Source organism: Nonomuraea sp. NPDC050786 (genome assembly GCF_040654115.1).
In the GTDB taxonomy this organism is placed as follows: domain Bacteria; phylum Actinomycetota; class Actinomycetes; order Streptosporangiales; family Streptosporangiaceae; genus Nonomuraea.
In genome coordinates this window covers 1-55,930 of record NZ_JBFAHJ010000028.1, presented here as the reverse complement: position 1 = coordinate 55,930, position 55,930 = coordinate 1, and the positions used below count along the sequence as shown (strand labels likewise).

Genomic DNA, 55,930 nt, shown 5'->3' with positions numbered 1-55,930 from the left:
CCCAGCAGGTGGAGCGCGGTCTTCATCACGACCACCCCGCTGGCTCCCGGCCGGATGCCGAAGAGCGCGGCCAGCCGGTCCACGTCGTGCTGCAGCGCGCCGGCGGCGGCGTGGTCTCCGTCGCGGGCCGCCCTGAACAGCCCGGCGCACAGAGCAGGCGCGAGCATGCCCACGCCCGGCACCAGCCCGGCGGCCCCCAGGCGCAGCCCCTCGGCGAGCTGCCGCTCCGCGCCCTGGGCCACCTGGAAACCGGGCCGTTCCCGGGCCAGGGCGCAGAACTGCCCGAACAGGGCTGCGTCGCCCGAGCTGTCCTTCAAGCCGATGACGGCCGGCTCGTCGAGCAGGCGGCGCACCACGGACACGGGGATGGGGTTACCGGTGTACCCGGGACTGTTGTAGATCACCACGGGCCGGCCGTGGTGGGCGGCGTCGCGGAAATGCGCGCGCAGCTCCCGTTCGGTGTGCCGGAAGTAGGTCGGCGCGAGCACCACCACGGCGGCCAGGTCGAGGCCGGCCAGGCACTCGATGCGCCGCAGGGTCTCGCGGGTGCCCGCGCCTGTCGCGCCGACCATGATCCGGGCGGACGCTCCGGCCAGCTCGCGCCACATGGCCGACACCTCCGCCGCGTACCCCCGGACCTCGTCCGGGGTCAGCAGCGGGCCCTCGCCGTTGGTGCCGGCCAGCATCAGCGTGGTGACGCCGCCGGCCGCGAGGTGGGCCAGCAGCGGCCGGACGGCCGGCGGGTCGGGGCGACCGCGCCGGTCGAGCGCGGTGACGAGCGGGATGACCAGCCCGGTGACCGGATGGTCGGAGCGGTCGATGACGGTGGCCATGGCACCTCCCTCGGCGAGTGATCCGGACGGTACCGGCGATCAATCCGGGGAGTCCAGAGGCTAATAGGTATTAGCATTTCTGTTCCGTTTGGCGCGCACAATCTTGCCCAGCTCCATTGACACCTCACGGGAGGGAAAGCCAAACTGTGCATTCATCTCGTTAGGCGCATTAGCAGGAGGCCCGGATGAGTCGCGGACCGGTGCGGAGGCCGACCCAGGCCGACATCGCGCGCCTCGCGGGGGTCAGCCAGGCCACCGTCTCGCTCGTGCTGAACGAGCGCGACTCGGATGTCCGGATCAGCCCCACGACCCGGGAGCGCGTGCTGGCCGCGATGCGCGAGTGGGGCTACGTCGCCAACGCCTCGGCGAGGTCACTTGCCGGCGGCCAGAACAAGATCATCGGAGTGCACACCTTCGAGCCGGTCTTCCCCACGACCAGCGTCGACTTCTACTTCCCGTTCCTGCTCGGCATGGAGCAGGCGGCCGCCGAACTCGGCTACGACCTGCTGCTGTTCACCAGCGCCGGCGGCGAGCGTCAGGTGTTCCGCGACGGGTCGACGCGGCTGTCGCTGGCGGACGGCGCGCTGCTGCTCGGGCGCGACCCCAACGTCGAGGAGATCGAACGGCTGCGCGACACCGGTTTCCCGTTCGTCTACGTAGGACACCGGGAGGTGTCCGGAGCGCCGGTCTCCTATGTGGCGGCCGACTACGCCGGAGCGACCCAGCAGCTCACAGAGCGGCTCTTCGAGCTCGGGCACAGGCGCGTCGCGTACGCCCGGATCGGGGACGGCGACGCCCAGCCCAGCCGGGACCGGGAGAAGGGATTCCGGCGGGCGATGCCCGCCGGCGAAGCCAGGCGGCTCACGGGCCCGGTGTGGACGCTGGAGTCCCCCGACGACGTGGCGGGCCTGCTGGCGGAGATCCGGCACGGCGGGATCACCGCGGTGGTGGCGGAGCAGGTCCTCCTGGCGGAGGAGCTCCTGGCGTGCGCGCAGCGGGACGGGATGTCGGTCCCGGGCGACCTGAGCGTCGTCGTCCTGGGTGACTCCACCGGCGCCCGCCGTACCGACACGCCGTGGACCGGCCTGGCGGTCCCCCGTGAGGAGATGGGCCGGCAGGCCACCCACCTGCTGGTGCGGCTGCTGGAGACGCCCGAGCCGGACGCCCGCAGAGAGAACGTCGAGTGCCCCCTCATGCCGGGCACGACCGTGGCCCCACCAAGGAGAGAGCAGTGACCAACCCCGCCCCCGACGTGGCGTGCCTGCCGCCCGCCACCCGGTTACCCCCGTCCGCCGCCGCGGGGCGGCCCGCATGATCAGGGTCATCGCCAAGCGGCTGCTCGTGGGTGTGCTGGTGATGTGGGGAGCCGCCTCACTCATCTTCCTCGTCGTCCGGGTCGCCCCGGGCGATCCGGCGACGATCCTGCTGGGCCCGGACGCCGGCCAGGAACAGGTCGCCGGGCTCACCGCGAAACTCGGGCTCGACCGGCCGGTGCTCACCCAGTACCTCAGCTATCTCGGCGACGTCGCCCAGTTGCGTTTCGGCGACTCCTACCGGTTCGATCGGCCGGCGATGTCGGAGGTGGTCGAGCGCCTGCCCGCGACCGCCGATCTGATGCTCGCCTCCACGCTCATCGCCGTCTGCCTCGGCCTCGTGCTGGGGCTGCTGGCAGGCGGCCGCCCGGGCGGCGCCGTCGATCGGCTGGTCACCGCGGGCACCATCGCCCTGCAGTCGTTCCCCACCTTCTGGGTGGGCATCATGCTGATCCTCGTCTTCGCGCTGGCCTTACGCCTGCTGCCCAGTGCGGGGGCGGGCACGCCCGCGCACCTGGTGCTGCCGGCGGTCACGCTGGCCCTGCCGTTCACCGCCATCGTGGCCCGCCTGACCAGGACCAGCGTCGCGGAGACGATGCGCGAGCCGTACATCCGCACGGCCCGCTCCAAGGGCCTGACCGAGCAGCAGGTGCTGGTCGGCCACGCGCTGCGCAACTCGCTCATCCCCGTGGTGACCGTCGTGGGGCTGCACATGGGCGGCCTGATGGGCGGTGCGGTCGTGGTCGAGAACGTCTTCGCCTGGCCCGGGCTCGGGACGCTGGTCGTGGACGCGGTCTCCAACCGCGACTACGCGGTCGTGCAGGCGGCCGTCTTCCTGATCGCGGGCATCGTGATGCTCTTCAACCTCGTCGCCGACCTGCTCTACTCCCAGCTCGATCCGCGTATCAAGCTGGACGGTGCGGCATGACGGCCCTCGCTCCCGTCCGCGGGCGTGCCGGGTCCCGGCGGTGGCCGAGCCGGATCCCCTACGCCGTCCTCGCCCTGTACGTCGTGGTCGGCGGGCTGGGCCCGCTGCTCATCAAGTACAACCCGGTGCGCGTCGCTCTCGACGACCGGCTGCTCAGCCCGGGATCACGGCTCGCGTCCGGGGGGATCGCCTGGCTCGGCACCGACGCCCTCGGCCGTGACGTGCTCGCCCAGGTCGTCTACGGCGCCCGCACCTCGATGATCATCGGTGTGTCGACGGTCGTCGTCTCGTGCGTCGTCGGCGTGGCCATCGGCGTCGTCGCCGGCTACGTGGGCGGCTGGCTGGACACCGTGCTCGCCCGCGGCATCGACATCCTGCTCGCGTTCCCCGCGATCCTGCTGGCCATCGTGATCGCGGGCGCCTTCGAGCGCAGCGTCCTGGTGGTGGTGACCGCGCTCTCCGCGACGGCCTGGATCTCGTTCGCGCGGGTCACCCGCGGGGTCGCCCTGTCGATACGGGAGCGGCCCTGGATCGACGCGGCCCGGGTGCTCGGCGTGCGGCCGGTCGCCATCCTGCTGCGGCACATCCTGCCGCTCACGGCCGGTCCGGTGGTCGCCCTGGCGACGCTGGAGTTCGCTCTCGTCGTGCTGGCCGAGGCCGGGCTCAGCTTCCTCGGCATCGGCCTGCCCAACTCGGCGGTCTCCTGGGGCCAGACCATCGCGAACGGAAAGCAGTACCTCGAAAGTGCCTGGTGGATCTCGACTCTGCCCGGCGTCGCGCTGTCGCTGTTGATCATCAACATCGGGATCCTCGGTGACCAGCTCACCGCCCGGTACGGACGCGGACACCTGAGGTGAGCCGCCGGCCGGCTGACCTCCCTTCCCCTCACAAGCACCCCCGGAAGGCGGGAAGACGTCAATGACCAGACCCCTTGCCTCAGGTAGGCCGCGGCGCGCGGCACTGGCCCTCATCGCCGCGGCGGCCGTCGCGCTCAGCGGCTGCAGCTCCGCCACAGGTGGCGGCAGCAGCGGCAGCGGTGACAGCGGCAGCGGTGGCGAGATCACCGTCGCCGGCACGTACGCGATCGAGAGCCTCGACCCGGACAGCCCCACGGGCGGCGGCGCCACCGGCACCCAGCTCGCATCGCAGGCCATCTTCAGCCGCCTGGTGCGGCCGCGCCCGGACGGCAGCCTGCAGGGTGACCTCGCCACCGAGTGGAAGCCCGACGGCTCCGCCTCGCAGTGGACGTTCACGCTCCGCCAGGGCGTGCAGTTCAGCGACGGCAAGCCCGTCACCGCCGCCGACGTCGTCGCCTCGTTCAAGCGGTTCATCGAGCTCAAGAGCACGAACGCGGCCAACTTCACCGGCTACACGATGACCGCCGCCTCGCCTACCGAGGTGGTGCTGAAGGCCGCGAAACCGGACGCGGCGGTGCCGTACAAGCTGGCCGTCTTCTACGTGATGCCCGGCAGCCTGACCGGCGAGAATCCGGCGTTCTTCCAGAACCCGGTCGGATCGGGGCCGTTCAAGGTCGAGAAGTTCGACCCCTCCGGGACGCTCGTGCTGGTGCCGAACCCCGGCCACTACGGTGGCACGCCCCAGGTCAGGCGGGTGACCATCCGCAAGATGCCCGAGCTCGCGGCCCGGCTGACCGCGCTGCGGACCGGCGAGGCGGACCTCGTCTGGGGCATCCCCGACGACCAGCTCCCCGAGCTGCAGCGCGACTCCGCCCTCAAGGTCGAGACGGTGCCCAGCACCGCCGTGTTCACCATGTGGTTCAACTCCTCCGCGCCGGCGCTGAAGGACGCCAAGGTGCGGCGGGCGCTGTGGCAGGCGGTCGACTTCGCGACCATCATCAAGCGGCTGTACCCGCAGACCGGCACCCTCGCCGACGCCCCCGTCTCGCCCGTCACCCTCGGCCACGTCCCCCAGGAACCCGTCGGCCACGACCCGGCCGCCGCCAAGGCCGCGCTCACCGCCGCCGGCTTCGACTTCTCCACCAAGCTGCGGCTGCAGTTCGCCAACGCCGAGTTCCGGCCGTTCAACCAGGCGGTCGTCTCCGACCTGCAGAAGATCGGCGTCCAGGTGGACCTGCTGGAGAAGGAGCAGGCGGTCTTCACCAAGGACCTGCTCGCCCTGAACTGGGACATCAACTTCCAGCAGCTGTCGAACCCCACGTACGACTCGGCGAACACGCTCGGCCGGCTGTACCCCTGCGCGGCCAAGCGCAACGGCTACTGCAACCCCGAGCTCGACAAGCTGCTCGCCGCCGCCGGGGCGAGCCCCGACAAGGACGAGCGGGTCAGGTTGTACGGCGAAGCCAGCAAGATCATCTGGCGGGACGCGGTCGGCATGTTCCCGATGGCGGTCAAGTTCGCCTACGCCTGGAACCACCGCGTCACCGGCGTCACCCCGGACCCGAACGGGCTGCCCGACTTCTCCGGCCTGCGGGTCAGCAGCTCATGAGCCGGACGCGGACACCGGCCGACGCGGCTCCCGGCGGCCCGATCGTCGAGGTGGAGGGGCTGCTCGAGGTGGACGGGCTGGTCGTCGACCTGCCCGTCGCCGGCGGCGCCGTCCGCGTCGTCGACCGGGTGTCGTTCGACATCCCGCCGGCGACGACGGTCGGGCTCATCGGCGAGTCGGGCAGCGGCAAGACGATGACCGCGAACGCCGTGATCGGCCTGCTCCCCGACGGGGCGGCCACCGGCGGGGAGCTGCGCTGGCGGGGTGAGAACCTCCTCCAGGCGAGCCCTGCCCGGCGGCGCCGGCTGCGCGGCCACGAGATCGCGATGATCTTCCAGGATCCGCTGGGCGCGCTCAACCCCACCCAGACGATCGGCCGCCAGGTGGGGGAGATCCTCCGCCGCGCCGGCCGACCGCGCGCCGAGGTGCGCCGGCGGGTGCTCGAACTGCTCGAGCGGGCCGGCGTCCCCGAGCCGGCCACCAGGATGCGCAACTACCCTCACGAGTTCTCCGGCGGGATGCGGCAACGGGCCATGATCGCCCTCGCCCTGGCCGGCAGCCCGGCGCTGCTGCTCGCCGACGAGCCCACCACGGCGCTGGACGTGACCGTGCAGGCGCGCATCCTGCGCCTGCTCCGCTCCATCCAGCAGGACCAGGGCCTGGCGATGCTCCTCGTCAGCCATGACCTGCGCGTCGTGGCGCACGTCGCGCACCAGGTCGTCGTCATGTACGCCGGCCGGGTCGCCGAGCGCGGCCCCACCGCGGCGGTGCTGGCCGGTCCGGCCCACCCGTACACCCGCGCGCTGGTCGACAGCGTGCCCGCGGTGCGCACCCGTACCGCCCTGGCACATCCGTTGCCGGGCACGCCGGCCACACCGTCGAACCGCCCGGCGGGATGCGCTTTCCATCCCCGGTGCCCGCTGGCACGCGAGCGGTGCCGTACCGAGGAGCCGCAGGTCAGAACCGTCGCGCCCGGCCGGTGGGCCGCGTGCCACTTCGCCGAGGAGCTGCTGCAGCGATGAGAGAGGGCATGGACGGAGCCCTGCTCGAGGTGCGTGACCTGCGGGTCACCTTCGGGCGGCGGGCCGCGTGGCGGCGCGCCGCCGGCCGCTCCGCGGAGTTCGTCGCGGTCGACGGCGTGAGCCTCTCGGTGGCTCCCGACGAGATCGTGGGGCTGGTCGGAGAGTCGGGGTCGGGCAAGACCACGGTGGCCCGCGCGATAGTCGGCCTGGTCCGGCCCGACTCCGGCGCCGTCCTGCTCGACGGCGGGCCCCTGGGCCCGGTCGGGCGCCGGACGACCGCGCAGCAACGCGCCGCGCAGATGGTCTTCCAGGATCCGCGCTCGTCGCTCAGCCCGCGCATGACCGTCGCCGCGATCATCGACGAGGCATGGCGCACCCATCCGAGTGCGGCCCCGCCTGGGGACCGTACCGTCGCGCTGCACCGCCTGCTCGACGACGTCGGGCTCGACCCGAGCGTCGCCCGGCACCGGGCGGACGAACTGTCCGGCGGACAGTGCCAGCGGGTCAGCATCGCGCGTGCCCTCGCTGTCAGGCCCCGGCTGCTGGTGTGCGACGAAGCGGTCTCCGCCCTGGACGTGTCGGTCCAGGCGCAGATCCTCCGCCTCCTGGTCGACCTGCGCGAGCGCCATCACCTGGCGATGCTCTTCATCTCCCACGACCTCGGCGTGGTGCACCAGATCGCGGACCGGATCGCCGTCATGCGCCGCGGCGTGGTGGTGGAGGAAGGGCGGACGACGGAGGTGCTGGGGTCGCCGCGGCACGAGTACACCCGCAGCCTGCTCGACGCCGCACTCGAGCTGTCCGGGGCCGGTTCCCAGGACGGGGAGGGGACGGGTGGAGCATAGGGCCGTTCATGCCAGGCTGAGCGGGAAGCAGGAGGGATCCCGCCGCGACGCGGAGCCGCTCGTCCACAAGAGCTATGCCGACGCGTTCGAGGACACCGAGCTGGAGGCGGTGCTCGCCGAGCGCGGTGTCCGCCGGCACCGCGCGCCCGGCCGCCGCGCGGGCACCGTCGACACGGCCGACGTCAGCTTCGCGGCGGGCGACGCGGACTGAGCAGCGCGGCATCAGCCCTGTCACCCACGAGACCGATAGACGACCTCCTTCTTGGACCGTCCGGGATAGACCACGATCAGATGCCACTCGGAGGGCAGCATGGTGCCGGCGTCCTCGTCGCCCCGCGCGTAGACCCGCACCCGGTAGTGCCCCGGCCCTTTGACCGCCAGATTGGGCAGTGCCCGCCCGGCCCCCTCACCGCCGCCCGGCTGCATGGCCGGCACCATGAGACGGCCGCTGCGGCTGGTGACCCCCACCTCGGCCACTTCCTGCCAGCCCTTGAGCCGCAGCGGCGGAGCCTTGTCGAAGGCTTTGACGGTCACACAGACATTCATCCCTCCGATCGTCTCGATGCCCACGCCGCTCTTCTCGCCCGTGAGTAACCCGTCGTCGTCTCGCGCGACTCCGTCCTCGTTGTCCGGATCGGCGTCGTCCGCGAGGTGATAGCGGCCGCCTTCGGACGTGAAGTACGCGGCAGTCCCCTGCTTGCGGGCCCGCGTCTTGGGCCACGGGTCACGGCAGGAGGCGTTGCTCGCGGCGACGTAGTCGGCCTCCTCCTTGACCATTTGCTCGTCCGAGGGCATCAGGTCCGGGCCTCCGATGACGTCGGGGCACAAGAACACCAGTGCGCTGTCCAGACCGTGCAGATTGATTGTCCGGTCCCCGCTGCGCAGCCATTCGTCGGCTCTCCTCCACCCCGGCTGGGCGCACAATGTCCTGCCGGACGCCAGGAGGGCCTGGTCGGACCTGTCGTCAGGGAACATCGGCCCGCCCGCGTCCCGTACGAGGCACAGGAAGGCACGCTCCCGATCCGCTATCCGTGTGTCGTCGAACCCGCGCTGCAGTTCGGTCCACGCAGCGCAGCTGACGTCGTAAGGCGGCCGGTAAGGCACATGCGGGCCTTCCTCACCGCCCAGCACCCCGGCAAGCAGCACGACGGCCACGACGCCGCCGAGCACCCGTAATCGGCTGTTGGCCATGATCCAGAGACTCCCACAACGCATGCTGGGTTCGCACATGCCGGCGCGGCCGCCCCGGGGTATGGCCCGCGTGGCGGCAGGTGCCGCACGCCGGCGCGCACGGGCATGACGCCAAGGGCATGACCACGGGAACGTCGCGCGCGGCCTCCGGTCTGCTCCGGACGCCCTGGGGCTGAGGCGCCTGCGGCGACCGCCTCAGCCGGATAACGATTCACGGGAGCACACGACCTTGGGCTCCAGGTTGTCGTCCGCCTCCGGCATGATCGCCTGTGTGAAGAAAATGACCATATCAACCGTGGTGTTCGCCGCGCTGACGGTCGCCGCCGTGCCGGCGCAGGCGGCCCCCAAGGACCCGGTCGACGTGCTGAAGGCGACGATCGCCGCCGGGCACGGGGTGCGGTTCACCGGCGACGTCACGTGGACGGACGGCACCGACGAGCGGGGCGCCCGCGACATCAAGGGCGTCTTCCAGTTCGGTAAGAAGGACATCGCCGCGTTCGACATCACGACGAAGGACGGTGACGAGCATGAGCGCGTCATCGCCATCGGCCAGACCGGCTACTACTCGGGCGACCGGATCAGCAGCGTCCTGCCCGAGGGCAAGACCTGGTACAAGAGCAAGAACTACGGCATGCCTGACTCGTGGTCGCAGTTCATCAACCCGGCCGAGCCCAACACCCTGGCCAAACTGCTCAAGAACGGAAAGACCACGGGAAACTCCGTCTCCGGCTCGGTCACTGTGAAGGAGCTCAAGGCCGTTTCGGCCTGGGTCTCCGCCGCGAAGATCGGTAAAGAGCACGATGCCCTGAAGATCTCCTATACCCTCACGCTGTCATCGGCGGGTCTGGTCGACAGGGTGACGTCCACGTACACGATGGCGGAGGACGGAGAGAGCTACACCAGCACCGTGAACACCCGTTACACGAAGTGGGGCAGCAAGGTCTCGGTCACGGCGCCGGATCCCTCCACGGTAACCACCGAGCCTCGCTGACTCCCGTGCCCGGCGTCGGCTGAAGCGACCCGGTGACGCCGCTCGGCTCCAGCAGCCGAGCGGCGTGGATGTCGGTGATCAGGGTGGGGATGGCGATATTGATGATGGTTCCGTCCAGCAGCGACATGAAGAAGCCGGTGCAGAGGATGCAGAGAACCAGCCACGGCCGTTTCGCCGACGGCGGCTCGGCTCGATTGAGGGACGACACGGGATGTTACCTCCGTACGGGAGAAACACCGGCCGTTGTTTCCGGGCAGGCGACACCGATTTCCCGGGTTTCACGGTCGGCCAGGGATGGGTGAATGACCTGGTGGTGGGGTGAAGAGCGCAGATCAGCTGCGCTGACGCCGGGTTACGGCAGAGGGGAGGGGGCTCGATGCGCAGAATGGCGGCAGGAATCGCCGCGCCCTCGCAACAGACAGCGTGCTTGCTCGCCTGACAGTCACCATCAACACAGACCGCCTTGCCGAAATGTGGTGTGTGACTCTCACCTTTTCCGCGTCATCGGACACGGACAAGCTTGATTGGCGAGGCTTATGCCCACGGTGAGAGATCGCAACGGAGCCTGGCACACGAGCCTAGAGGGCGATCCACTCCGTGCTGGTGGTCACCTCGTCGAGCACGTCGGCGATCGGCTCCACGCCGAGGCCCGGCCCCGTGGGCACCTCCAGGTGGCCGTCGGCCAGCTCGAACGGCTCGGTGATGTCGGTCGCGTAGTAGCGCCGCGACGCCGAGGTGTCGCCGGGCAGGGTGAAACCGGGCAGGGCGGCCAGTGCGACGTTCGCGGCCCGGCCGAGGCCGGTCTCCAGCATGCCGCCGCACCACACCGCGACCCCGTGCGCGCGGCACAGATCGTGGATGCGGCGGGCCTCGAGGTAACCGCCGATCCGGCCGGGCTTGATGTTGACGATCGAGCACGAGCCGAGCGCGATGGCGGCGGCGGCGTGCTCGGCCGACTCGATGGACTCGTCCAGGCAGATCGGCGTGCTGATCTGCCTGGCCAGCTTGGCGTGCTGCACGAGGTCGTCGTTGGCGAGGGGCTGCTCGATCAGCAGCAGGTCGAACGCGTCGAGCCGGGCCAGGCGCCGGGCGTCGGTCAGGGAGTAGGCGGCGTTCGCGTCGACCTGGAGGAGCAGGTCGTCGCCGAAGCGCTCGCGCACGGCCCGGACCGGCTCGATGTCCCAGCCGGGCTCGATCTTGAGCTTGATGCGGACGTACCCCTCGTCGATGTAGCCCGCGACGGCGTCCAGCAGCTGGGGGATCGAGCTCATGATGCCGACCGAGACCCCGCACGGCACGCGGGTGCGGGCCGCGCCGAGGAACCGGCCGAACGACTCGCCGGCGGCCCTGAGCTGCGCGTCGAGCACGGCCGTCTCCAGCGCCGCCTTGGCCATGCGGTGGCCCTTGATCGGCTCCAGGGCGCGGCCGACGTCGTGCACGTCCAGGGTCTTCGGCAGCGCGGGCAGCAGGAAGCGGCGGATCACCTCGGCCGCGCCGTCGGTGTACTCGGAGGAGTAGAGCGGCTCGGCCAGCGCCACGCACTCGCCCCACCCCTCGGCGTCCGGCGTCACCACCCTGACCAGCAGGACGTCACGGGCCGTCTCGGTGCCGAACGACGTGCGGAACGGCGCCACCAGCGGCATCGCGATCCGCCGCAGCTCTACCCCGGTGATCTTCACGCTTCTCTCCGCAACGTCGTAGTGACTGCCTGGGCCAACCCTACGACGTCCGCGGCCGGCAGGCCGTGATGAGGATCCTGCTGGGCGCCTCCTGGCTGAGGCGGACCGACTCCAGCGGGACCGTGACCTCCGGGGTGCGGTAGCGGCCGCCGGAGAAGCGGGCGGCCAGGCACGCGCGCGCGGCCGTCACGTCGCCGTCGAGCGAGCCGCGCCCGTCGCGGGAGATCTCCACCGCGCACGGGCCCGGCTGCGCGACCAGCACCAGCCCCGCGACGGTCGCGCCGGCCAGCGCGCCCAGGTCGTTCCTGGTCCAGCCGTAGTGCCACATGCCCGCCGCCACTACCGGCGCCGCGGGGCAGCAGCCCGGTGCGGTGCCCACCACGTCGGCACCCTGGGACAGGGCCGCGGCGATCTCCTTCGCGCACGTCGCGGCCCGGGTGCCGACACGCAGCCCGGGGAGCTCCGGCATCGGGCCGCCCACGCCGTAGATGAGCTTGATGCCGGTTTCGATGGGTCCGGGGCCGCCGTCGTGCCACCCGCAGGCCACGACGTCGACCGACCTGGCAGACCACCATGTGCCGATGCGCAGCATGTTCTGTTGACTACCCTTTGCTGTGAGTCATAACACGCTGTGAATGGTTTACGGTTGCGCAGGCTCGCCGAATCCCTCTAGCGCTCCAGGACCTGCAGCGGGTGCGGGTACGCGCCCAGCGGGAGCGGGCCATCGGGTGTGCAGACCACCACGTCCGCCACCCGGGCCCCGAACAGGTCAGGCACGTAGATGGCCGGTTCCAGGCAGAACGTCATCCCCGGCGCGAAGACGGCGTCCTCGCCCGGCCACGGTCCCTCGTCGTGCCCCAGCCCGACGCCCCGCCCGACGTGCGCCGCCGCGAAGCGCCCGTACCCGCTTCCGTCGATCACCTCGCCGACGGCCCTGGCCACCTCGCCGACGTGCCCGCCGGACCGTACGGCGGCCAGCCCCGCCCGATGCGCGGCCAGCACCACCGAGTACATGGCCTCGAAGTCCTCCGGCGGCTCCGCCACCGCGAACACCCTGGCCACCTCGGCGCAGTAGCCGCCCCACCGCCCGCACACCGACACCGCCAGAGCGTCCCCGGGGTTGATCACGCGCTCCCCGGGCACGTGCGCGGGCCGCGCCGAGTGCTCGCCCGCCGCCACCCGCAGCGACAGCAGCTCCTCGCACCCCGACTCGGCCGCCAGCACCCGCAGCCGGTGCGCCATCGCCCGCTCGGTCGCCCCGAACCAGGCCAGCTCCCGAGCCTGCCCCAGCACCTCTTCGGCCGCCGCCACCGCGCGCCGGACGGCCTCGACCTCGTACGGCTCCTTGCGCAGCCGCAGCGGCCACAGCACGGAGGACGCGGGCACGAGCTCGGCCTCGATCGCCAGCCCGAACAGCTCGCGTACCCGCATCTCCGGGTCCACCCCGACCCGCCGCGCCCCGTCGGGCAGCATCCCGGCCGGGTCGGCGGTCTCGGCGACGACGTGCCGCGTCACCACGAGGAACGCGCCCTCGCCGCCCCCGAGGAAGCGGAAGTCCGGCGAGGAGCGCAGCACCAGCGCGTCCACCCCGGCCTCGTCCATGGCCGCCCGTACCGCCGCGACCCGCGCCGCCGCCTGCCGGCCGTCTGACCGGGGCGCGGGTGCGTCGTGCGGCGCAGGCGTCACTTCGGGCGCCGGTGGGCCATGGGGCGCCGGCGTCACTTCGCGCGATGCGTCGTGGGGCGAGGGTGTCACTTCGGGCGCCGGTGCGTCGTGGGGCGAGGGTGTCACTTCGGCTCGTGCAGCCAGCAGGCGACCGGCCCGAACTCCGGCTCCTTCTCGCGGCACACGTCCATCACGAACGGGCAGCGCGGGCTGAACCGGCACCCGGCCGGCGGATTCGCCGGATCCGGCACGTCGCCGGGCAGCTCCGCGGGCAGCACGCCCATCCCGTCCGGCTTGGGAATCGCCTGCAGCAGCGCCTTCGTGTACGGGTGCTGGGGATCGGCCCACACCTCGGCCGTGTCGCCCACCTCGACGATCTTGCCGAGATACATGACGGCGATCCGGTCGGCGATCAGCCGCACCACGGACAGGTCGTGACTGATGAACAGCAGCCCCGCGCCCGACTCCACGGCCAGGTCCCGCATCAGCCTGGCCACCTGCGACTGCGCCGAGGCGTCCAGCGCCGAGATGGGCTCGTCCCCGATCAGCAGCCGCGGCCGGGCGGCCAGGGCGCGGGCGATGGCGATGCGCTGCCGCTGCCCGCCGGAGAACTCGTGCGGATGCCGTCCGGCGAAGTCCCGCGGCAGGCCGACGCGTTCCAGCAGGTCGGCGGGGGATGTGGCGGTGTCCTGAGACGTGCGCAGCCCGTCGGCGATCTGGTCGCCGACCCGCCGCCGGGGGTTGAGCGACGCGTACGGATCCTGGAACACCATCTGGATCCCGGTCAGCTTCCTGCGCCGCAGGCCGAGCGGCGTGACCGGCTCGCCGTCGAAAGCGATCGAGCCGGCCGTGATCGGGTTCAGCCCGCAGACGGCGCGGGCCAGGGTCGACTTGCCGCATCCGGACTCGCCGACCAGGCCGACGACCTCGCCGGGGTTGACCGCGAGGCTGGCCCCGGCCACGGCCCGCACGGCGGGACGGCCGGGGGTGCGGTGCTCGACGACCAGCTGGTCGATGGTCAGGAGGGTCATCGTGCCTCCGCGTCGGGAAGGGAGTCCAGCAGGGAGCGGGTGTAGGCGTGCTCGGGTTCGCGCAGCACGCGCCCGCGCGGGCCCGACTCCACGACCAGCCCGTCCTTCATGACGCTCACCTCGTCCGCCACCGCCGACATCACGCCCAGGTCGTGCGTGACCAGCAGCACGGCGAGGCCCAGCTCGTCGCAGAGCCCGCGCAGCAGCCGCAGCACCCCCGCCTGCACGGTGACGTCCAGCGCGGTGGTCGGCTCGTCGGCGATCAGCACCTTGGGGGAGCAGGCCAGCGCGATGGCGATGGCGATGCGCTGCCGCATCCCGCCGGAGAACTGGTGCGGATACCGTCCGTACGCCTCCTCGGCGCCGGGGATGCGCACCTTGCCCAGCAGCTCCACCGCCCGGGCCCGCGCCTCGGCCTTGCCCAGGCCCAGGTGGTGCCGCATGTGCTCGGTGAGCTGCCGGCCGATCGTCAGCATCGGGTGCAGGCTCGTCGCGGGGTCCTGGAAGACCATGGCGACCTGGCCGCCGCGCACCCGGTTCAGCTCCTTGGGCGGCAGCGTGAGCAGCTCGCGCTCGCCGAGCCGTACCGAACCCGACACCCGGGCGCCGTGCGGCAGCAGGCCCAGCACGGCCAGGCCCGTCATGGTCTTGCCCGAGCCGCTCTCCCCGGCCAGGCCGTGCACGCGGCCCGGCTCGAGCGTGAGGTCGACGCCGCGCAGGATCTCCTTGCCGCCGATCGTCACCTTCAGCGAGGTGATCTCCAACGTGCTCACAGTGCACGCTCCTTGATCGCGCGGGCCGTACGGGGGTCGAGCGCGTCGCGCAGCGTGTCGCCCAGGAAGTTGAACGCCAGCACCACGGTCAGGATCGCCAGGCCGGGGAACGTCGCCACCCACCAGCTGTCGAACACCTCCACGCCCGAGGCCACCATCGCCCCCCACTCGGGAGAGGGCGGCTTGGCCCCGAGGCCCAGGAACGACAGGCCCGACAGCAGCAGCAGGGCGGTGCCGATGTCGAGGGTGGCCAGGACGAGGACGGGGCCGGTCACGTTCGGCAGCACGTCCACCCGCAGCGAGCGCCAGACCGAGAAGCCCAGCAGCCGGCCGCTCAGCACGAACTCCCGCTCCCGCACCCCCAGCACCAGCCCGCGCGTGACCCGCGCGTACGCGGGCCAGGCCACCACCAGCACGGCCAGCACGGCGTTGGTGAGGCTGGCGCCGAGCGCCGCGGCCACCACCATGGCGAGGATCACGGTCGGGAACGCGAACACCAGGTCCGCCACCCGCATGATCGTCTCATCGACCCATTTGCCGAAGTAGCCGGCGCACGCGCCGAGCAGCCCGCCGATCAGCACCGAGAGCGCGACCAGCAGCAACGTCAGCGGGATCGACACCCGCGCCCCGTACATGACGCGGCTGAGGATGTCGCGGCCGAGCTGGTCGGTGCCGAACCAGTGCCCGGGACCGGGCGCGGCCAGCCGCGGCAGGTCCTGGGCCAGGGGGTCGTGCGGCGCCAGCACGGGCGCGGCCAGCGCGACGACCAGCCAGGCCACCGCCAGAATGCCGCCGGCCACGGCCAGGGGCTGCCGCCATGCCTCGGGCAGTCGCTTCAAGATCATTGAAGCCTCACTCGGGGATCGATGACGCCGTACAGGACGTCCACGATCAGGTTGATGACCAGGTAGACGACGCCGACGACCAGGCCGACGCCCATGACGGCGGGCAGGTCGAGGGTGGTGGCGCTCTTGTAGGCGTACTGGCCGATGCCGGGCCAGGCGAAGATCGCCTCGACCAGCACGGTGCCGGAGAGCAGGCTGCCGAACGCCAGGCCGGCCACGGTGATGATGGGGACGAGGGCCGAGCGCAGCACGTACCTGAACAGGATCGTCCGGCCCGGCAGCCCCTTGGCCCTGGCGGCGCGGACGTAGTCCTGCCCCAGCACCTCCAGCACCGCCGAGCGCGTGAAGCGCGTGAGCAGCCCGATCGTGTAGAGCGCGAGGACCAGCGCCGGCGTGACGAGGTGGCCGACGGCCGAGGTGAAGACGTCCCACCGGCCCGCCAGCAGCGCGTCCACCGTCTGCAGCCCGGTCACGGCCGGGGCCGCGCCGCCGAGCGCGGCGTCCACCCGGCCGCTGCCCGGGGTGAGCTGCAGGCGGTAGAAGAACACGTAGAACGCCACCAGCGCCAGCCAGAACGTCGGCACGGAGATGCCGATGAGGCTCAGCAGGCGCAGCACGTGGTCGGAGGCCCGGTCCCTGCGCAGCGCGGCGATCACCCCGAACGCCACGCCGAGCACCAGCGAGACCAGGATCGCGGCCCCGGCCAGCTCCAGCGTGGCCGGGACGAACTCGGCCAGGTCCTGGCCGACCGGGCGGTGGCTCTGCTGGCTGACGCCGAGGTCGCCGTGGAACAGGCCCTGGAGGTGGATCACGTACTGCTGCCAGAGCGGCTTGTCCAGCCCGTGCTCGGCCCGCCACTGCGCCACGATCGCCGGGTCGCCGAGGGCACGCTGGCCGAGGTTGGCCGCCACGGGGTCGCCGGGGACGAGGTTCGTCAGGACGAACGTGACGAGCGTGATGCCCCAGGCCATCAGGACGGCGAGGAGGACGCGCCGGATCAGGAAGCGGACGAGCGGATGGACCCGCGCCGCCCGGCCCCGGCGGGGTTCGCCGGGGCCGGGCGGCGAGTCAGGCGCGCCCGGGTTGTCGGACACCTTGGCAGACCCCTTACTTCACACCGAGGTCGGCGACGTCCACCGTCCACACCGGGTGGTACTCGAGCCCGGTCACCGACGCGGCCGTCACGATGTTCTGGCTCGGCTGGATCAGCGGGACGAACGGCCCCGAGGCGTTGAGCTTGGTCTGCACGTCCTCGTAGGCGGCCTTGCGGGCGTCGTCGCCGATCGCGACGGCGGCCTTGTCACCGGCGGCCTCGATCTCCTTGGCCGCCCCCGCCTTCCAGCCGGCCCGCAGGCCCACCGTCTTGCCGGGCAGGAACGCCAGGTAGTCGCTCGGGTCCGGGTAGTCCGGGCCCCAGTACCACAGGCCCAGCTCCTCCTTGCCGTTGCGGTAGTTGTCCAGCGCCGTGGTGACCGGCGCGGGCTGCAGGTCCACCGTGATGCCGACCTCCTTGAGGTTGGCCTGGACGCGCTCGGCCAGCGGCTGGAACGACAGGCCGTTCACGGTCAGCTCGCTCGGGTACTCCAGCTTGACGGTCGGGTTCGTCAGGCCGCTGGCGGCCAGCGCCGCCTTGGCGCCCGCCACGTCGCGCTTGGGAGCCGCGGCGGCGGGCAGCGCGCCGAGCAGCTGCGACGGGATGACGCCGGGCGCCTGCGTCGCGCCCTCGCCGGCCAGCTCCAGCAGGCCCGCGTAGTCCACGCCCTTGCGCACCGCCTCCACGAACTTGGCGTTCGGCGTCGTCTTGCTGACGCCGGAGTCCTGGTTGGCCAGCAGGAAGATGACGTTCGCCGAGGCGGTCTTCTTCACCTGGAGGGTCGCGGGCATGCCGGTGACCTGGTCGCCCGACAGGTTCAGCGCCACCTGGCTGTCGCCGCGCTGCACGTTCAGCTTCTGCGTGGCCGCCTCGACGTTGCGGATGACGACCTTGTCGTAGGCGGGCTTGGTGCCGTAGTACTTCGGGTTCGCCTTGAGCGTGACCTGGCTGCTCACGTTGAACGACTCGATCTCGTACGGCCCCGAGCCGGCGGAGGCCGAGTTCAGGTACTGCTCGGCCTTGTCCTGGGCGTCGGCGGTGGCGCCGTGCTGCTTGGCGAGCTTGCTGTTGATGATGCCGAGCGCCGGGTTGGGCAGGATGTACGGCAGGGCCGGGTTGGCCGCCTTCGACGTCAGCGTGATCGTCGAGTCGTCGGTCTTGGCCACCTCGACGCCGTCCAGCAGGAACGACGGCGTGCCCTTCATGTCACGCACGCGGGTCAGCGAGAACACCACGTCGTCGGCCGTCACCGGGGACCCGTCCGAGAACGTGGCGCCCTTCTTCAGCTTGAGCGTCAGCGTCTTGCCGTCCTTGCTCAGCTCGTACGACTCCGCCAGCGCGGGCACCGGCTTGGTCACGTCGGCACCGTCGAACGTCAGCAGCGTCTCGTAGACCGCCTTGCCGACGATCAGCCCCGTCGGCTCGTACGTGCGGCCCGGGTCGGCCGTCTTGAGGTCGAAGGACGTGTCGATGACGAGGGTCTTGCCGCCACCGCCGGAGGCGGCGGGGGACTGGGAGCTGCCGCCGCTTCCGCAGGCGGCCAGGGCGAGTGCACCGGCGAGCAGCACAGCCGCCGTCTGCGAGCGGGTCGCCATGGTAGGTCCTCCAAGATTTGGACGTTCGTCAGAAGGATGTCGAGGATTGTGCGGCAGAACGTCCAGGTCACGCGCGGTCGCCGAGACGTATATAAAGGTCAGTGAGGTAATGATGAGTGAAATTTCTAGAAATGGTGCTGGCGGTGGCGGTCAGCCTGGACGGATCGGCATCGGTCTCGAGCTGGACGAGATCCACATGAAGATCCTCGAGGTCCTGCGCGAGAACGGCCGGATCTCGGTCGCCGCGCTGGCCGAGCGGGTCGGCATCTCCCGTGCGAACGCCTACACCCGCTTCGAGGCGCTGCGCGCCGACGGCGCGATCAAGCGCTTCACCGCCGAGATCGACCACGTGCGGGCCGGGCTCGGCATCACCGCGCTGATCTTCGTGACCGTACGCCAGCAGATGTGGAAGCAGTTCAGGGCCGAGCTGGCCCGGATGCCGGAGGTCGAGTACTGCGCGATCACCACCGGGCAGCACGACGCCATGATCCAGGTACGCGTGTCCGACGTGGCCGCCGTGCACACCATGGTGACCGACCGCCTGGCCAACATCCCGGCGGTCAAGGCGACGGAGACGGTGTTCATCCTGGACGAGGTGCTCAGGCGGCCGTACGTGCTGCCCAGTGACCGCGACCGCGACAGGGACCGGTCCCGGCCGTCACGGCGGCCCGTCCAGGAGGGCGCCCAGGGCGGCGTGCCGCTCGGCAAGATGCGCTTCGTCGGCGCCGCCGAGGGCCGCGCCGCCCTCCGCAAGGACGATTGAGTCCGGAAGGACGATGGAGCGCGACGGCGCGGTCAGGCGACTTCCCGGCAGACGCTCACGTGGACCGTGTCGTCCCCGGCGAAACTGAACTCCTCCACCAGCCGCAGCAGCCCGTCGTCCGCCTTCTCGATACGGCTGCTGCTCTGGCCGCCCGCCGTCCCGCCGGCCTTCAGCGCGTGCACGTACGAGATCGACACCAGGTCGCCGTCCCGCGTGCCGACGAAGTGCCCGTGGATCACGGTGTCGCCGGTGTAACTGCCCCACACCACCCCGTCGGACTCCTGGTAGTGGAACTCCGTAGGGCTGTCCTGGTCGACTGCGCTCGCCGTCGAGCTCACCATCACGAATTTGCGGCCGTTGAGATTCACGCCCGCCATGGTGCCCACATTTCCTGAAATGTCAGCATCCCGCTGGACGGATAGTGAGGAGCGGCGGTCAATGATCGACAATCCGTCCATCCGGCGGCAGCGCGGCACGCCGAACGGGAGCAGACCCGCTATCCGGGCGGTCAGCGCTCCGGGTGGCCCTCGTCGACCTGGTGGACGCGGGTCCAGGTGGCACCGCAGCCGCAGCGGTACTCCTCGATCAGGTCTCCGTCCTCGCTGACCGCCAGACCTTGGTTGACGCGGACGTGGACGTGCTCGCTCATGGGCCCTTCCTTATGTTTGCCCAGCTCACCGCAGTTTTGCCTAGCGTACCGTCCCCACCGCTTGCCCCGGACTTTACTTTTCCGTGCCTGACGCCATCATTGCACTGTGTGATAGTAATGTGACGTTACGTATCAACGAGGCTCGGGAGATTCTTCATGGTGGCGTACCTGCTCTCGATCTTGGCGGCCGTGGGTGCCGTGGCGCTCACCGCGCTGGTGTTCAGGAAGGTCAAGCGGGCCGGCGAGGACCGCGACCCCAACGGGCCGTCCGCCGCGCACGCCGGGGCGATGCTGTCGGCCATGTTCCTGCTGGTGTTCGCCATCGCGATCATCGTGCCCTGGACCACGGCCGACGCCGCCCGCCTCAACACCCACGCCGAGAGTCAGGCGGCGGTCGACGCGTACTGGGCGGCCTCCGGCCTGCCGGGCACCGCGCCGCAGGACGTGCGGAGAGCGCTGCGCGACTACGTCACGTTCGTCGTCAGGGACGAGTGGCCGCTCATGGGCGAGGGGCGGATGGACCCGGTCGGCGCGGCCAGGATCGACGAGCTGCGCGGCCGCGTCACCGACCTGGCGGTCAGCGGCGACCAGCAGGAGACGGCCAAGGCGAGCGTGCTGGGATACCTCAGCACACTCTCCGCCGCGCGGGCCCAGCGCACCGCCGACGCGGCCGCCACGCCTCCCCACGGGCTGCTGGTCCTGACCATCCTCACCGGCGCGCTGGTCGTGATCTTCCCGTTCCTGGCCGGAGCCAGGCCGAAGGGGCTCGCGATGCTGCCGCTGGTGGCGACGGCGGGGCTGCTGGGCTTCGGCACGTACCTGAGCTCGGACATCGCCCACGCCTTCGCCGGACCGCTGGGCGTCGGGCCCCAGGCGTTCCAGGGGGCGCTGCAGGAGTTCGCGCGCATCGGCGGGGGGTTGTGAGCGTGGGTGTCAGGCGCGCGCCGCTGCTGCTGGCCGTCGCCCTGGCCGCCCTGACCGTGGCGGCCGGCCCCGCGGCGGCCGACCGGGGACCGTGGCCCCACCCGGTGCCACGCGTGTCCGTACGCCCGCCCGCGCCCCCCAAAGGCGTCACCGTCGGGCCCACGGTGTCCGTGCCCCGGGTGCGGACCTGGCGGAAACCGGTCCCCGGGGTGTCGATCTCGATGCCGCCCGGCAGGCGGCGGGCGGCGCCCGCGGTCACGGTGCCCCACGTGACGATCTATCCGGGCGGGGTGTGCGCCGGCCGGGTCCAGGTGGGGGAGTGCTCGCGCAGGGTCCCGCACCAGGTGCGGCGGCCCGTGCCCCGGACGACACCGGTACGCGCGCCGGCCCCCGTCCCCACGCCGAAGGTGACTCCCCGGGTGACTCCCCGGGCGCCCGTGCGGCAGGTCGCGGCCGCGCCGTCGCGCCGCAGGAGCCCGATCGCCACCGTGCTGGTGATGACCGTGCTGGTCTCAGCGATCACCGCGACGACGGCCGTGGCGTTCCGCGCCCGCCGCTGATCGGGGGGCCGGTTTATCCAGGTGCCGCGCCCCCGGGCCGCATGGCACACTGGCCGCCGAATCGGCGGTGCGGGTTGTGGATCAGGGGAGTGGCGGCTGTGGCCGACGAAGAGGTGCTGACCGGCGGCGGCGTCAACCACGTGGTCAGGGCCGGCGACACCGTACGGCGGCCGGCTGGGGCCTGGACCCCGGCGGTGCACGCGCTCCTCGGTCACCTGGAGGCGCGCGGGTTCGCCGGGGCGCCCCGCGCCCACGGGCACGACGGGGAAGGGCGGGAGATCCTCGACTTCGTGCCCGGCGACGTTCCCGACTTCCCGCTGCCGGCGTGGGCGCTGACGGACGAGGCGCTGACGGCCGTCGGCGCGCTGGTGCGGGAGTACCACGACGCCACGCTCGGCTTTCCGACTTCCCCGGATTTTTCGTGGTACTTCCCTCCGGTGGAGCCCGCGGAGGTGATCTGCCACGGGGATCTCGCCACGTACAACTGCGTCTTCCGCGAGGGCCGGCCGGTGGCGTTCATCGACTTCGACACGGCCCACCCCGGGCCGCGGGTCTGGGACGTGTCCTACGCCGCCTACCGGTTCGTGTCGCTCAGCGATTCCCGGCACGAGGGCGTGGGCTCGTGGCCGGTGGCGGAGCAGGCGCGGCGGCTGCGGCTGTTCGCCGACGCGTACGGGCTCGGGGACGCCGACCGGCACGCGCTGGTGCCCACCGCGCGGGCCCGGCTGGAGCATCTGGTGCGCCACATGTACGACCAGGCCGCGGCGGGCAACGCGGCCTTCGCCGGCCACATCGAGCGGGGCGACGACCGCTTCTACCGCGCCGACATGGAGCACCTGGCCCGCCACGAGGCCGCGTTCCGCTCCGCGCTCACGGGCTGACCGCGGCCACCGCGGCGGCCTCGAGCTCGGCGGGGCGTGCGCTCTGACAGCCGGCGGGAAGAGCGCGAGGCGTCCGGCGGTTGCACGTGATCGTGGAGGAGACCGAGGTAGTGGTGATCGGCGCCGGGCAGGCGGGGCTGTCCAGCGCGTACTTCCTGCGCAGGTTCGGGTTCGAGCCGGTCGTCCTGGACGCGGGCGACGGGGCGGGAGGGGCGTGGCGCCACCGCTCGCCCTCGCTGACCATGGACAAGGTGCACGGGATCTTCGACCTGCCCGGCGTCCCGCGCGACCCGGAGGTGGACGGCCGCCGCTCCGTCGCCGAGGTGGTCCCCGCGTACTACGCGGCCTACGAGGAGGAGCTGGGGCTGGACGTCGTACGCCCGGTGAAGGTCACCTCCGTGCGGCGTGACCAAGACGGCCGCCTGGTGCTCGCCACGGACGCGGGGGAGTGGTCGGCCCGGGCCGTGGTCAACGCGACGGGCACCTGGACCCGTCCGCACTGGCCGTACTACCCGGGCGCGGCCGGCTTCGAGGGGCGCCAGCTCCACTACGCGAGCTACCGCGGGCCGGAGGAGTTCAGCGGGCGGAACGTGATCGTGGTGGGCGGGGGAGCGTCGGCGATGCACGTGCTGTCCGAGATCGCCGGCATCGCCGCGGGCACGGCCTGGGTCACCCGGCGGCCGCCCGTCTTCAGGGACGGCGACTTCGGCGAGAACGCCCGGCGCGAGGCCGTCGCCCTGGTCGAGGAGCGCGTCCGCGCCGGTCTCCCGCCGCAGAGCGTGGTGAGCGCCACCGGGCTGGGGTACAGCACGGTCGTACGCGAGGCGCTGGCGAAGGGCGTCCTGCACCGGCTGCCCATGTTCGACCGCGTCACCGCACACGGCGTCACCTGGTCCGCGGACTCGGGGACAGGCGGGTTCCTGGCCGCGGACACGATCATCTGGGCCACCGGCTTCCGCTCCGCCCTGGACCACCTCGCGCCCCTGCGCCTGCGGGAGCCGGGCGGCGGGATCAAGGTGGACGGCACCCAGGCCGTCAAGGAGCCCGCGCTGCAGCTCGTCGGCTACGGCCCGTCCGCCAGCACGATCGGCGCGAACCGCGCCGGACGCACGGCCGCGCGCAACGTGCGCGGCTATCTGACCAGCCGACCGGCCCGGCCCGCCGCCTGACCCTAGTGGCTCCCCTCGGGGACGCGGACCTGGAGCGGATGGACCGCCGGGGCGTCCCCGGGACCGCTGAACGTCCCTTCCCGGCGCACAGTGTGCCAGCGCAGCCGCACGCCCAGCAGGGCCGTCGCCAATGACTGGATGACCACGAGGTACATGAGCTGGCGGTAGACGAACTGCTGGAGCGGCAGCACCCAGAGGGCCGAGGCGCGCTCGCCGTCCAAGCGGAGCGCGTACCAGCCGGTCAGCGCCTGCACCACCACAAAACCCGCCCATACCGCAACGACCGGCAGCGGATCGCCCAGGACCGTGTTGTAGATCGCCATGAGGTCGACGACGGGAGCCAGCAAGGGCAGCAGCACCTGGAACAGGGCCAGGTAGCCGAGGCAGCGGCGGCCGAACGGGCCGGGCTCGAGCACGGCGCGCCGGTGCTTCCACATCGCCTGCATGGTGCCGTAGCACCAGCGATAACGCTGCTTCCACAGCTGGCCGAGCGAGGTCGGCGCCTCGGTCCAGGCCAGCGCCTTCTCCTCGTAGACCACGCGCCATCCGGCCCGGCACAGCGCCATCGTGAGGTCGGTGTCCTCGGCCAGCGTGTCCGCGCTCACCGCGCCCAGCGCCATGAGCGCCGAACGCCGGAAGGCCCCGATCGCGCCGGGTACGGTCGCCATGCAGTCGAGCAGCTCGAAGGCGCGCCGATCGAGGTTGAAGCCGATGACGTACTCGATGTGCTGCCACCGGCCGATCATCCCGCGCCGGTTGCCGACCTTGGTGTTGCCGCTCACCGCGCCGACCGCGGGGTCGGCCAGCTGGCGGACCAGGTGGCCGATCGTGGCGGGTTCGAAGACGGTGTCGCCGTCCACCATGATGAGCAGCTCGTGGGCGGCCTGCGCGATGCCGGTGTTGAGCGCGGCCGGCTTGCCGCCGTTGGGCCGGCGGATCACGCGCACGCCGGGGAGCCCCAGCGCCTCCGCCAGCTCGGCGGTGCCGTCCGTCGAGCCGTCGTCCACGACGAGGATCTCGAGCTCGCCCTGGTACGTGGTGCCGGCCAGCGACCGTACCGTGGCCTGGATCCCGGCCGCCTCGTTGTAGGCGGGCACGATCACGGTCACCGGCGGGGGCGCGGACCACACGGGAGCCCGGCCCTTGCGCCGCTTCCCGCCCCTGGTGCGTGCCGCGTGCACCCATGCGAGCACGGCGAAGAAGCCGAGCCGCCCCAGGGTGAGCGCTCCGGCGGCGAGCAGCACCCACGCCAGCGCGCCGGCGAACGCCTCCGAGGCGCGCTGGGCCAGGTTGAGCGCGGAGCCGACGAACCGCTCCGCTCCGCCGGCCCGCTGGTGCGCCGTGGGCATGCCGAGCGCCGTGGTCACCGTGACGGCGCGGTAGCCCTTGCCGGTCAGCTCCCGCAGGACGGCGCCGACCGCCTCGACGGTCTGCCTCCTGTCGCCGCCCGAGTCGTGCATCATGACGATGGCGCCCCGGCCCTTGTCCGGGATCGACGACGCCACGATCTTCGACGTCCCGGGGCGGCTCCAGTCCCTGGTGTCGAGGTCCGTCAGGGTGACGAGGTAGCCCTCGGCGGCCAGGGCCTTCATCCCCGCCCACTGCGGGCCGGAGATCGCCGCGGGGGTGGAGGAGTACGGCGGGCGGGCCAGCGTGGTGTGCAGCCCTGTCGCTCCGGCCAGCGCGCGCTGCGTCAGCGACAGCTCGAGCTTGAGCCGCCAGCCCGGCAGGGCCGCGAGGTCGGCGTGCGAGTAGGTGTGGTTTCCCAGCTCGTGCCCCTCGGCGACGATGCGCCGCGCCAGCTCGGGGTATCTCGCCACCTTGGAGCCGACGGTGAAGAAGGTCGCCTTGGCGCCGTACTTCTTCAGCATGTCGAGCACCTGCGGGGTCCACGCCGGGTCGGGCCCGTCGTCGAACGTCAGCGCGATCGTCCTGTTCGGCAGGCGGGCGCTGGCGGGCCCGCTCGCCGTGATGTTGAGTACGGGGCCGCCGCGCCGCACCTTCTCCAGGTCGGGGGGTGGCGAGCCGGCGGCGGGCGGGGGCGCGTGCGTCTCGCCGACGACGTTGGTCACGTATCCGTTGAGCACCAGCGCGGTGGCGGCCAGCAGCAGGAAGACGGCGAGCGGGAACCAGTGGCCCTTGGGGTCGGCCGGGGGCCTCGCGGTCGGTGCGGGCGGCTGCGCCGGCGGGATCCGCGGTGCTTCGTCCCCTGGCTGGGAAGAGCGGTAGTCCTGCCAGGCGGGGACCGGCGGGGACGGCCACACCAGCTTGTCGCCCGGAGAGGGGGCGCGAGAGGGGGCGCGGGAGGGAGCGCGAGAGGGGGCGCGCGAGGGGACGCTCACTTCTTCGGGCCCTTCGTCCGGTTCGGGTCCAGGCCCGGAGGCGTCCTGCCCTGGCCGGGTGGCTCGTCCGCGGCGTCCGTGGGGTCGGCGGTGGGCCCGGTCGCGGTGGGGTCGGAGCTGGGCTCCGGATCCGTGCTGGGCGGCGACGTGGTCCGCTCCGGCCGCGGCGAGGTCTGCCCGGAGGTCGCCGACGGCCGGGCCGGGCGGGTGGCGCTCGGGGTCGGACGGCGTGATGGCGAGTGTGTCGCCGCCGGACGCGTCACTGAGGGGGTCGGCCGCTCGGACGGCTTCTGCCGGGGCGTCGGAGAGCGATCCGGCGAAGCCGTCCGGTCTGCCGCTCCTGGGCGATCACCCGGCCAGCCGTTCACGGACAGTGTCGTGCTGGAGAACATTCCGCCGATCACGACGGCGAGCAGCGAGAGAGCCAGGACGCTCGCGGCGATCGAGCCGATCGTGATCAGCTTTCGACGGCGACCGCTCTGGTTCACGAAGACGGCCGTCGTGTTGCTGTGTTGCTCAGGGGACACGCGGGAATCGTAGTGATAGGGGATGAAATAGGGGAATCCGGTCGTTTCGTGGTGATCGCGGACACTACTATTTAAAGTAGTAAGAATACCGATTGTGGCGGTGGGGCGATTACTCGTGTGGAGGGGCTCGACACGGGGTGTGACCCCAGGTTAGCGTCCTGACATAAGGATCTTTATCCGGTCAGGAGGTCCCAGGATGGAAGTTCCCGGCTACACCGAGATCCGGGAACTCGGACACGGCGGGACAGGGCGGGTGATGCTCGCCGTACGGGACTCCGACGGGGAATCCGTCGCGATCAAGCACCTGTCCGAGCCGCTGCGCGCGGACGAGGAGTTCGTGGAGAGGTTCCGGGCGGAGGCGGAGGTCATCCGCGAGATCGACAGCCCTCATACCGCCCGCCTGCTGGAGTACGTCGAGGGCGAGGACGACGCCGTCATCGTGATGGAGCTGGTCGACGGCGTCACGCTGCGGCGGCTCCTGGAGCACGAGGGCGCGACGGGCCCGGAGGCGGCGCTCGTGGTCCTCAAGGGCGCGCTGCTCGGACTGGCCGAGGCGCATCAGCGCGGGGTCGTACACCGGGACTTCAAGCCCGAGAACGTCATCATCACCCAGGACGGCGAGAGCAAGCTGGTCGACTTCGGCGTGGCGGCGCACTTCGGCGAGACCGCCTCCCTCGTCGGCACCCCCTCCTACATGGCTCCCGAGCAGTGGGAGGACGCCCCGGCCGGACCCGCCACCGATGTGTACGCCGCCACGCTGGTGTTCTACGAGTGCCTGACCGGCCACCGGGCCTTCCACGGCGAGAACGTGGCCGCGCTCGCCTACCAGCATCAGCACGTGCCGCCCCCGCTGGAGGACGTCGACGAGCCGCTGCGCCCGCTGCTCGAACACGGGCTGGCCAAGGACCCGGCGGGGCGTCCCGGGTCGGCGGAGGCGTTCCTGGCCGAGCTGGAGGACGTCGCGCTGGCCACGTACGGGGAGGAATGGGATCAGCGCGGACGTGCGGGGCTCGGCGCGCTGGCTGTGCCGCTGGCCGGGCTGCTGCCGAGGACGGAAGCGGCCGCCGCGGAGAGCACCACCAGCGTGTTCAAGACGACGCTGACGCCGGCGGGCAAGCTCGCCGTGACGGGCGGGCTGGTGCTGGCGACCGCGGCCGCGGTGACCTCGGCGTTCGTGATCTGGGCCGACGCCCCGGAGCCGGGGCCGGGCGTCGCGCTGCCGCCCGGCACGTCCTCCCCGGCGGGCACCGAGGTGCCCGCCTCGCCGACGTCCGCGCCCACGTCGGCGGCGCCCACCTCCGCGGATCCGACGCCGAGCGAGCCGGTCACCGGTACGCCGCCCGTCACGAATGTCGCCGAACCGAGCACGGTCCCGACCGTTGCACCCGTGGTCCGGCCGAGCGGGGACGGACCACGCACCGAGCCTCCCGCGCCCACGCGGCAGCCGACCGGCCGCCCGACGACCCGGGAGCCGACGGCCTCCAACCGGCCGACCACGCCTCCGGCCACGAGCGAGCCTTCGGCCACCAGGCCCCCGACGACGCGCCCTCCCACCAGCGAGCCGCCGGCCACCAAACCACCGACGACCCGGCCGCCGGCGACCCGGCCACCAGAGACCCGGCCACCGGAGACTCGGCCGCCCACCACGAGGGCTCCGGATCCCGGCACGCAGCCCCCGGTCAAGAACAAGCCGCTCATCTCCGTCTCCATCAAGGTCTCGGTGAACGTGCCGCTCCTCGGCGGCAAGGGCGACGGAGTGCTGGACGCCGACGTCGGTCTCGGCCTGGGATCGAGCCTGCTGGGGCTGGTGGTCGTGCCGGGCTCGGTGCTGGTCGGACGGCAGATCGTGGCGCGAAGGGTGCGGCGGCCGCGCGATAACGAAAAGTCATGAGTTGTGTGCCGGAGGGGGTGATCCTCTACTATCAGCAGTCGGATAGAGGGCGCCCCCCGGCCTGAATACATGCTGACCGGAACCTGCCCTGCGGCTCGGGGTAAGGAGAAGTGTGGCGGTTGCCTCCCGTGCCGACCGGATACGCGGTCCAGTCCGTACGCTCTCCGCGGTGACGCTAGGGGCGCTCCTTCTGGTGGCGGCGGCTCCGGCGGAGGCCGAGCCCAAGCCCACGGTGAAGCAGCTCAAGAAGGAGCTGTCCGCGCTCCAGAAGGAGTCGGACAAGCTCATCACCGAGTACTACAACAGCAGAATCGCCCAGCAAAAAGCTGAAAAATCCGAAAAAGCAGCACGCGAGAAGCTGGCCGCCGCCCAGACCATCTACGAACGCGAGTCCGCCGAGCTCAGAGCCATGGCCGTCAGCCAGTACATCGGCGGCGAGACCGGCCAGCTCGCCGTTCTCGCCGGCAACCAGGACCCGTCGTCCTTCCTCGCCCGCATGGCGCTCAACCAGCACCTCGTCGAGCTCCAGGACGCGCGGCTACGCGGCTACGCCCAGGTCAGGGACGCCCACCAGCAGGCCGAGGACGAGGCTGACGCCCGCGCCAAGGAGCTCGCCGGCACCGTCGACGACCTGGAGAAACGGAAGAAGAAGGCCGAGAAGCAGATCGACCGGATCAAGGACAAGATCGATCAGCTGTACACGGCTCCAGGGGTGCGGCGGCCGGACGGCACGTGGGTGCCGCAGCTGCCCGGCGGGTCCGACAACATCACGCCCAGGATGCGGCTGGTCAAGCAGCTCATCAAGGAACGGTTCGAGGTTCCGTTCGGGATCGGGTGCTACCGGACGATCCAGGACGGTGGCGAGCATCCGCTCGGGCGCGCCTGCGACTTCATGCTGAGCCGGGGCGGCGCGCTGCCGTCGGCGGGGGAGGTCGAGCGCGGCAACCAGATCGCCGCCTGGGCCATCAAGAACGCCAAGCGGCTCGGGATCATGTACATCATCTACCGGCAGCGGATCTGGCACGCCAGGACGGGCGCCTGGCGCACCATGTCCGACCGGGGCGGGACGACGGCCAACCACTACGACCATCCGCATATTTCGGTGTATTAGGGCTCGTTGAGGGCCCTGACCCACCGATCACCCATCGCCGGCAGGCGAAGCGGGGGGCTGGCCGAGGACGGTGTGGAGCATGCGCTTGATCTCCGGCTCCACGCTCTCCGTGGTCAGGCCGAGCCCGTTGAGCGCGGCCACGGCCGCCCCCTCGCCGAGGGCCAGCAGGCCGAGCAGGATGTGCTCGGTGCCGATGTAATTGTGGCCGAGCCGCAGCCCCTCGCGCAGCGTCAGCTCCAGGGCCTTCCTGGTCTGCGGTGCGAGCCGCAGCAGGTCCGGCAGGCTCTGGCCGCCGGGGCGCAGCATCGCTTTCATGACCTCCTTGACCTGGTCCAGCGGCGCGCCGAGCCGCACCATGGCCTTGGCCGCCAGCGCCTCCGGCTCGTGCAGCAGGCCGAGAACGAGGTGCTCCGGCTCGATGGTCTCGCTGCCGGCCTGCCTGGCCTCCTGCTCCGCCGCCACGACCACGTGGCGGGCGCGAGTGGTGAAGCGGCCGTAGGAGGCCATCTGCTCGGCCAGCCCTCCCTCCTTGGGCACGAACCGTTTCTGGGCGGCCTGCTTGGTCACGCCCATGCTGCGGCCGATCTCGGTCCAGGAGGCGCCGGAGTGGCGGGCCTGGTCGACGAAGTGCCCGATGAGGTGATCGGCCACCTCGCCGAGGTGCTCGCCCAGCGTCACGGCGTCGGAGAGCTGCTCGAGGGCGTTGCCGTCGGGGTGACGGCTCTTGATCGCGTTGATGAGGTCGTCGAGACGTACGGTGGCATCCATGCGTCAACCATAGGTTGACGCATGGATATCGTCAACCTCGGGTTGACGCTTGAGACGCCCTGAGATAGTTGTCACGTGCCAGAGATGACTGTCACCAAGATCGGCTCTGGGGCTGCTGGGAATGCGACCCCCAGCTATAGATGGCGGGGCCCAGGTCTTGTTGGCGGTTGGGTTGTGGGGGGTCACGCTTTGGCTGGTCCGCGAACCTTGGACTTCTTCCTCGCCATGGCCTCCGTGATCATCACTGTGCCCTGCCTGATTCGACGGGCCTGGACCCGCTACCGATGGGACACCCGACCCCGCACACCACGCATTCGATGACCTACTGGCGGAGGGTCTACGTGAGGATCAGCGCGTTTCCGCGTCCTCATCGTCCCAGTCCTCATCGTCCCAGTCCTCGTCGTCGATCAGCCCGTCCGGCGGTGAGATGAGCGGGTTGCCCGTCACCCGAAGCCCTGTGACCGTGAGGTTCTCCAGCCACTCGGGCAGGACAGTGATTTGGTTGTCGCCCAGGTTGAGTGCCTCAAGGGCGGTGAGACCTCTTACCCACTCGGGCACCTCGGTGAGATCATTCTCGCTCAAGTCGAGGTAAGTGAGGTTGGTGAGGTTGCCCAAGGTCTCCGGCAGCATGGCGAATACATTGCCGCCCAGGCTGAGGTGGCAGAGGTTGGCCAGGTCGCCCATGGTGTCAGGCAACGCGCGCACCTCGTTGGCGTCCAGATTGAGGTACCTGAGGTTGGCCAGGCTGCCGAAGGTGTCAGGCAACGTCGTGAGCTTGTTGTGCGGCGCCTCGAGCCAGGTGAGATTGACGAGGCCGCCGAACGTGTCCGGCAACGTTTTCAGATGGTGATTGCCGTATAGATTGAGCTTGGCGAGGCTGACGAGATGGCCGAAGCTCTCGGGCAATGTCGTGAGCTTGTTGTGCGACAGGTCAAGCTCCCTGAGACCGATGACGCCGCCGAACGTGTCCGGCAAGGTGCTCAGGTGGTTGCCGTATAGATTGAGCTTGGCGAGGCTGACAAGGTCGCCGAAGGACTCGGGCAATCCTGTGAGATTGTTGTGCGACAGGTCGAGCTCGGCGAGACCGGCCAGACCACCGAAGGTGTCCGGCAACAGGTCCAACCGGTTACCGCTCAGCTCCAGCTCGCCGAGATTGCCGAGATTGCCGAACGTGTCGGGCAACGCGGTGAGCTTGTTCTGCGACAGATTGAGCTTGGCGAGGTTGACGAGATGGCCGAAGCTCTCGGGCAATCCTGTGAGATTGTTGTGCGACAGGTCGAGCTCGGCGAGACCGGCGAGGCTACCGAATGTGTCGGGCAACAGGTCCAGCTGATTGTTGCTCAGGTCCAGTTCGGTAAGGCCGGTGAGATTACCCAGCCAGTCTGGCAGAACGCTGAGCCGATTGCTGTACAGCTTGAGCTTGGTGAGATTGGTGAGCCCGGCCAGCCCGCTTGGCAGGACAGCGAGGCCGTTGAGTCCCAAATTCAGCTCGGAGAGGTTGCTCAGCGTCTCCGGCAGTTCGGCGATGTGGTTGCCGTACAGGTTGAGTTTGGTCAGGTTGGTGAGCCCGGCTATGCCGTCCGGCAATACGGTGAGCTTGCTGTCTTGCAGGTCGAGTTCGGTGAGGTTGCTCAACGTCTTCGGTAGCGCGGCGATCCGATTTCCGCCGCCCAGGTACAGCCTGGTGAGGCTGGTGAGCCTGCCGAACGTTTCCGGCAGAGCGGCGAGCCGGTTGTAGCAGACGTTCAGCTCGACGAGGCCGGTGAGCTCGCCCAGCGAGTCCGGCAATGTGGTCAGCTGGTTCATGGCCAGGTTGAGATCGGTGAGGTTGGCGAGGTCGCCGAACGCCTCCGGGAGCACGGTGAACCGATTGTGGCCCAGGTTGAGCGTGCTCAGGCCGGTGAGCCTGCCGAACGTTTCCGGCAGAACGGTGAGCTGGTTGTACCAGAGGTTGAGCTCGGCGAGGCCGGTGAGCTCGCCGATCGAGTCCGGCAGGACGGCGACGTTGTTGAAGGCCAGGTCGAGGACCGTGAGGTTGGACAGATCACCCAGCCACTCGGGTAAACGGGTGATCCTGTTGTCCTTCAGCTTGAGCACCCTCAGATTGGCGAGGTTACACAGCCAGTTCGGCAATGCGGTGAGACGGTCGCCGCCGGTATTGAGCTCCAGCGTGGTGAGGTTGGTGAGGCCGCCCAGCGCATCAGGCAGGCTGACGAGCTTGCTCCCTGACAACTTGAGCTCGGTGAGGTTCGCGAAGCCCCCCAGCCATTCGGGTAATTCAGCGAACAGATTGTTTCTCAGGTCGAGCCTGGTGATACCGGTGAGGTCGCGCAGCGCCTCAGGCAGGCTGTCCAGCTCCAGACCGGAAAGGTCCAGGTCAGAAGTACCGCTTTCCAGCGCCGCGGCGATCCGCCGCGCGGCCTCGGAAGACACCTCGATCCACCTCACTTCGACATTCTGGCGAAGCGGATCGGCTCCGCCCGCCGCCTCCAACGGCATCGCCGGCAACCGATGACCGGTGCCGCGCGATCGACGACGGAATGAAGTGCCCCTGTTCCAGTGACGGCGGTGCCGGTCTTGATTCCCGCTCACCGGCAGCCGGCCCGGCGCTGACAGTACGGGGCACACTGATGATCTCCGCACGTCGAGGCCACCCTAGTGGCAATGCCGGAAGTTAGAGTCGTCGGTGGTTGCGCAAGGTATGCGCTTGAAACCAGGACATGAGAACGGAGATCCAGTAGAACGGGTCCCGAGCACGGCCGGCCGATCCCCAGCTATCGCACGGTGGTCAACGTGATCGCGGCCCTCGATCCGGCGCTCAAGTGCTTGGCCTACGAGGGCCGCAAGCGCTATGCCGGCACCTTCGAGTTGATCGGCCGCCGAGAGGTGGACGCGCCGAACGCCAGCTGGCAGGCCGACCACAGCGAGTTGTACTTCTACATCCTGACCGAGGACGGCACCCCGGCCGGACCATCGAGCGACTGTTCGCCACCGTGCACCAGATGTGCCTGCCGGCGCTGCCCAGCTACGCGCCCGCCGGCCTCCCCGACCGCGCTGGCCAGGCCCGGCTGAGCCTGACTGTGCCCGAGCTGGGAGAAGATCGCTCCGCCCGCGGCTTGCACGGCCGAGGTGATCTCTGTCCAAGCCCGGACCTGTTCCTCGCTGTAGGTGACAGCTATCGCTGGCAGTCACAACGCTGAGGCTGCCAGAGAGTCTTCCAGGGGTCGCCACCATGGCAAAGGGGAACCGGTCGAGCCACGGCGCACGGACGGAGGACCAGGAGGCTGGACCCGGTCCAGGAATTGAAAGGTTCATCCGCCCACACGGTTCACCAGGAGCTTCGCGCGGTGGATCAGGTGGTTCGTTGACCCCCTGCGTGAGCGCGCACACAATGTCCGTCGAGACGGCCGGGCGGCGGAGGGAGCTGGCTGATGCAGAAGACCTGGGTGGGCTTATCGGGACTCGTCGCGGCGGTCGCGTTCATCGCGTTGCTCGCCGGAAACGCCATGGCGGCCCTGGGCCCCGGGCCGTCCTCGTCGCCGGATCCGTCCGGCTCGCCGGCCCCGTGCACTACGGGGACCTCGCTGCCGACACTACCCCCCAGCAACAGTCCGCCGACCGCGCCCGCGACCCTTGAGGTGGTACGGGTGCTGCTCAATTCGGTCGAGTTGCGCTGGACCGCCGCCACGGACAACAACGGCATCGCCTGCTACCGGGTACGGGAGCGGCGCGACGGCACAGCCACCACGGTGGCGACGTTCCAGCCGACGGCCACCGAGGGCACGGTGTACCTGCCGTGGCCGCCGCTCGGCGTGCCCTCGCAGACGCACATCCTGGACGTGGTGGCCGTGGACACGTGGTACACGCCGGGGCCCGCCTCCCCCACGGTGACCGTGACCATCTACAACGACGTCGTCTCGTCACCAACCCCGCCGCCGGTGGGCGACTGTGACGTGACGTACGCGTCGTGGGCCTGGAACTCCGGCATGAGCACCAACCTCACGATCACCAACACGGGCAGCACACCCATCCGCGACTGGCGCCTGACGTTCAACTTCCCCGACGCGGGCCAGCGCGTCACCTCGGGCTGGTCCGCCGCCTGGTCGCAGACGGGCACGGCCGTGACGGCCGGGCACCCGCAGTGGAACAGCGACATCGCGCCCGGACAGACCCTCCGCATCGGCTTCACCGGCTCCAGCACGGGCAGCAATCCCGCGCCTACGGCCTTCTACCTCAACGGCGCGAGATGCCGGATCTCACCGTGACGCCCGTCCTCAGCGGAGAGTAGTGGATCATCGGTAAGTGTGCGTGAGCCTTGGCTCGCCGGCTGCCCTGCCGTGGTCAGCAAGCGAGGTCGGACGCGGGTAGCACACCGGCCGAGAGGAAGTCGTTCACCGCTCCGTTCAAGCACGCGTCGCCGTGGTAGGGGAACGGCGCGTGCGTACGGGCATCGACGGTGACCAGGCGTGATCCCGGCAGCCGGGCCGCCACGGCCCGGCTGACGGCGAGGGGCACCGCCACGTCCCTGAGCGCGGCCGTAACGAGTACGCCGGGGGCCCGGTCGGATACCTGGCCGGGCGTCGGCGGCGCCGGGTGGTCCATCGCCGGGGGCCAGAAGGCGCAGGGCGTGATGTTGGCGTTGGCCGGTCCGAAGAGGGGGTATCGCGTGCCGTAGGCAGCGAGGTCCCGCAGGTAGGTACGGGGATCGCGGGGCCAAGGACCGTCGGCGCAGCGATAGGCGATGTTGACGGCCGTGTGATTGTCCGCAGGCACCCCGGCGACACCCGGCGGCGGCACGGGGCGGATCGGGAACGGCACGAACGGCTCCTGGCCGGCGGCGACGGCCGCCAGCGCCGAGGCGATCAGCCCTGCGTATTGCTCATAGTAGATCCCGGCCACGATCAAGGAGCCAAGTTCGCCCGCGGTCCACGGGTGACCGGCGATGACGATCGGCGACGTCCGCGCCCGATCGAGCAAGCTGCTGACGGCCCGCGTGACCGCCTGAGCGGTGTCGCCGAAGCCGTAGTCGGCGTTCCGCTGGGCGATCCAGCCGGCCAGTTCGGCGAAGCCTCGGTCGAACGCCGGGGTGCGGGCCAGTTCGAACGGGCGCCAGATGGTGGCCGGGTCGACCGGGCTGTCCAGCGCGAACCGGTCCACTCGGTGCGGGAAAAGGGCGGCGTAGACGGCACCGAGCATCCCGGCGTACGATCCGCCCAGGTAAGAGATCTTCTCCTCGCCCAGGGCCGCCCTGATGAAGTCCATGTCCCGGGCGGCGTTCACGGTGGTGGCGTAGGGCAGCGCCCATCGCGCGGCGCGTTCGCAGTCCTTCGCGTACTGCCGCGCCTCCGCGGAGTCGGCGGCGAAGCTCCCGGGTGTCGCCGTACGGACCCAGTAGCCGGCCGGTTCCTCGACGGGTTGCCCGCAGCTGATGGGGGTGCTGCGTTCGACGAACCTGATGTCGAAGCCGATCAGGTCGTACTGGGCGCGGACGTCAGCGGACAGGAACGGCGCCAGGGTGCTCGGCAGCGGCACTCCCGGCCCGCCGGGCCCGCCCCCGGTGGTGAGCAGCACGCCGCGGCGCCTGGCGGGGTCGGTGGCGGGGAGCCTGGAGATCGCGATCGAGATCGTACGGCCTCGCGGGTGCCGGTGGTCCAGCGGCACAGTCACGGTGGCGCACTGCAGCTCGGGGTCGGTGATGCCGGCGCATTCGGTCCACTGCGGATTCGTGTGCGCCCCCGCTTCGGCGGTCGGTGCGAACGCCGTCACCACCGCGGCCAGAGCCACGGCCAGCGTACCCCGCACGAATGTCCGCGCCCGTCGTAAGCCCACCGGATCGGCCATCAGCGACCTCCTCGCATCGCGCACCAAGGGCAAGCCGATCGTACAGAGCAGACGGCGGATTCGACCATCCTCGGCGTCGAACGTCCGTACGCGATGGACGCTCAGTGACAGTTGTCGCTATGACTCACACGCATGAGGACTCTCACGGGGTCACATGGGGCGGCACAGGGCGTGTTCGGCGGCGTCGGCCAGCAGGATGGCGACGGTGTCGGCGGGCAGTGACCGTCCGCTGTACAGCAGGTCGAAGGCGTCGAAGCTGGTGTGGAGCCAGAGCAGGTGACCGGCCTGGCCGGCGGTGAGCCGGTCGCGGAGCGCGCCCTGCTCGTGCAGGCGCCGGGCCAGGTCGTCCATGCCCTGGGCGCGGCCGCCCTCCGGCGGCGGACGGTGCCGCCGACGGCGTCGGCGTCGAGGTGCGCCATGGAGAACAAGGTGCGCAGGACGTCGCGATGCGCGGCGTACATGCGCACGTTTCCGGTGATGCCATCGCGAAGTCCGCGCCGGGCGTCGGGCTGCAGAACGGCGTTGACCATGTCGGCGAAGCCTCCGCGGTGGAGCAGGTCCATGCCGAGCGCGTCGAACAGGCCCGCACGCGAGCCGAACACGGTGTAGATCGTCGAGCGGGACACCTCGGCGAGCCTGGCGACCTTGTCCATGCTGACCTGCTCGGACGGGGCCTCGATCAGGCGCTGGTAGACGGCGTCCAGGATGCGCCGCCGGGTTCCGGCCGTCACTGAGGGCCGAGCCGCGCTCGACCTCCTCGACGTGGCCGCCTTCGGCCTGCCGCTGCTGGACGAGCCGGTCCCGGCCGCCTTCGGCGCCTACACCCGCCCGCACACCCGCCGCTGGTCGGCGGCGGTCGCGGCGTTCGACGCGTACGTGTTCATCACCCCCGAGTACAACCACTCATTCTGCGCGCCCAAGCCCAGCCGCTGCCCGCCTGACCATCCCCGCCGGTTCGCCGCTTCCCGGCGCGGCTCGTCCCCTCAGCGCACAGGGCAGGTCCGCGACACCCGCGCATGGCATCGCGACGATCACATCCAGCGGCCGCCATGCCAGGCTCTGGCGATGAGCGGTCGCGCGATCAGCCGTCGTCGCGGCACAGGCAGAACGGGTGGCCGGCCGGGTCGAAGAGCGCCCGGACATTGTCCTGCGGCTGTTCCGTGGCGACCGTCGCGCCCCTCGTGCACCTTTCCGGGTAAGCGTCGATGTCGGTCCACGGCGCACGCTACAGCCAGTTGCGGATGTTCTACTGCCGGAATGGTGACCCGTTGAAGCTCGGAGGCGTTCAGGTGAACGGCCGCCCGTTGAGCAGCGCCCTGCCGAGAGCGGTGATGTGATGGAAGATCGTGTTGCCTTTGCGCTTGGAGACGACCAGGCCGGCATTGCGCAGCACGGTCGTGTGCCGGCTCGCCATGGGCAGCGAGATGCCGAGGCGGCGAGCCAGCTCCGTCGTGGTCGTGGGCCGGGCGGTCTCCTCCAGGACGTACGTGCGCGTCCGCCCGAGCAGAGCCACGACGGGCTCGTCTTCCGTCGTGCCGTCCGCCCGTACCCGAGGCAGCCAGCCGACCGGAGGCTGTACGGGGAGAACCAGCACGGGCGGCAGGTCGGTGTCCCGCAGCGTGATCGGGTGGCGGCGGCAGAACGCCGACGGAAGGAGAACGATCCCGCGCCCCTCAAGATGTACGTCGTGTTCGACGTAGTCGAGCACGCGCAGGACCGGTGGATCCCACACCACGTCAGGATGGAGATTGCCCAGCAGGCGATCGACGCCGCCGTCGGCGAGTGCCTGCAGCCGCCGGTCACGGTCGGTTTGCAGGTGTGGCCGCAACATGCGTTTGTATGGAGCTATTCCGGCACGGTGATATCTGGTGATGGCGTTGACCAAGCGGTCGAGCATCGGAGCGCCGCCGTCCAGCAGCGCCCTGATCGACGAGGCGTTCGGCTGCTTGTCACTGAAATAGCTCAGCTCCTCGCGGAACCGTGGCGTCGGTGTGGACATCAGATGGTCCAGCTGCTCCTCCAGCGCGACGCCCCCGCGCCCCGGCGTGAGGAAGTCCGGTGAATATCCCTGGGGTGGCGTCAATGACAGCAACAGCCGCATATCAGCGACTTTCACCTGCCGCGTCCGCCGCCACCACTCCCCGTAAATCAGATCCCGCCCTTCCTGCAGCACATGCAAGCTCAGCAGCACGTCCCATAACGGGTCGGTGTCCTCGGCCAAAGTAATCCGCCGTAAATCCTGACTGGTGAAGTGAATTCGCAGCACTTCCTGCCCCCTTGTCTCGTTCGAGCGGATCTCCTCACCCTTCGACTACCGTTCGGGCGGAATGGTTTGACTCTTCGTCCGGATACGTCGGATCTGTCCTCTACGCGCACGTCAGCGGGCATGATGTGGGTGCTGCGGCAAGGACGTGCGGTGGGCGATCAGGGTGGTTCAGGGGTACGGGGGCGGCGGAGGCGTGCCGGTCTCCGTTGCCGGGCCGGGCGGGCCGGGTGAACTGCCATATTGCGCCAGTGTGCAAACGTTTGACCGGCACAGCCGTATCCGGCATTTTCTGGAGAAGTCAATTCATCGTGGCGGGACATGGCGGCCGATGCGGGCCTGAAAATCCTTGTTGTCATGGCACATGTCATGTCCGGCTGCGGCTGAGTGGCTCTTATGCGTTCGGCAAAGATCAGATGGATGGGCTCGCGGTTCCGGGGCGGTAGCGACATCCGGCAGCTCCATGCGAAGTGCTGCGGGCTCGGATGGGCGCGGTTCGCCGCCATGCGTATCGGCGTCCACCTGCTCAGACGGGCTGGTCTGCTGCTGGATGTACTGGCGCTGAACGGAGTGGCACACACAGCCTCTTCATGAAAGCGCTTTGCAAGATTAGCGGGTCATAATTCGCGTATGCCGTCGATAACTGAGCTCAGAGCAGGGGACCCGGCCGGTCTCGGGGGCTACGAGATCCGGGGGCGGCTGGGAGAGGGCGTGCAGGGCGTCGTCTACCTCGGCGTGGACGAGCAGGGGAGACGGGCGGCCGTCAAATGGCTGCGTCCCGAGCTGGCCGGTGACGAGGCGGCTGCGGAGCGGTTGGCCGGGGAAGCGGCGGCGGCGCAGCGGGTGGCGCCGTTCTGCACCGCGAAGGTGCTGGACACCGGCGTGCACCAGGGACGTCCCTACATCGTCAGCGAGTACGTCGACGGGCCGACGCTGCTGCGCGCCGTGCGCGAGGAGGGGCCGCGCACCGGGGCCGCGCTCCACCGGCTGGCCATCGGCACCGCCACCGCGCTCGCGGCGATCCACCAGGCCGGCATCGTCCACCGCGACTTCCACCCCGGCAACGTGCTGCTGGGCAGCGAAGGGCCCCGGGTGATCGGGTTCGGCATCGCCACCGCGCTCGCCCCCGTGCTCGACGCCACCTCCGGCCCGGCGACCGTGCCCGTGAGCGGCTCCCTGTCCCTGGCGCCCGAGCAACTCCTCGGTGATGTCATCGGGCCGGCGGCCGACATGTTCGCCTGGGCGAGCACGATCGCCTTCGCGGCCGGGGGGACGGGGCCGTTCCAGGCGGAGACGGTGCCGGCGACCGTGCAGCGGGTGCTGAACGGCGAGCCTGACCTGGCACGGCTCTCGGGCACGCTGCGCGAACTGGCCGCGGCCTGCCTCTCGAAGGACCCCGCCCGCCGCCCGACGGCCGAGCAGGTGATCCACCGCCTCCTGGAGCACCCGGCCCCGATCCCGGCCGGCCTCCACCACGCGGCCACCACGGTCGGCGGCACCCCTCCAGGCCCACCTCCGGCGGGTGCCGCGCCTTCGGCGGGTGGCGTGTCTGCGGCGGGTGGCGTGTCTGCGGCGGGTGCCGTGCCTTCGGCGAGCTCCGCGCCTCCGGCCGGTGGCGTTTCTCCGGCCGGAGGCGCGTCTCCCGTGGGTGGCCCGCCTCCGGCGGGTGGCGCACCGCAGGCCGGGAGCGGGCCTCAGTGGCAGCCGCCCGGCGTGGAGCAGCCCGGGGGCTCCGGTCCGCAGCGGTGGCCCGGCCGGCCCTCCGCCCAGGGCTCTGGTCCGGAGCCGCGGCCCGGGCAGCCCTCCGCCCAGGGCTCCGACCCGGAGCCGCGGCCCGGGCAGCCCTCCGCTCCCGGCTCCGGCCCGCAGCCGTGGCCAGGCCAACCCCCTTACCCTTACCCTCAGCCGCCGCAGGCCCAGTACCGGCCGCTGGGAAGCGACCAGCCGCCGCCTCCCAGCGGCCGCCCGGTCTTCGAGCCTGGCGCGGCCTACCCGCAACCGGGCACGTCACCCCGGCCCACGCCGTACGGCCCCCCGCCTCCACCCCCGTCCAGCAGGAAGAACTGGCTGATCGGCGGCGCTATCGCAGTCGTGGCCCTGGTGGCGGCCGTCGTTCTCCTCGTGGTCACCGTCATCAACCTGCCGGCCAGGAAGCAGTCCACCCTCCCCACACCCGCCACCACCACGGCGTCCCCCAGCCCCACCACCTCCCCGGTCCCGACCGCGGACCTCACCCCGATCAGGCTCCCCGGCACCGCCGCCACGTTCTACGAGAGCCCCGGCGACCCGGTCAGGCTCACGACGTACTCGGTGCGGAACGCCAAGACCAAGGAGTGGGTGTACTACGCCCGCGACTCCCTGACCGGAGGATTCACGAAATATCCGGACCAGCTGGAGGCCATGCTCTCGCCCGACGGCCGCTACCTCGCCAAGCGCGGCAAGAGCTTCATCGACTTCTACGACAACGTGGAGATCACCGACAAGACGACAGGCGAGAAGTTCTCGGTCAGGACCTCGAAGCAGCCGCTCAGCGCGTACATCCAGGCCTGGTCGCGCGACAGCACCCGCCTGCTGCTCAACGTCGGCAAACCGGTCCAGGAGGTCTGGCAGTCGACCGGCTTCGCCATCCTGGACGTCACCACCAGGAAGGCCACGGTCGCCTCCCTCAGGGAGGGCTCGCTGAAGAACATCAGGTACGGCTTCGACGGCGCGGACACCGGCGTGGTCGCCATGTCGAACGACACCGACCAGCAGGCCCTGCGCTTCTTCGACGCCACCGGCACGCGCGTCCGCCGCATCCCGAACGTGGGCGCCGGCTACGCCGACGCGCTGTTCTCCCCGTCGGGCACGCTGTTCGTCACCGACTGCCCCGGCCTGACCAGCGGCAACAACTGCGTGTACGACGCGCGGACCGGCGCCGAGGTCAAGCGGATCGAGTCGTCGTGCGGCGGCCTGGCCACCTGGTTCGACGACGATCACCTGGTCTGCTGGACGACCTCGGACACCACGGGCGGGCAGCAGATCCAGGTGATCGGCTTCACCGGCAGGATGGTGCGCCTGCTGGCCCAGGTCCCGGTCGGGGCCGCCGACCTCGGCGTCATCTACACGTACCGGAGCTAACGCACCCGCCCGCGCGGCTTCAGCCGGGTGGCGGGCAGGACGGGCGCGGGGAGCGGCGCCCCGTCGAACCCCTCGACGGAGCCGAACCCCTCGCCCTCCATCCAGTCCTTCCTGAACGCGGCGATCTCCTCGTGGGAGCGGCCCACGAAGTTCCACCACATGACGATCTCCTCGCCGAACGGCTCCCCGCCGATCAGCAGCACCCGCCCGCGCCCCGACAGCCGCAGCCCGGACCGCCCCGGCGGCAGGTACGTCAGCGACCCGGGCGTCACCTGCTCGACCGCGCCGTCGAGCAGCAGCACCCCGTGCTCGAACCCGGGCGAGAGCGGCACCTCGCACGCGTCGTCCACCGCGATCTCGGCACCCACCAGCGGGCTGAACGCGGTGGCGGGGGAGGAGACCCCGCCGAGCGACCCCATGATCACGGTCGCCTCGAAGCCAGGCCCCGCCAGCACGGGCAGCACCGGATGGTGCTCGAACGCGGGCCCGGTGTGCCGGTGCTCGCCGGGCAGCGCCACCCACAGCTGCACCCCGTGCAGCACCGTCTCCGGCGACTCCTCCGAATGCGAGATGCCGCGACCGGCGGTCATGAGGTTGAGCTGCCCGGGGCGGATCTCCTGCAGGGTGCCCAGGCTGTCGCGGTGCAGCACCTCGCCCGCGACGAGCCAGCTCACGGTCTGCAGGCCGGTGTGCGGGTGCGGCGGCACCCGCATCGTCGCCCGCTCCGGCCCGTAGGCGTCGACGAAGCACCACGCGCCGATCATGCGCCGGTGCGCGCCCGGCAGGGTCCTGCTCACCGTCATCGCGCGCGGCCCGCCGAGCGGCACCGCGCGCCCCTCCAGGATCTCGCTGTCCGCGCCGGCGTCGGCGCCGCAGCGGATCTCCCGCGGGTCAAGCTCCAGGTTGCTCACCCCAAGACTGTACGGCCACGCGGGAGGCCGGCCTCAGCTGAGGGTCTCCCACCAGCCCTCCACCACCTGGGCGGCGGAGGTGTCCACGGCCTCGCCGGGACGCGGTACGACGATCTTGACGTCCCGCGCCTTGGCCTCCCGCCACAACCGCTCCACCGGCTCCGCCCACGGGTGCAGCGCGAGCGTGAACGTCGCCCAGTGCACGGGCAGCAGCAGCTGACCGCCCAGATCGAGGTGGGCGTTGACGGCCTCCTCCGGGTTCATGTGGATGTCCGGCCAGGCGGGGCTGTACGCGCCGATCGGCATCAGCGTCAGGTCGAACGGCCCGTGCTCCGACCCGATCCCCCGGTAACCCTCGAAATAGCCGGAGTCGCCCGCGTAGAAGACCCGCTTGTTCGCCCCGGCCACCACCCAGGACCCCCACAACGTGTCATTGCGGGTCAAGGAGCGGCCGGAGAAGTGCCGGGCCGCCGTGGCGACGAAGCGCAGCCCCGCCACCTGGGCCTCCTCCTCCCAGTCGAGCTCGATGATCCGGTACGCCGGCACGCCCCACCGCTCGAGGTGCGCCCCGATGCCCAGCGGCACCAGGAAGGGGGCCTTCTGCGTCCCGAGCAGCGAGCGCACGGTCGCCAGGTCCAGGTGGTCGTAGTGGTCGTGCGAGATCGCGATCGCGTCGATCTGCGGCAGCTCGCGGATCTCGATGGGCACCGGGTGGTGCCGCTTGGGGCCGACCAGCTGCGACGGGGAGGGCCGCTTGCTCCACACCGGGTCGAACAGCACCCGCTTGCCCTCGATCTCCACCAGCGTGGAGGCGTGGCCGTACCAGACCACGCGCAGGCCGTCGGCGGGCGGCGCGTCGGACGGCGGGACGCGGAGCGGGACGGGACCGCCGGGACGGCGCTGCTCCTTGTTCCTGGCCAGCTCGCCGAGCAGGCCGGCGGGCGGAGTGGTCATCAGGTTGGTGGGCTCCGGCATCGGGTTGAAGAACGTGCCGTCCCTGAACTGCGGCGAGCGCCGCATCCTCGCCACCCGGTCCGGCCCCGAGGTCAGAGGCCGCACGCCCAGCTCGGCGGGGACATCGCGCACAGCCCAGCCCGCCGCTGCCAGGGCCGCGCCACCCACGAGGATCCGCCGTGCCGTCCGCATTCCTGCCATCGCCCACTCTCCCCTGAAAAGTCTGTCCATCCCGCCCAACCGAACGGGATTCCCCAGTGTTCCCGTCTGTACGATATATCGCGATAGGTCATACCGCGTTGATGGTGCGCCGCCGAACGGCGATGCCGGAGCGGCGACCTGTTCCGGCCGATGAAACTACCGCTCGTCGCCCCGGCGCCCGACGGCAGCCCCTGCCCGCGACACGCAGGCGCCGGGTCATTGTGGCCGATCCTCCTTCTCGCCCGGTCCGCGCTCGGGGAAGGGCCACGGGTTGGGGCGGCAGCGGCCCAGCGACTTCGACTGCTGGGTCATGACCGGGGCCAGTCGCCCGGGTCCCGGGCAGGAGCTGTGCTCGTGGCCCAGGCTGTGGCCGACCTCGTGGCTGATCAGATAGTTCCGGTACGCGGCGAGATCGCCGCCGTACTGCGGGACGCCCTTCGCCCAGCGCAGGGCGTTGATGATCGAGCGCTCGCCGTTCCAGCAGGACAGCTCGCCGCCCGTACGGAGCGGAGCGCACTGGCGGACGGTGAGCCCGGGGCTGGTCAGCGCGACGCGGACCTGCACCGGGCCGTGGTCGACGCGCTCGAAGCGCGCCCAGCCGCGTACGTCGTTGAGCGTGCGATGCACCTGGGCGGCGAACGCGTCCGGGTCGAACGGCAGGCCGCGCTCCACCTCGACCAGGTACCGCACCACCTCCCCATGCCCCGGCCTGGGAGACGCGTGGCCGGGCACGACCCGGTAGACGCCCGAGGCCTCGTACGGGACCTTCACCTCCTCGGCCGGCCGCTCGGCGGGACGCTTCCGGGGGACGGGAGAGGGCTTGGGCGGCGGCGGAGGCACCGGCGGCGGCGGGGGCGCTGGAGGCGCGGCCGCGCACGCGGACGCGAACAGGAGCAGCATCAAGAGCGCGAGCAGCGGCAACGCGGCCTCCCCACAGGTGCACGGTGGGGAGGAATCCGATGATACGTGGCCGCTTGCTGCGTTTCCGGCAGGTGCCCGCCTCAGGCGGGGGCGTACGGCGTGATGTCGATGGGCGGCTCCTCGCCGAGGGCGAGCGAGGCGGCGATCTCACCGGTGAACGGGCCCGCCGTCAGCCCGTACGCGCTCAGGCCCGTCGCCACCACCACGCGCCCGGTCAGCCGCCCGATGAGGGCCCGGCCGGGGGCGTACACGGGGCGCAGGCCGACCCTGGCCTCCGCCACCGTCGCCGCGAACAGCCCGGGCGCCACCCGCAGCCCCGCCGAGATCACCTCGTCGAGCCCGCCCATGGTGACGCGCGGCGCGAACCCCACGTCCTCCACGGTCGCGCCGACGACGACGCGCGAGTCGGGGAAGCCCAGCAGGTACGGGCCGACCCTCGGCAGCACCATCGGCCACCACGCGGTGTCGACGCCCTCCATGGTGACGTGCAGGATCTGCCCCCGCCTGGGGAAGACCGGCAGCTCCACGCCCAGGGGCCGGCACACCTGGCCCGTCCACGCCCCGGCGGCCACGATCACGCTGTCGGCCTCGAGCCGCACGCCCTCGTCCGCGAACCGCGGGGCTCTCGTGGACACCGGACCCTGCGGCTCCGCGGGCGCGAGCGGCGCGCCCTGCCGCCAGGACCCGCCCTGCCCGGCGACCTCCCCGGGGGCGGGCTCCGGGGGCACGGGCGCGGCCGGCGCGCTCGCCGCGACGGGCTCGCGGGCGATGGCGTGCAGGACGACCTCGCCGGCCGGGGTGAGGGCGGCGGCGCCCGTACGGACCTCCGCGCCGTGCGCGACGGCGGCCCGCAGCAGCGCGTCGCGCACCGAGCACCCGTCCACCCGGGCGGCGCCCGGCACGAGCAGCGCGCTCAGGGTGTCGGACAGCGGCGGGAACAACTCGGACGGCGTCGCCACGTCGGTGACCTCGCCCATCTCCGGCGCGCCGGGATAGCGGCGGCGCAGCAGGGCGCGCACCGGCTCCAGATCGACCGGGTCCTCGGCCACCAGCAGGGCGCCCACCGTGGCGTAGCCGATGTCCTCACCCAGCTCCTCCACCAGCCCGGGGTAGTGGCGGGCGCCCTCACGGGTGAGCCGGTACCAGTCGTCGTCCTCCGGGTGGTCCACCCACGGGCACACGATGCCCGCCCCCGCGTGGGTCGCCTCGCCCGTGTACCCACCGTCCACCACGGTCACCGCCGCGCCGCGCCGGCTCAGATAGTAGGCGGCGCTGGCTCCGACGATGCCGCTCCCGATCACCACAACACGCATGCGTCAATGATCTCAGCCTTGCTGACCTCGGCTGATGCCGGGCTGCCCCCGTGTCCGGGCACCCCTGTCCGGTGCTCGGATCGCGGGCGGTTATGGTCGGCGCATGGACGTCGCCGTCACGAGGATCGACCTGCCGAGCCCTGTCCTGGCGGCCGCGTCGGACGGCGCCTTGGTCTGGTGCGCGGGGAGCGGCGGGGTGCGGGCGTACACGACGTCCGGAACGCCGCTCGAGGCCGCGGACGAGGCCGGCGCGCTCCCGGGGTTACGGTCGCTGCCGGAGTTGCGGTCGCTGGCCGCGGTGCCGGCCACGGTGGCCGGGACGGCGGGCGTCCCCGGGGCGCTGGCGGGGACCGTGGTGGTGCCGAGGACGTTCGCCGCGCCGCCGCTCGTGGGCTCCTTGCCCCCGGACTCCCTGCCGCAGGGCTGCCTGGCGGGGGCCTCGGCCGATCGGGTGTACTGGTTCGACCAGCGCGGCGCGCCGATCGCCAGCGCGCGCTTCGAGGGCCGGGTGCTCGCGGGCGGCGGGGAGATCTGGGCCGTGGGCGCCGATCGGGCGCGCAGGCTCATCGAGCCGGGCCACCTCGGCGACCCGGTGGACTTACCCGGCCTGGACCTGTGCGCGGTCGAGGGGGAGCGCCTGTGGTGGACGTCGAAACGCGACACCGTGCTGCGCGGCGGCCCCAGGGAGGTGGAGGTCGGGACCCGCGAGCGCGGCGGCATGGTCGTGTGCGCGGGCTCGCTGTGGATCAGCGTGGCGGGCGGGCTGCTGCGGGTCTCCGCCTGGTCGGGCGAGCCGCGGCGGTTCGTGGGCGCTCCGGCGGGGCCGGTGCCCTTCCTGGGCTGCGCGAACGGCGTGCTGGCCGGCGGGGGACGTGACCTGTTCGCGCTTCCCCCGGTCGTCGGCGCCGCCGTCCGCGTGATCCGGCTGGGGCTGAAGGCGCCGCTCGCGCTGATGATCGCGGCCGGCAAGCACGTGTGGGCCTTTCCCGCGGGCCGCGCTCAGGCTCTCATCGTGCCGTTGTGATCGCATTGCGGGCGGAAGGTGGCGGTCGCCGTGTCGGGGATCGGATGATCAAGCGCGCGGCGTCTGGCGGTGTCACACTTGTGGTCGCAGGGCTCTTCGACTCACCGCCGCCAGGCGGTCTCCTCCTGCGCGGAATCATGTCGGCGATGGTGCGGGTGTCAGCGCATTCTTGCTGGTCAATGGCGCCGATCTGGATTGGTGAGAGGTGCGCCACCCCTGGATGGGTCGCGTCTTCCCGCTCGCGCGTCGTGCATCGCGCGTCGATCCGGAAGACAAGAGCATGAATGGCATCGAGTGACCCGAGAGTGACTGCCAGGACGGGCGGGTGGAAGCCGCGAAGCCGGCGCGAGACTGCAGCTCAGGCTGGTGGCTCCAGCATGGGCAGGAGGAATCGCCGGGCCACCGCGGCCAGTTGCTCGTCGTCATCCAGATTGATGAGGGCACTGGGGATCGTCAGGAAAGAGGTGGAGATCCGCACCATCATCTCGGCCACGAGGTCGACGTCAAGGCTGCTCGACACGTTGCCTGCGCGTTGCTCGCTGCGGAGCTGGCCGGCGACGAAATGCCGCACGGTGGCGAGGGTCTGGCCTCCGTCAGCTGTCATGGAGGGGACCAGCAGGTCCGGTTCCGTGGCGATGAGTCCGCCGATCAGCGGGTTGCCGCGGATTGCCCGCAGTGAGCTCACGAAGCCCAGCACCACCCTGTCGGCAGCGGTGTCGGCCTGTTCTATGTCGATGAGGAACTGGTCGAAATAGCGGCGGAACTCCCGGCGCACCACGTGTTCGATCAGCGTGTCTTTTGTGTCGAACCGCCGGTAGACCGTGATCCGCGACACCTTCGCCAGCCGGGCGACGTCCTCCATGGTGGAGCGCCTGATGCCCATCCGGCAGAACTGCTCGTACGCCGCGTCAAGGATGCGCGTCCGTAGCTCGTCGCTGTCGTCGACGCGCTCGACGGCGTCGAAATAGGCACGCTCCAGCAACGAATGCGAGTCCGACAGCGCCATGAATCCGGACAGCACAGACTCCACGATCACCTCCGGTAAGGATTCGGCCTCAAACGCGGTCTTGTGATGCTCGTCACACTGTGCTCTGATGATGATACACGGACGCAGGATTTGTTTCTCAGTATCACCTCTTTCTCGCATGCCCTGAGCGGGACCCCACCTCGAAGGAGTGCAGAGCATGGCAGAGTTGAGCAGGCGCAAGGTACTGATCTCGGGCACCGCCATGGGAGCGCTCGGTGCGTTAGGGATGATCTCTCCGGCCCAGGCGGAGGACTCCCCGTCCGGCGACTGGACCTGGCCGGCCAGTGGTTCGATCGCGGGTTCCGGCAGCGGCGCCGACCCCCGATGGGTGTGGGACGACGTGGCCGATCCGCTCCTCGCCTCACTGCTCGACCGCGGTGTCATACCCGAGGTCAACCGGCTGCTGTACGACTGGAACCGCAACGACCAGCCCCTGCCCGCGGGACTGCCGGAGGATCTGCGGGCCTTCATCGAGCAGGCGCGTCAGCTGCCGTCGTGGGCCGACCCCACCCTGCTGGATGCCGGGGCGCGGTTCCACGCGCTCAAGGGCAACTACATCGTCGTCCTCACCATTGTCGGCGCCGGGATGCTGGCCACCGCGATCCCCAAGGAGGCACGCGCTGTCTATTACTCCGCGGGCGGTGCGGATCTGAGAGACCGGATCGCCAAGACGAACATCCTGGCGTACGCGGTCAGACCCCAGCACGCCTGGGGTGCCGGCGGCACGGCCGTGGTCGAGGCGGTGAAGACCCGGCTGGTGCACGCGGCGGTGCGGCACCTGCTGAAGTCGTCTCCCCACTGGTCCGGCCCTATCCCGATCAGCCAGGAGGACATGCTCGTCACGTGGCACACCCTGGCGACCTACTCCATGCGCGGGATGCGGGAGTGGAAGGTGCGTATCTCCTCCATGGAGGCCGAGGGGTACCTGCACTCGGTGCAGATGCTGGGGCACATGCTCGGCATCAGGGACGAGTTCCTCCCCGCCACCTGGGACTCCTCCTACACCCAGTCGGACCTGGTCCTGCCCAGGAACATGGGACCGACCCCGGAGGGGGTGGAACTCAACGCCATCCTGCGGGACATGCTCGCAGAGCTGACCAGCCCCGGCGGCATCGACAAGTCTCTCGTCAACGCGTTCGCCAGGTACCTCACCGGCAACCAGGTGGCCGACTGGAACGGCATCCGACGCGAGCCGGTGTGGGACCCGGTGGTCAAGACCGCTTGGCCGCTGCTGGTGCAGTTCCGGGAGGGTCTGATCGGGCTGCCGCTGGTGCCCGCCGCCGCCTGGCTCCTCGACGAGATGGTCAAGAAGTGGACAACGTACTACCTCACCAAGGGGGCACAAACCAAGATCGTGATTCCGACGGGCAACCGGCCCAGCTGATCACGATCCAGGGGGTATCGACCAGCTGAGGTGGCATGTGAGGCCGTGATCGGGCTCACCACCCGTCTCTCCGCTGATCAGCGTCGTCGGGACGGGAACGTTGTGCCTGCTCTGCGCTGGACAGGCGCTGCCTGAGGTCCTGTTCCCTGCGCTCAGCCGTCTCGGGGCCGTTCTTGGCCACGGCCAGGGCGATGCACCCCGCCCTCCCTCCGGTCGTCATGACCAGACCAACCTTGCCGAGCACGGCCCCCGATGACCCCATAAGATCAAAAATGCTGACACGCGCTGACCGCGCTGATCGCGTGGCTTTCCGGCCGGACTACAGATGCCCGGAGCATTCCCCCGCCGCTGCGTGGTGATGCCCTAAAAGGGAACCCGCCCGCTATGCGCGTGAGCCTGCTCTTCTTCTGGCTGCATGATCTCTCGGTCTGATGGCCAAGGGCGTATGAGGGGATGTTTGAGAGCGGAAGGCACATCCGCAGGGTAGGCGCGGATCCAGCAGAGCTCATCAGCCGCCTGCGCCTGGCCGGCGGCGCGGTCTGAGCGACCTCTCCCTGTCCGCTCGGTCCTGGCGGTTCACGATTGGCCGGGCGGATGCGGTACTCGTGGCTCCTGCCCGACCATCGTGTCTGCCTGGTCCCGTCAGGCGGCTTCGAAGTCGGCTCGGTGGTCGGCGGCCCACTGCGCCAGAGTACGGCCCGGCCGCCCGGTCACCACGGTGACGGGACGTGGGACGTCGGGGACGGTGAGGGTGTCGTGCCAGTAGTCGAGCAGCATCTTCATCACCGGCTCGGGGATGAACTGCGCGGTCTCGGTGCGGAACTCCTCGGGTGTGATCTCCACCAGCGGGATTTCCCGCCCCAGGGTCTCGCCGATGATCGCCACCTGCTCGGAGCGGGTGAGGGCTTGCGGGCCGGTGAGCGGGATCGCCTCACCCAGATGGTCGTCAGAGAGCAGGGTCTCGGCGGCGGCCTCGGCGACGTCGTACTCGTGGATCGGGGCCTGTGTCGATGCCAGGTACGGCGCCCGGATGGGTGCGCCGGAGCGGATCTGCCAGGCCCAGGAGAGCAGGTTGTTGGCGAAGGTGCCGGGCCGCAGGATCGTCCAGGCATCGGTGCGGCTGGTCACGGCGGTCTCCACCGCGCTGTGGTGGAGCTGGCTCGCCGAGCCGTGGTCGCGCTGGAACTCCTTCGCGGCAGCCAGTGAGGACAGCACGGTGAAGCGGCGGACGCCGTGCGCTGTGGCCCCGGTGAGGAATGCGTCGACGCCGTGGGCCGGGAAGACGAAGGCGCGATCGACATCGTCGAACACCTGCGACTCGAGCGTGGTGGCATCGGCCAGGTCACCGGCGACGATCTCGACCTTGGCCGGCAGGTCCGCGTCAGCGGGCTTGCGGGTCAGCGCGCGTACGGCGGCGCCGCGGGCGAGCAGGGTGGCGACGAGGTGACGGCCGACAGCGCCGGTCGCGCCGGTGACAAGGATGGTCAAGATGGCGCACCTTAGGTAAGTAGTGCCGGTCGGTCCGGCTTGAGCTCCAACCTAGGGACGGTTTAGGTCATTTTCTGCCCGCATTTCGGCTAGCTTGAGGAGGATGTCGGACCAGACCACGACCGAGCGGGCGCTGCGCCTGCTGGAGCTGCTGCAGGCCCGCCGCTCCTGGAGCGGCGGCGAGCTCGCCGACCGGCTCGGCGTCGAGGGCCGCACACTCCGGCGGGACGTGGAGCGGCTGCGGGGCCTCGGCTATCACATCGAGGCACGTCGCGGCCCCGATGGCGGCTACCGGCTGTCCACGGGCGGCGACCTGCCGCCGCTGGTGTTCACTCCGGATGAGGCGCTCGCCGTGGCCGCCGCCCTTGCCTCGTCGGCTGCCAACGGCGCTGCCGGCGGGGGCGAGGTCGCGCTCACCGCTCTGGCCAAGATGGAGCAGGTGATGCCCCAGGCGGTGCGCCGGCGGGTGCGGGCGCTGCGCTCCTCGGTCGCCCTCGGCGACACGCCGAACGCGGTAGCCGGCGCGTATCCGGCTCCGATGAACGCCGACGTGCTGGCCGTCCTGGCGCTGGCGTGCCGGGATGCGGAGCGGGTCCAGCTGCGCGTGATGGACACCGATGGCGCCGACACCGGGCGGGAGTCCTCACGTCACGTCGAGCCTGCCGCCCTGGTGCCCCGGGAGACCCGCTGGTTCCTGGTGTGCCGGGATCTCGACCGTGGGTGGCGGGTGTTGCGCGTCGATCGGATCACGCGAGCATCGGCGACGGGCGTGCGCTTCGAGGCGCAGGAGGTCCCCGGAGGCGATCCGGCCGCGTTCGTCACCAGCCAGCTCGGCGCTCCGCCTCGCAAACATACGGCGACGATCCTGATCCACGCCCCGATCGAACAGGTACAGGCGTACATGGGTGGCTTCGCTGCGGACTTCTCCCCGGCGACAACCGCCACCGGTGAGGCGGCGACACACTGGCGCATCGCCGACGTACGTCTCGAGGTCCTCGCCGGCGGTCTGCTCTGGGTGCGATGGCCCTTCGAAGTGATCGACTCTCCCGGGCTCGCCGCCCTGCTGCGGGAGCGAGCCGCGGCCTTCGCCTTCGCCGCCGACCCGCGCTGAAGCGGACTCAACAGGCCCCGAAGATCACGACTGGGAGCTGCGCCGGCGGGCCATGCCCGCGAACGTGGACACGCGTTCTCGAGGCGGTCCCCGCCTGCCCCGGCGCCTTCCAGCGATCGTCGGACGTTCATGCCGACCTCGGTCCATGTGTCCCGGCATCGCCCTTTCGCGCGAAAGATCACTCCCTGCGTGGCAGGCAGCATGGCACTTGACCTTGACGCCAGTGTCAAGGAATATCCTCGCTGGCCGTCAGAGCAGTAAACCGGCGATGGATTCCGCAACAAGCCGCGCGACCGGCGCCGGGATTAGGCCGGCGATCGAGAGGTGGCTTCCGTCCTCATGAGTCGTCTGACGTATGAGCAGTACTGCGAGAGGTACGGCGCCGCGTGACCGAGCGCGTCTGGTCCAGGGACGTGCCGCTCGACCTGCCACGAGACACGGCGGCCTATCCGGCCTGGCTGGCTGAGAGCGTGACACTGTCGCTGCGCGCGTTCCGCGCCGCGGACCCCGCCACGCCCAACTGGACCCACGGGGCCGACCAGCACGTGCGCTTCTTCCCGCGCCGGCTGCTGGTCGAGTCGGTCGTCCACCTCGCCGACGCCGAACTCGCGCTGGGCGGCGTTCCCCGCATAGCCGCGGGCATCGCCGCCGACGGCATCGAGGAGTTCCTGGAGAACCTGCCGCACTACTCCTGGATCGCCGAACCGGTGAGCCGGCTGCGGCGTGACGGTGAACGGCTGGCATTTGACCTACCGGAGGCTGGCACCGGGTGACACGGGGCGTTTCCGCGTGACCGGTGACCGCGAACTGCTCGATACCTGGCTGGGCGCCACCGCGCTATGAGATCGACACCGAGGGAGAGGCATCATCGTGGCAGAAGTACCGTCCGACGCGGAGCTGGCGAGCTCACTTGATGGCGGCTTCGTCAGCAGGCATGCCGAGGTCAACGGGACCCGTCTGCACTATGTGGCGGGCGGGCGGGGTGAGCCGCTGCTCCTGCTGGGCGGATGGCCGCAGACCTGGTGGGAGTTCCGCAAGATCATGCCGGCGCTGGCCGAACGGCACCGGGTGATCGCCGTCGACCTGCGTGGCATGGGCGGCTCGGGCAAGCCCCGCGATGGGTACGACAAGAAGACGATGGCCTCCGACGTCCTCGAACTCGTCCGCCACTTGGGCCACGACCGGGTCGACATCGCGGGCCACGACATCGGCGGCATGGTCGCCTACGCCTTCGCCGCCAACCATCCCGCCCATACCCGGCGCATCGCGCTGCTGGACATCGCGCACCCCGACGAGCGCTTCTACGCCCACTCCCTGCTTCCCCGGCCCGGGCGCCAGCAGGTGGACGGTGACATCCATGCGGCGCCCGGCCGCTTCCTGTGGTGGTTCGCCTTCAACCAGGTACCGGGCCTGCCGGAACGGCTGCTCGCCGGCCGGTCCCGGGAACTGATCGACTGGATGTGCGACTACCTGATCGAAGACCCCTCCGCCATCAGCGACCGTGACCGCGACATCTACGCCCACGCCTACGGCACGCCGGACGCGATCCGCGCGAGCAACGCCTGGTATCGAGCATTCGGGCAGGACATCGCGGATGAGAAGACCTACGGCAAGGTCACCGCTCCGCTGCTGGGCCTGGGCGGCGGGGCGGACGGCCACCTGCTCCTCAAGACGATCCTGCCGGACAAGGGCACCGATGTCGAAGTGGTGGAGGTGCCCGGCAGCGGCCACTACATCCCCGAGGAACAACCCGAGCTCGTCATCGCGTACCTGGCACGGTTCTTCGGCTGATCCGGGCCTCCGGCACAACGAACATGACGGCCGGCGTTCGTCAGTGGAGCGCCAGCCTGGCATCCTGCCCTGCAGAACGGCGGCAGAAGCCTAGGTACCTGGCTGTGAACGGGTAAGCACCGGCACGTCATCGCGACGTTGCCGGTGACTTCCTCGACGTGGCGGATGACCGCCGGGCGGCGCGCCGCGAATCGCGCGATGACGGCGCGAGCAAACCCTCGATCACGTGCCGCGCCATCGCTACTCGGTCGTCGTCACCGAGGCGCACGGCCAGATTGACGGCGTTGAGCAAGGCGCTCACTTGGAAGGCGGCCGATTCAGGATCGGTGTCGGCTATCTCGCCGCGCGCGACGGCGCGCCGGAACTGCGTGGCGAGGGTCGTGTGCCAGGCACGTTGTTGCTGATGCAGCGCATCCCGGACAGGCCCGGGGCGGCTATCGAATTGCGGCAGGTTTGCGCCCCAGAAGCAGCCACCGGGGAACAGCGGCTGTACGGCGTAGTCGATCCACCGATCGACCAGGGCGCGAATGCGTGCGACGCCCGCGGGGGACCGCAGAGCGGGCCGGATGACCGCGTCGACGAAGGCTTCGCGGGCCGTTTCCACGGTCGCGATCTGCAGCGCCTCCTTGGTCCGGAACAGGGTCTGGATTCCTGCCTTGCTGATGCCGAGATCCTCGGCCAGACGCCCGAAGCTGACCCCGTCGAGCCCGTCCAGCGAGGCGATGTCGACCGCTCGCCGGGTCACGGCGCGCCGCGACTGCACGCCGCGCAGCAAACGTCTGTCGGTGGTTTCCCCGGCAGTCTGCCGCCCAGATATCACCATACAGCCGATCGTATGCCGTCGGTCGGACCCATGGTGCTGGCCACCGTGCCGACCGTGCCCTTCAGAGCGAGCCGAGATCTCAGTGGACTCGATCAGAGCGGTACAGCTAACATACGGTCGATCGTATTGTTTTATCGAGGCTTCGCCGTGCCAAGGCCGGCCGGTCTGGACAAGAGGAGATGCTTGATGCATGACATAACCAAGACGACGACGCCACGGCTGACTCGGGATCATTCGACCGCTATCGTGTGGGTGCTCTGCTCGGCCGCGTTCATGGCGATGCTCGACGTGTTCGTGGTGAACGTCGCATTCACCAAGATCGGTGAGTCGTACCGGGGTTCCTCGCTGGCGGACCTCAGCTGGGTCCTCAACGGGTACGCGATTGTCTATGCGGCACTGTTGATTCCGGCCGGGCGTTTCTCGGATCGATTCGGGCGCAAGGCCGGATTCCTGGTCGGGCTCGCCATTTTCACAGCGGCCAGTCTGGCCTGCGCAGTCGCGCCGTCGCTGTGGGCGCTGGTGGCATTCCGGATCGTGCAGGCCATCGGTGCCGCCGCCCTCACCCCGGCGAGCCTCGGGCTGTTGATCACGGTGCTGCCGCAGGCGAAGGTGCCGGCCGCGGTAAAGATCTGGGCCACCACGAGTTCCTTCTCCGCGGCCTTTGGTCCCGTGGTCGGCGGGGCCCTGGTCGAGGCGTCCTGGCGTTGGATCTTCCTGATCAATCTGCCGGTCGGTGTGGTGGCCGGAGTCTCAGCCCTGCGCCTGGTTCCGGATCTGCGGCAGCGAGTGCAGGCGCGGGTGCCCGATCTGCTCGGGGTGGCGCTGCTGGTCGTGGTGATCGGGGCGCTGTCGCTGGGTCTGGTGAAAAGCAGCGAATGGTCGTGGTCGGGCGCGGCGACACTCTGCGTCCTCGCCGTCGCGGTGGCGGGCCTGGTCCTGTTTCTGGTGCGGATGGTGCGGCATCCGGATCCGGTGGTATCGCCCGCCCTGTTCCGGGTGCCCACGTTCGTGTGGGCCAACGCCACCGTACTGGCGTTCTGCACCGCGTTCGGCGCGTGGTTCCTCAGTATCGCCATGTGGCTGGAGAACGCGGCCCACTTCAACACCATCGAAACCGGGCTCGCCATCGTGCCGGGGCCGATCATGGTGCCGATTTTCGCCGCCGTCAGTCAACGACTGATCAAGCGGTTGCCGGTGGGGGTCGTTGTGGCCGTGGGCAATCTGCTGTTCGCCGGCGGGGTGGTGCTGGTGCTGGCCACCGCTGCGACGCCCGTGCACTACGCCCCCGAGGTCCTGCCGGGCTGGATGATTTCCGGCGTCGGCATCGGACTCGCCCTGCCCAGCATGATCGCCTCTGCAGCCGTCGATCTGCCGCCGGACCAGTCCGCCACCGGCAGCGCGGTGGTGAACACCGCCCGCCAGCTCGGCTACGTGCTGGGCGTCGCCGTTCTGGTCGCCGTCGTCGGGTCGCTGAGTGTCACCTCCGATCGGTTGCTGACCGCCTTCCAGCACGGCTGGTGGTTCATCGCCATCGTGGCCGCCGTCAGCGCGGCAACGGCACTCGGCATCACGCCGCGCACCAGTCAGTCGTAACCGAAAATCAGGCAGGTGAACATGCAGCACCGCATTGAGTGAAGAGTCCGAACCGCACGGTTGCGGAGGCATGGCCTTGGCAGTACCCGTTGGCGACGGGTGCTCCTGGCGAAAGAATGCGGATGTTGCGGGCGGCCGGAACGTGGCGATTGCCGTGTCCGGGATCGGGATGATCAACCGCGCGGCGTTTGGCGGTGTCACACTCGTGGTCGTAGGGCTCTTCGACTTCTTCGGCCGCCGCTCGGCGGGCCGGCCCGCGCAGGGCCGGCCCCGCCCGCGCGGGGTGTTCCAGCCGGGCAACCCCCACGAC

At 70.7% G+C, this 55,930-nt stretch carries 54 protein-coding genes and 1 pseudogene (1 of these 55 cut by a window edge); 25 read left to right on the top strand and 30 right to left on the bottom strand.

Annotated elements, in window-relative coordinates; all coding sequences use genetic code 11:
• Nucleotides 1–833, bottom strand: partial view of a dihydrodipicolinate synthase family protein gene (locus tag AB0H84_RS38605; RefSeq protein ID WP_357615995.1) — the 5' portion only. 136 nt of this gene lie to the left of the window's left edge; the window shows 833 of its 969 coding nt (coding positions 1–833); it begins with the start codon at nt 831–833; its stop codon lies beyond the left edge, outside the window.
• A 185-nt stretch (nt 834–1,018) separates the two neighbouring features.
• On the opposite strand from AB0H84_RS38605, the gene AB0H84_RS38600 reads away from it, so the two are divergent.
• The 7 genes from AB0H84_RS38600 to AB0H84_RS38570 all read left to right on the top strand — a co-directional run bounded on the left by AB0H84_RS38600 (nt 1,019) and on the right by AB0H84_RS38570 (nt 7,618).
• Nucleotides 1,019–2,068, top strand: coding sequence for a LacI family DNA-binding transcriptional regulator (locus tag AB0H84_RS38600; protein ID WP_357615992.1), 1,050 nt, complete (start codon nt 1,019–1,021; stop codon nt 2,066–2,068).
• A gap of 76 nt (nt 2,069–2,144) precedes the next feature.
• Nucleotides 2,145–3,074, top strand: coding sequence for an ABC transporter permease (locus tag AB0H84_RS38595; RefSeq protein WP_357615989.1), 930 nt, complete (start codon nt 2,145–2,147; stop codon nt 3,072–3,074).
• Entirely contained in the window at nt 3,071–3,931 is an 861-nt protein-coding gene (locus AB0H84_RS38590) for an ABC transporter permease (RefSeq protein ID WP_357615986.1), read from the top strand. Before AB0H84_RS38595 ends, AB0H84_RS38590 begins: the two co-directional genes overlap by 4 nt.
• A gap of 61 nt (nt 3,932–3,992) precedes the next feature.
• Complete coding sequence (locus AB0H84_RS38585) at nt 3,993–5,540, top strand: ABC transporter substrate-binding protein (RefSeq protein ID WP_357615983.1); 1,548 nt, start codon at nt 3,993–3,995, stop codon at nt 5,538–5,540.
• Nucleotides 5,537–6,562 carry an ABC transporter ATP-binding protein gene (locus AB0H84_RS38580; RefSeq protein ID WP_357615980.1) on the top strand — a complete coding sequence of 342 codons (1,026 nt, stop codon included), beginning with the start codon at nt 5,537–5,539 and terminating at the stop codon, nt 6,560–6,562. The genes AB0H84_RS38585 and AB0H84_RS38580 overlap by 4 nt, the downstream gene beginning before the upstream one ends.
• Entirely contained in the window at nt 6,559–7,407 is an 849-nt protein-coding gene (locus tag AB0H84_RS38575; RefSeq protein ID WP_357615978.1) for an ABC transporter ATP-binding protein, read from the top strand. The genes AB0H84_RS38580 and AB0H84_RS38575 overlap by 4 nt, the downstream gene beginning before the upstream one ends.
• Nucleotides 7,397–7,618: a hypothetical protein gene (locus tag AB0H84_RS38570; RefSeq protein WP_357615976.1), complete on the top strand. Its 222-nt coding sequence runs from the start codon at nt 7,397–7,399 to the stop codon at nt 7,616–7,618. Before AB0H84_RS38575 ends, AB0H84_RS38570 begins: the two co-directional genes overlap by 11 nt.
• A gap of 20 nt (nt 7,619–7,638) precedes the next feature.
• Here AB0H84_RS38570 and AB0H84_RS38565 read toward each other — a convergent pair whose 3' ends face one another.
• A complete protein-coding gene (locus AB0H84_RS38565; protein WP_357615974.1) occupies nt 7,639–8,598 on the bottom strand; it encodes a hypothetical protein in 960 nt (319 codons plus the stop codon).
• Nucleotides 8,599–8,869: 271 nt separating this feature from the next.
• On the opposite strand from AB0H84_RS38565, the gene AB0H84_RS38560 reads away from it, so the two are divergent.
• Nucleotides 8,870–9,589 carry a hypothetical protein gene (locus tag AB0H84_RS38560; protein ID WP_357615971.1) on the top strand — a complete coding sequence of 240 codons (720 nt, stop codon included), beginning with the start codon at nt 8,870–8,872 and terminating at the stop codon, nt 9,587–9,589.
• Here the strand turns inward: AB0H84_RS38560 and AB0H84_RS38555 are convergent.
• The 10 genes from AB0H84_RS38555 to AB0H84_RS38510 form a co-directional block, all read right to left on the bottom strand.
• Complete coding sequence (locus AB0H84_RS38555) at nt 9,546–9,797, bottom strand: hypothetical protein (RefSeq protein WP_357615968.1); 252 nt, start codon at nt 9,795–9,797, stop codon at nt 9,546–9,548. The genes AB0H84_RS38560 and AB0H84_RS38555 overlap by 44 nt on opposite strands.
• Before the next feature lie 370 nt (nt 9,798–10,167).
• Nucleotides 10,168–11,268 (bottom strand): o-succinylbenzoate synthase, encoded by a 1,101-nt coding sequence (gene menC / locus AB0H84_RS38550; RefSeq protein WP_357615966.1) that lies wholly within the window; start codon nt 11,266–11,268, stop codon nt 10,168–10,170.
• Between the two features lie 40 nt (nt 11,269–11,308).
• On the bottom strand, nt 11,309–11,860 hold the full coding sequence (locus AB0H84_RS38545; RefSeq protein ID WP_357615963.1) for an acyclic terpene utilization AtuA family protein: 552 nt from the start codon (nt 11,858–11,860) through the stop codon (nt 11,309–11,311).
• A 77-nt stretch (nt 11,861–11,937) separates the two neighbouring features.
• A complete protein-coding gene (locus AB0H84_RS38540; RefSeq protein WP_357615960.1) occupies nt 11,938–12,954 on the bottom strand; it encodes a M24 family metallopeptidase in 1,017 nt (338 codons plus the stop codon).
• Nucleotides 12,955–13,055: 101 nt separating this feature from the next.
• Nucleotides 13,056–13,964 carry an ABC transporter ATP-binding protein gene (locus AB0H84_RS38535; protein WP_357615957.1) on the bottom strand — a complete coding sequence of 303 codons (909 nt, stop codon included), beginning with the start codon at nt 13,962–13,964 and terminating at the stop codon, nt 13,056–13,058.
• Entirely contained in the window at nt 13,961–14,737 is a 777-nt protein-coding gene (locus AB0H84_RS38530) for an ABC transporter ATP-binding protein (protein WP_357615953.1), read from the bottom strand. Before AB0H84_RS38530 ends, AB0H84_RS38535 begins: the two co-directional genes overlap by 4 nt.
• Nucleotides 14,734–15,582, bottom strand: a complete 849-nt coding sequence (locus tag AB0H84_RS38525) for an ABC transporter permease (protein WP_357615950.1) — start codon at nt 15,580–15,582, stop codon at nt 14,734–14,736. Before AB0H84_RS38525 ends, AB0H84_RS38530 begins: the two co-directional genes overlap by 4 nt.
• Nucleotides 15,579–16,676 carry an ABC transporter permease gene (locus AB0H84_RS38520; protein WP_357615948.1) on the bottom strand — a complete coding sequence of 366 codons (1,098 nt, stop codon included), beginning with the start codon at nt 16,674–16,676 and terminating at the stop codon, nt 15,579–15,581. Before AB0H84_RS38520 ends, AB0H84_RS38525 begins: the two co-directional genes overlap by 4 nt.
• 13 nt (nt 16,677–16,689) lie before the next feature.
• The gene (locus tag AB0H84_RS38515; protein ID WP_357615945.1) at nt 16,690–18,270 is read right to left on the bottom strand and encodes an ABC transporter substrate-binding protein; all 1,581 of its coding nucleotides are present in this window, start codon (nt 18,268–18,270) and stop codon (nt 16,690–16,692) included.
• A 67-nt stretch (nt 18,271–18,337) separates the two neighbouring features.
• A complete protein-coding gene (locus AB0H84_RS38510; protein WP_357615942.1) occupies nt 18,338–18,466 on the bottom strand; it encodes a hypothetical protein in 129 nt (42 codons plus the stop codon).
• Here AB0H84_RS38510 and AB0H84_RS38505 point away from each other — a divergent pair, their 5' ends adjacent.
• Nucleotides 18,467–19,033: an Lrp/AsnC family transcriptional regulator gene (locus AB0H84_RS38505; RefSeq protein ID WP_357615939.1), complete on the top strand. Its 567-nt coding sequence runs from the start codon at nt 18,467–18,469 to the stop codon at nt 19,031–19,033.
• A gap of 32 nt (nt 19,034–19,065) precedes the next feature.
• On the opposite strand, the gene AB0H84_RS38500 is transcribed toward AB0H84_RS38505, so the two are convergent.
• Together AB0H84_RS38500 and AB0H84_RS38495 are read right to left on the bottom strand one after the other, a co-directional pair.
• Entirely contained in the window at nt 19,066–19,401 is a 336-nt protein-coding gene (locus tag AB0H84_RS38500) for a hypothetical protein (protein ID WP_357615936.1), read from the bottom strand.
• A gap of 140 nt (nt 19,402–19,541) precedes the next feature.
• Nucleotides 19,542–19,682 carry a hypothetical protein gene (locus AB0H84_RS38495; protein WP_357615933.1) on the bottom strand — a complete coding sequence of 47 codons (141 nt, stop codon included), beginning with the start codon at nt 19,680–19,682 and terminating at the stop codon, nt 19,542–19,544.
• A gap of 156 nt (nt 19,683–19,838) precedes the next feature.
• On the opposite strand from AB0H84_RS38495, the gene AB0H84_RS38490 reads away from it, so the two are divergent.
• From AB0H84_RS38490 to AB0H84_RS38475, 4 genes are all read left to right on the top strand, one after another.
• Complete coding sequence (locus AB0H84_RS38490; protein ID WP_357615931.1) at nt 19,839–20,606, top strand: hypothetical protein; 768 nt, start codon at nt 19,839–19,841, stop codon at nt 20,604–20,606.
• A gap of 2 nt (nt 20,607–20,608) precedes the next feature.
• Nucleotides 20,609–21,166, top strand: a complete 558-nt coding sequence (locus AB0H84_RS38485) for a hypothetical protein (RefSeq protein WP_357615928.1) — start codon at nt 20,609–20,611, stop codon at nt 21,164–21,166.
• Nucleotides 21,167–21,264: 98 nt separating this feature from the next.
• The gene (locus AB0H84_RS38480; protein WP_357615925.1) at nt 21,265–22,047 is read left to right on the top strand and encodes an aminoglycoside phosphotransferase family protein; all 783 of its coding nucleotides are present in this window, start codon (nt 21,265–21,267) and stop codon (nt 22,045–22,047) included.
• A gap of 86 nt (nt 22,048–22,133) precedes the next feature.
• Nucleotides 22,134–23,216, top strand: coding sequence for an FAD-dependent oxidoreductase (locus AB0H84_RS38475; RefSeq protein WP_357616285.1), 1,083 nt, complete (start codon nt 22,134–22,136; stop codon nt 23,214–23,216).
• 2 nt (nt 23,217–23,218) lie between these two features.
• On the opposite strand, the gene AB0H84_RS38470 is transcribed toward AB0H84_RS38475, so the two are convergent.
• Together AB0H84_RS38470 and AB0H84_RS38465 are read right to left on the bottom strand one after the other, a co-directional pair.
• Nucleotides 23,219–25,558, bottom strand: coding sequence for a bifunctional polysaccharide deacetylase/glycosyltransferase family 2 protein (locus tag AB0H84_RS38470; protein WP_357615921.1), 2,340 nt, complete (start codon nt 25,556–25,558; stop codon nt 23,219–23,221).
• Nucleotides 25,555–26,085, bottom strand: a complete 531-nt coding sequence (locus AB0H84_RS38465; protein WP_357615919.1) for a hypothetical protein — start codon at nt 26,083–26,085, stop codon at nt 25,555–25,557. Before AB0H84_RS38465 ends, AB0H84_RS38470 begins: the two co-directional genes overlap by 4 nt.
• Before the next feature lie 196 nt (nt 26,086–26,281).
• Between AB0H84_RS38465 and AB0H84_RS38460 the strand changes: the two genes are divergently transcribed.
• Both AB0H84_RS38460 and AB0H84_RS38455 read left to right on the top strand, forming a co-directional pair.
• Nucleotides 26,282–27,976 (top strand): protein kinase, encoded by a 1,695-nt coding sequence (locus tag AB0H84_RS38460; protein ID WP_357615916.1) that lies wholly within the window; start codon nt 26,282–26,284, stop codon nt 27,974–27,976.
• A 169-nt stretch (nt 27,977–28,145) separates the two neighbouring features.
• Nucleotides 28,146–29,087, top strand: coding sequence for a hypothetical protein (locus AB0H84_RS38455; RefSeq protein ID WP_357615913.1), 942 nt, complete (start codon nt 28,146–28,148; stop codon nt 29,085–29,087).
• A 27-nt stretch (nt 29,088–29,114) separates the two neighbouring features.
• On the opposite strand, the gene AB0H84_RS38450 is transcribed toward AB0H84_RS38455, so the two are convergent.
• Both AB0H84_RS38450 and AB0H84_RS38445 read right to left on the bottom strand, forming a co-directional pair.
• A complete protein-coding gene (locus AB0H84_RS38450) occupies nt 29,115–29,855 on the bottom strand; it encodes a Clp protease N-terminal domain-containing protein (RefSeq protein ID WP_357615910.1) in 741 nt (246 codons plus the stop codon).
• A gap of 348 nt (nt 29,856–30,203) precedes the next feature.
• Nucleotides 30,204–32,354 carry a leucine-rich repeat domain-containing protein gene (locus AB0H84_RS38445; protein WP_357615908.1) on the bottom strand — a complete coding sequence of 717 codons (2,151 nt, stop codon included), beginning with the start codon at nt 32,352–32,354 and terminating at the stop codon, nt 30,204–30,206.
• Between the two features lie 294 nt (nt 32,355–32,648).
• On the opposite strand from AB0H84_RS38445, the gene AB0H84_RS38440 reads away from it, so the two are divergent.
• Both AB0H84_RS38440 and AB0H84_RS38435 read left to right on the top strand, forming a co-directional pair.
• The gene (locus AB0H84_RS38440; RefSeq protein ID WP_357615905.1) at nt 32,649–32,927 is read left to right on the top strand and encodes a hypothetical protein; all 279 of its coding nucleotides are present in this window, start codon (nt 32,649–32,651) and stop codon (nt 32,925–32,927) included.
• Nucleotides 32,928–33,286: 359 nt separating this feature from the next.
• Complete coding sequence (locus AB0H84_RS38435) at nt 33,287–34,120, top strand: cellulose binding domain-containing protein (RefSeq protein ID WP_357615902.1); 834 nt, start codon at nt 33,287–33,289, stop codon at nt 34,118–34,120.
• A 76-nt stretch (nt 34,121–34,196) separates the two neighbouring features.
• Here the strand turns inward: AB0H84_RS38435 and AB0H84_RS38430 are convergent, their stop codons facing one another.
• On the bottom strand, nt 34,197–35,696 hold the full coding sequence (locus AB0H84_RS38430) for an alpha/beta fold hydrolase (RefSeq protein WP_357615899.1): 1,500 nt from the start codon (nt 35,694–35,696) through the stop codon (nt 34,197–34,199).
• A gap of 150 nt (nt 35,697–35,846) precedes the next feature.
• Nucleotides 35,847–36,047: a hypothetical protein gene (locus tag AB0H84_RS38425; RefSeq protein ID WP_357616293.1), complete on the bottom strand. Its 201-nt coding sequence runs from the start codon at nt 36,045–36,047 to the stop codon at nt 35,847–35,849.
• 354 nt (nt 36,048–36,401) lie between these two features.
• Here AB0H84_RS38425 and AB0H84_RS38420 point away from each other — a divergent pair.
• Nucleotides 36,402–36,596, top strand: a pseudogene (locus tag AB0H84_RS38420) (NAD(P)H-dependent oxidoreductase); the annotation flags it as partial.
• A gap of 181 nt (nt 36,597–36,777) precedes the next feature.
• On the opposite strand, the gene AB0H84_RS38415 reads toward AB0H84_RS38420, so the two are convergent.
• Together AB0H84_RS38415 and AB0H84_RS38410 are read right to left on the bottom strand one after the other, a co-directional pair.
• Nucleotides 36,778–36,903: a hypothetical protein gene (locus AB0H84_RS38415; protein ID WP_357616282.1), complete on the bottom strand. Its 126-nt coding sequence runs from the start codon at nt 36,901–36,903 to the stop codon at nt 36,778–36,780.
• Nucleotides 36,904–36,981: 78 nt separating this feature from the next.
• Nucleotides 36,982–37,962 carry a helix-turn-helix domain-containing protein gene (locus AB0H84_RS38410; RefSeq protein ID WP_357615896.1) on the bottom strand — a complete coding sequence of 327 codons (981 nt, stop codon included), beginning with the start codon at nt 37,960–37,962 and terminating at the stop codon, nt 36,982–36,984.
• Nucleotides 37,963–38,589: 627 nt separating this feature from the next.
• Here AB0H84_RS38410 and AB0H84_RS38405 point away from each other — a divergent pair.
• A complete protein-coding gene (locus tag AB0H84_RS38405) occupies nt 38,590–41,079 on the top strand; it encodes a protein kinase (protein WP_357615893.1) in 2,490 nt (829 codons plus the stop codon).
• Here AB0H84_RS38405 and AB0H84_RS38400 read toward each other — a convergent pair.
• From AB0H84_RS38400 to AB0H84_RS38385, 4 genes are all read right to left on the bottom strand, one after another.
• Nucleotides 41,076–41,990 carry a pirin family protein gene (locus tag AB0H84_RS38400; protein ID WP_357615890.1) on the bottom strand — a complete coding sequence of 305 codons (915 nt, stop codon included), beginning with the start codon at nt 41,988–41,990 and terminating at the stop codon, nt 41,076–41,078. The genes AB0H84_RS38405 and AB0H84_RS38400 overlap by 4 nt on opposite strands.
• A 33-nt stretch (nt 41,991–42,023) precedes the next feature.
• On the bottom strand, nt 42,024–43,145 hold the full coding sequence (locus tag AB0H84_RS38395; RefSeq protein WP_357615887.1) for an MBL fold metallo-hydrolase: 1,122 nt from the start codon (nt 43,143–43,145) through the stop codon (nt 42,024–42,026).
• Between the two features lie 216 nt (nt 43,146–43,361).
• Nucleotides 43,362–44,066 carry a DUF3152 domain-containing protein gene (locus AB0H84_RS38390; protein WP_357615884.1) on the bottom strand — a complete coding sequence of 235 codons (705 nt, stop codon included), beginning with the start codon at nt 44,064–44,066 and terminating at the stop codon, nt 43,362–43,364.
• Nucleotides 44,067–44,146: 80 nt separating this feature from the next.
• Nucleotides 44,147–45,379, bottom strand: a complete 1,233-nt coding sequence (locus AB0H84_RS38385) for an FAD-dependent oxidoreductase (protein WP_357615881.1) — start codon at nt 45,377–45,379, stop codon at nt 44,147–44,149.
• Nucleotides 45,380–45,482: 103 nt separating this feature from the next.
• Between AB0H84_RS38385 and AB0H84_RS38380 the strand changes: the two genes are divergently transcribed.
• Entirely contained in the window at nt 45,483–46,403 is a 921-nt protein-coding gene (locus AB0H84_RS38380) for a hypothetical protein (RefSeq protein WP_357615878.1), read from the top strand.
• A 358-nt stretch (nt 46,404–46,761) separates the two neighbouring features.
• On the opposite strand, the gene AB0H84_RS38375 is transcribed toward AB0H84_RS38380, so the two are convergent.
• A complete protein-coding gene (locus AB0H84_RS38375) occupies nt 46,762–47,409 on the bottom strand; it encodes a helix-turn-helix domain-containing protein (protein WP_357616279.1) in 648 nt (215 codons plus the stop codon).
• Nucleotides 47,410–47,587: 178 nt separating this feature from the next.
• On the opposite strand from AB0H84_RS38375, the gene AB0H84_RS38370 reads away from it, so the two are divergent.
• Nucleotides 47,588–48,814: an oxygenase MpaB family protein gene (locus AB0H84_RS38370; protein ID WP_357615876.1), complete on the top strand. Its 1,227-nt coding sequence runs from the start codon at nt 47,588–47,590 to the stop codon at nt 48,812–48,814.
• A 55-nt stretch (nt 48,815–48,869) separates the two neighbouring features.
• Here the strand turns inward: AB0H84_RS38370 and AB0H84_RS38365 are convergent, their stop codons facing one another.
• Nucleotides 48,870–49,034, bottom strand: a complete 165-nt coding sequence (locus AB0H84_RS38365; protein ID WP_357615873.1) for a hypothetical protein — start codon at nt 49,032–49,034, stop codon at nt 48,870–48,872.
• A 422-nt stretch (nt 49,035–49,456) separates the two neighbouring features.
• Entirely contained in the window at nt 49,457–50,302 is an 846-nt protein-coding gene (locus AB0H84_RS38360) for an NAD(P)H-binding protein (protein WP_357615870.1), read from the bottom strand.
• 103 nt (nt 50,303–50,405) lie between these two features.
• Between AB0H84_RS38360 and AB0H84_RS38355 the strand changes: the two genes are divergently transcribed.
• The 3 genes from AB0H84_RS38355 (at nt 50,406) to AB0H84_RS38345 (ending at nt 53,204) form a co-directional block, all read left to right on the top strand.
• On the top strand, nt 50,406–51,413 hold the full coding sequence (locus AB0H84_RS38355; protein WP_357615867.1) for a WYL domain-containing protein: 1,008 nt from the start codon (nt 50,406–50,408) through the stop codon (nt 51,411–51,413).
• Between the two features lie 386 nt (nt 51,414–51,799).
• A complete protein-coding gene (locus AB0H84_RS38350) occupies nt 51,800–52,186 on the top strand; it encodes a maleylpyruvate isomerase N-terminal domain-containing protein (RefSeq protein WP_357615864.1) in 387 nt (128 codons plus the stop codon).
• A gap of 97 nt (nt 52,187–52,283) precedes the next feature.
• Nucleotides 52,284–53,204: an alpha/beta hydrolase gene (locus AB0H84_RS38345; protein WP_357615861.1), complete on the top strand. Its 921-nt coding sequence runs from the start codon at nt 52,284–52,286 to the stop codon at nt 53,202–53,204.
• Nucleotides 53,205–53,331: 127 nt separating this feature from the next.
• On the opposite strand, the gene AB0H84_RS38340 is transcribed toward AB0H84_RS38345, so the two are convergent.
• A complete protein-coding gene (locus tag AB0H84_RS38340) occupies nt 53,332–54,027 on the bottom strand; it encodes a TetR/AcrR family transcriptional regulator (RefSeq protein WP_357615858.1) in 696 nt (231 codons plus the stop codon).
• A gap of 186 nt (nt 54,028–54,213) precedes the next feature.
• Between AB0H84_RS38340 and AB0H84_RS38335 the strand changes: the two genes are divergently transcribed.
• The gene (locus AB0H84_RS38335; protein ID WP_357615855.1) at nt 54,214–55,620 is read left to right on the top strand and encodes an MFS transporter; all 1,407 of its coding nucleotides are present in this window, start codon (nt 54,214–54,216) and stop codon (nt 55,618–55,620) included.
• Nucleotides 55,621–55,930 lie beyond the last annotated feature (310 nt).

What these genes read in the sequence shown, in the direction of transcription:
- AB0H84_RS38600 (WP_357615992.1), top strand. Translation starts at nt 1,019, where the DNA reads ATGAGTCGCGGACCGGTGCGGAGGCCGACCCAGGCCGACATCGCGCGC.
- AB0H84_RS38595 (WP_357615989.1), top strand. Translation starts at nt 2,145, where the DNA reads ATGATCAGGGTCATCGCCAAGCGGCTGCTCGTGGGTGTGCTGGTGATG.
- AB0H84_RS38590 (WP_357615986.1), top strand. Translation starts at nt 3,071, where the DNA reads ATGACGGCCCTCGCTCCCGTCCGCGGGCGTGCCGGGTCCCGGCGGTGG.
- AB0H84_RS38585 (WP_357615983.1), top strand. Translation starts at nt 3,993, where the DNA reads ATGACCAGACCCCTTGCCTCAGGTAGGCCGCGGCGCGCGGCACTGGCC.
- AB0H84_RS38580 (WP_357615980.1), top strand. Translation starts at nt 5,537, where the DNA reads ATGAGCCGGACGCGGACACCGGCCGACGCGGCTCCCGGCGGCCCGATC.
- AB0H84_RS38575 (WP_357615978.1), top strand. Translation starts at nt 6,559, where the DNA reads ATGAGAGAGGGCATGGACGGAGCCCTGCTCGAGGTGCGTGACCTGCGG.
- AB0H84_RS38565 (WP_357615974.1), bottom strand. Translation starts at nt 8,598, where the DNA reads ATGGCCAACAGCCGATTACGGGTGCTCGGCGGCGTCGTGGCCGTCGTG.
- AB0H84_RS38545 (WP_357615963.1), bottom strand. Translation starts at nt 11,860, where the DNA reads ATGCTGCGCATCGGCACATGGTGGTCTGCCAGGTCGGTCGACGTCGTG.
- AB0H84_RS38535 (WP_357615957.1), bottom strand. Translation starts at nt 13,964, where the DNA reads ATGACCCTCCTGACCATCGACCAGCTGGTCGTCGAGCACCGCACCCCC.
- AB0H84_RS38525 (WP_357615950.1), bottom strand. Translation starts at nt 15,582, where the DNA reads ATGATCTTGAAGCGACTGCCCGAGGCATGGCGGCAGCCCCTGGCCGTG.
- AB0H84_RS38515 (WP_357615945.1), bottom strand. Translation starts at nt 18,270, where the DNA reads ATGGCGACCCGCTCGCAGACGGCGGCTGTGCTGCTCGCCGGTGCACTC.
- AB0H84_RS38505 (WP_357615939.1), top strand. Translation starts at nt 18,467, where the DNA reads ATGAAGATCCTCGAGGTCCTGCGCGAGAACGGCCGGATCTCGGTCGCC.
- AB0H84_RS38495 (WP_357615933.1), bottom strand. Translation starts at nt 19,682, where the DNA reads ATGAGCGAGCACGTCCACGTCCGCGTCAACCAAGGTCTGGCGGTCAGC.
- AB0H84_RS38490 (WP_357615931.1), top strand. Translation starts at nt 19,839, where the DNA reads ATGGTGGCGTACCTGCTCTCGATCTTGGCGGCCGTGGGTGCCGTGGCG.
- AB0H84_RS38460 (WP_357615916.1), top strand. Translation starts at nt 26,282, where the DNA reads ATGGAAGTTCCCGGCTACACCGAGATCCGGGAACTCGGACACGGCGGG.
- AB0H84_RS38450 (WP_357615910.1), bottom strand. Translation starts at nt 29,855, where the DNA reads ATGGATGCCACCGTACGTCTCGACGACCTCATCAACGCGATCAAGAGC.
- AB0H84_RS38445 (WP_357615908.1), bottom strand. Translation starts at nt 32,354, where the DNA reads ATGCCGTTGGAGGCGGCGGGCGGAGCCGATCCGCTTCGCCAGAATGTC.
- AB0H84_RS38435 (WP_357615902.1), top strand. Translation starts at nt 33,287, where the DNA reads ATGCAGAAGACCTGGGTGGGCTTATCGGGACTCGTCGCGGCGGTCGCG.
- AB0H84_RS38430 (WP_357615899.1), bottom strand. Translation starts at nt 35,696, where the DNA reads ATGGCCGATCCGGTGGGCTTACGACGGGCGCGGACATTCGTGCGGGGT.
- AB0H84_RS38425 (WP_357616293.1), bottom strand. Translation starts at nt 36,047, where the DNA reads ATGGACGACCTGGCCCGGCGCCTGCACGAGCAGGGCGCGCTCCGCGAC.
- AB0H84_RS38405 (WP_357615893.1), top strand. Translation starts at nt 38,590, where the DNA reads ATGCCGTCGATAACTGAGCTCAGAGCAGGGGACCCGGCCGGTCTCGGG.
- AB0H84_RS38395 (WP_357615887.1), bottom strand. Translation starts at nt 43,145, where the DNA reads ATGGCAGGAATGCGGACGGCACGGCGGATCCTCGTGGGTGGCGCGGCC.
- AB0H84_RS38385 (WP_357615881.1), bottom strand. Translation starts at nt 45,379, where the DNA reads ATGCGTGTTGTGGTGATCGGGAGCGGCATCGTCGGAGCCAGCGCCGCC.
- AB0H84_RS38380 (WP_357615878.1), top strand. Translation starts at nt 45,483, where the DNA reads ATGGACGTCGCCGTCACGAGGATCGACCTGCCGAGCCCTGTCCTGGCG.
- AB0H84_RS38375 (WP_357616279.1), bottom strand. Translation starts at nt 47,409, where the DNA reads ATGGCGCTGTCGGACTCGCATTCGTTGCTGGAGCGTGCCTATTTCGAC.
- AB0H84_RS38370 (WP_357615876.1), top strand. Translation starts at nt 47,588, where the DNA reads ATGGCAGAGTTGAGCAGGCGCAAGGTACTGATCTCGGGCACCGCCATG.
- AB0H84_RS38365 (WP_357615873.1), bottom strand. Translation starts at nt 49,034, where the DNA reads ATGACGACCGGAGGGAGGGCGGGGTGCATCGCCCTGGCCGTGGCCAAG.
- AB0H84_RS38355 (WP_357615867.1), top strand. Translation starts at nt 50,406, where the DNA reads ATGTCGGACCAGACCACGACCGAGCGGGCGCTGCGCCTGCTGGAGCTG.
- AB0H84_RS38340 (WP_357615858.1), bottom strand. Translation starts at nt 54,027, where the DNA reads ATGGTGATATCTGGGCGGCAGACTGCCGGGGAAACCACCGACAGACGT.
- AB0H84_RS38335 (WP_357615855.1), top strand. Translation starts at nt 54,214, where the DNA reads ATGCATGACATAACCAAGACGACGACGCCACGGCTGACTCGGGATCAT.